Origin of the sequence: Metabacillus idriensis, from assembly GCF_050483325.1 — a bacterium.
GTDB lineage: Bacteria > Bacillota > Bacilli > Bacillales > Bacillaceae > Bacillus_P > Bacillus_P idriensis_A.
In genome coordinates this window covers 230687-287419 of record NZ_JBCMYF010000008.1, presented here as the reverse complement: position 1 = coordinate 287419, position 56733 = coordinate 230687, and the positions used below count along the sequence as shown (strand labels likewise).

The window sequence follows — 56733 nt, the reverse complement described above, 5'->3', positions numbered from 1 at the left end:
TTAAAATTAAGCAGCATCATCTGCGTTATTACTTGGATTGATATTGAAAACTTAAACATTCAAGTTCCAATCTATCATATTGAAGACGAAGAGAAATACATATTTTACATCATGGGAATTGTGAGGGATCAGCATGAGTCAGGAATTTTTTAAGATAACTAAGAATCCAATTTCGACTGATGAACTAACGAATAAAGTGGCAAGAAGAGAAGCTGGAGCCATTACAGTCTTTATCGGGACAGTAAGGGAATTTACAAAAGGCAAAAGAACGCTTTATTTAGAATATCAGGCGTATGAACCGATGGCTGTTAAAATGCTTGAACAAATTGGCGATGAAATAAAACAGCGATGGCCGGATGCCCTAACAGCCATTACCCACCGCATAGGAAAGCTCGAGATTTCAGATACAGCTGTTGTCATTGCTGTATCTTCCCCGCACAGGAAAACAGCTTATGAAGCAAATGAGTATGCGATTGAACGGATCAAGCAGATTGTTCCCATCTGGAAAAAAGAACATTGGGAGGACGGGACAATGTGGATTGGAGATCAGCTTGAACAAACGTCCTATCCTGATGGGAAACCCAAGAAGGAGGGTGGAACAAAATGATTAAAGTCTTATTTTTTGCCCATTTGCAGGATGAGGCCGGTACCTCTGCAATGGAAATTGACAAAAGCGGACTCACTGTGGGCGAATTAAAACTGTGGGTACAGGAAAACCAAGGTCTCCAAGGATTAACCAGTGTGATGACAGCAGTCAATGAAAGCTTTGCCAATCAAGATGATGTAATTAAAGATGGAGATACGGTGGCCTTTATTCCCCCGGTAAGCGGAGGCTAAGGAGAGTTCCAGGTTAACTGGGACTTTTTTTGTTTAATGAATGACTTTCGGTTTCCTGAGGTATATTGATTGTTGAAAAGACAGAATCTTGCTACAATTTAGGAAGCGCTTACATTTATTCAGTTTGTTTTATTCAAGACTATGCAGGGTAAATACAATGCTGTATTGAAAATTGATTGAACATTATAACTATTCTTGAAAGGGGAGGTCTTTTTGGCAGACAGGTTTAACGTGAAAATTAACGGAGCTGAAGTAATAGCAGAAGAAAATCAGACAGCCCTTCAACTTCTTGCCGCCCAAAACCTTGAAGTGCCAAGCGTTTGCTATCATCCAAGCCTCGGTGCAATTGAAACGTGTGATACTTGCATCATTAAAGTAAACGGTGAATTTGTGAGGGCCTGCAAGGCAGAGGTCAGGAACGGCGATGTCATTGATTCTCATTCAGACGAAGTAAAAGAGGCCCAGCTCATTGGCATGGACCGGATTCTGCACAATCATGAGCTATATTGTACGGTTTGTGATTATAATAATGGCGGCTGCGACATACACAATACAGTGAAAGAAATGAAAATCAATCATCAAAGTATTCCTTTTGCTCCAAAGCCCTATGAAATAGACCAATCTAATCCTTTTTACCGCTATGATCCGGATCAATGCATTCTTTGCGGCAGATGCGTAGAAGCATGCCAGAATGTGCAGGTGACAGAGACTCTATCCATTGATTGGGAACGGGACCGTCCCCGTGTGATCTGGGACAGCGATGTAGCGATTAATGAATCTTCATGCGTTTCCTGCGGACATTGTTCAACAGTTTGCCCATGCAATGCGATGATGGAAAAAGGAATGGAGGGGGAAGCAGGTTATTTAACTGGCATTTCAAAACAAACCCTTCGTCCGATGATTGAGATTACCAAAAATGTGGAGACCGGCTACGGTTCAATCCTTGCTATATCTGACATGGAATCAGCTATGCGGGACGAGAGAATCAAGAAGACAAAAACTGTCTGTACATATTGCGGTGTCGGCTGCAGCTTTGATATATGGACAAAGGGGAGAGAAATCTTAAAAGTTGAACCTCAGGCTGAAGCTCCTGCAAACGGAATTTCAACGTGTGTAAAAGGCAAATTCGGATGGGATTATGTCAATAGTGAAGAACGCCTGACGAAGCCGCTGATCAGGGAAGGCGATGCTTTCCGTGAAGCTGAATGGGATGAGGCGTTATCCCTTATTGAAAGAAAGTTTTCTCAAATTAAAAACGAACATGGTCCTGACGCACTCACTTTTATCAGCTCTTCAAAATGCACAAATGAGGAATCCTATTTAATGCAGAAGCTTGCAAGATCCGTAATCGGAACAAATAACATTGATAATTGTTCAAGATACTGTCAGACACCTGCAACAATGGGATTATTCCGGACAGTCGGCTACGGCGGCGATTCAGGCACAATAAAGGATATTGAACTGTCTGAGCTTGTCTTGATAATCGGTTCAAACACATCAGAATCGCATCCTGTTTTATCTACCAGAGTGAAGCGGGCTCATAAACTTCATGAACAAAAGCTGATTGTCGCCGACCTCAGAAAACACGAAATGGCCGAGCGCTCTGACTTATTTATTCAGCCTGAATCAGGAACAGACATTGTCTGGCTGTCTGCCGTAACCAACTATATCATCAGCCAGGGCTGGGCAGACATGGAATTTATAAAGAACAGAGTAAACGGATTTGAGGAGTATAAGGAGAATTTAGAGAAATTCACGCTGGAATATGCCGAAGAAACGACTGGCATCTCCAAAAACGAGCTGATCAAAATAGCTGATATGATCCATGAAGCGAAAAGCACAGTTGTTCTATGGGCAATGGGCGTCACTCAGCATTCAGGCGGAAGCGACACGAGTACTGCTATTTCAAATCTGCTTTTAATCACAGGAAATTATGGCCGGGAAGGTACAGGCTCCTATCCTTTAAGAGGCCACAACAATGTGCAGGGGGCAAGTGATTTCGGCAGCATGCCTGACAGGCTCCCTTCCTATGAAAAAATCACAGATCCTGCAGTACGCGCTAAATATGAAAAAGGGTGGGGGGTTACACTTCCTGAACACCCGGGATTAAACAACCACGAAATGGTAGCAGGGATTCACGCCGGAAACGTAAAAGCGATGTATTTGAAAGGAGAAGAAATGGGCATCGTTGATTCCAATATCAACTACGTCCATGCAGCTTATGAAAAATTAGACTTTTTCGTCGTTCAGGATCTCTTCTTATCAAAGACCGCAGAATATGCAGATGTTGTGCTTCCTGCAAGTCCAAGTCTAGAAAAAGAGGGCACATTTACGAATACAGAACGCAGAATTCAGCGTTTATATCAGGTCCTTGAACCTTTGGGTGACTCAAAGCCGGACTGGAAAATCATTATGGAGATTGCAAATAAGCTTGGAGCTGGATGGGACTATACTCATCCAAGCGAGATCATGGCAGAAGCAGCAATACTTGCCCCTCTTTTTGCGGGAGTAAACTATGAGCGGCTGGATGGATATAAGAGTCTTTTGTGGCCAGTAGCAGCCGATGGAACAGATACATCCGTTCTTTTCCTGGATGAATTTCCTTTTCCAGACGGCAAGGCGCGCCTATTTCCAGTTGATTGGACAAAACCGCTCCAATTTGATGCGGAATATGATATTCACGTGAATAACGGAAGGCTGCTCGAACATTTTCATGAAGGCAATATGACCTATAAATCAAAGGGCATTACTTCAAAAACACCCAATACATTCCTTGAAGTATCACCTGAGCTTGCCGAAGAACGAGGGATAAAAGACGGCTCTCTTGTCAGGCTGATATCCCCTTATGGAAAAGTTAAAGTGCAATGTCTGATTACAAGCCGCGTCAAAGGAAAAGAAGTGTACCTGCCCATGAATGATTCTGGAGAATCAGCCATCAATCTAATCACAAGCAGTTTCGCTGACAAAGATACAGATACCCCTGCATATAAAGAAGTAAAGGCCAGGCTTGAGGTGCTGGAGGTCGAGGGTGTCAATCCATTGCCAAAAACAAATTTCCGGTATGGAAATCCAAATCCTCAAAGAGGTGTTGAAGTAGAAAGAAAATGGCAGCGCAAAGACTATGTATTCCCGGGCGACCTCGTAAAAAAGGAGGGAAATAAGCGTGGCAAAAGCAACTAAAACGATTAACCGGATAGAAAAAACAGAAGAAGATAAGCGAAAAGAAGATTTAAGAGAAGTGGAAGATGCACTGATCAGCCATAAAGAAGCCATAATTGATACACTTGAGATTTTACAGCACATGCAGGACAGAGGGGTTTTGCCCTTATTAAAGGGATTGTTCGGACAAGGCGACAAAGTGATGGACATTCTTGTGAAAACAGTAGATAAAAAAGAAACGACAAACAGTTTGAAAAATTTGCTGTTGATGACAGGGGTGCTTGGCATGATCAATGTCAAACAGCTGGAACCCTTTTTATTAAAAGTGAATGCAGGAGTTGCCAGAGTGGCTGAAAATAAAGATCCGGCTGAAAAAACGAGCTACTTTGACCTTGCGCGCTCGCTGAAAGATCCTGAAGTAAACCGGGCCGTCACGCTGCTGATCAGTTTCCTGAAAGGTATGGGACAGGAAACGGAACATATTGAAAAAACAGCTCAAAGTAAAGAAAATCAAGTGCGTCATAAAAACGAAACTCTGGAATAAGGCCATGAAGGCAGGCAAAACAGGTTGCCTGCCTTTACCCAAATGCTTAGAAAAGAGGAGAAATAAATGACGAAAACAAAAAATCGCTGGCTGATTGCAACTGCAGCGGTTGGAATCCACATTTCAATCGGCTCGGTTTATTCTTGGAGTGTTTTTACCAATCCCCTTAGAGACGAACACGAGTGGGGTTTAAGCGAAATCTCGCTTACTTTCAGTATTGCGATTCTGTTTTTGGGGTTATCTGCAGCATTTATGGGACACTTTGTGGAAAAGTATGGTCCCAGAGCTTCCGGTCTGCTCTCAACAGTATGTTTTGCAGCAGGGTTAATAGGAGCAGGTTATGCTGAGAGCATCGGATCTTTATTTCTTTTGTATTTTTTTTACGGAGCTCTTGGAGGAATTGGGCTTGGCATTGGATATATTACTCCTGTATCCTCGTTAGTTAAATGGTTTCCTGATAGAAGAGGACTTGCGACCGGACTTGCCATCATGGGCTTTGGGTTCGCATCATTAATTGCAAGCCCTGTAATAGCATCGCTCATAGCAAGTGTTGGAATAGATAAGACTTTTTATATCCTTGGGACCGTCTATTTTTTGATCATGATTTCTTCATCCCTTTATCTTGCCCCACCGCCTGCAGGATGGATGCCTGCAAATATGAAAGAGAATCAGCAGCAGGCTGAAACGATAAAGAGTGATTTATCCCAGCTTACAGCAAACGAAGCCGTCAAAACGCTCCGGTTTTGGGCATTGTGGACCATGCTTTTTATTAATGTTACTTGCGGAATTGCGATTATATCCGTAGCATCCCCGATGGCTCAGGACATTGCCGGATTAAGCGCAGCTGCAGCCGCAGCGATGGTAGGAATCATGGGATTATTTAATGGATTTGGGCGAATCGGCTGGGCATCTGTATCTGATTATATTGGCCGTCCAAATGTTTACACAGCATTCTTTGTCATTCAAACAGCTGCTTTTTTTATGCTTCCAAGTATAACAAACGCCATCCTCTTTCAGGCGCTCATCTTTTTAATTCTAACCTGTTACGGGGGAGGATTCGCTTCCATACCAGCATATATCGGCGATCTCTTCGGCACAAAACAGCTGGGTGCTATTCACGGATACATTTTGACTGCATGGGCAGCTGCCGGGCTTGCAGGACCGCTTCTTGTTTCTTGGATCAGAGAAACGACTGACAGCTACTCCTTGACCCTGTCTATCTTCGGTGGTGCTTTTACAGCAGCAATGGTTATTTCAATTCTGATTAGGATAAATATTAAAAATGTAAGGCAAAGAAGTCAGCAAACGCCATCAAATTCAATGACTCCGTAATAAATGGTTAAAAGGAGGGGCATTCTATTTAGTAATAGAATGTTTTTTTTGAGAAAAAATTGGTAAAAAAGAAATATTTATAAGGAAATATTACCTAAAAATTAGTATAATATACTTAATATGGATTGGGAGGTGAACATATAGATGGAGCAAAAGCCTTTGCACTATGACGGAAGTGTTCAAACAGAGGGTGAGCATCAGCAGACATCATCCGAACCCTTGAAAATCACAGATGAAATTAGAAAAAATTTAGGCGGCAATCCATATTTTATTGAAATCAATGAATAATCAATGTGATGGCCTCTAATTAAAGAGGCTTATTTTAATTGTCATTTAGCTTATCTTCTCCCTTTGGAACGAATAATAATGAAAGTTTCTTCTTCCTCATCATCATCTTCATATTTATACGAATCGTGATAGGTTGGTTCTTCAGGAACTTTTCCCTTTATTCTCTCTGCAGGGAGTTCTTTTTCCTTTTCCTGCATCACGGTTTTTTCCTGTTTTTCTTTTTTCTTTTCCTTTTTTTCTGCTTCTTGATTTTCTTTTTTATCTTCATCTACTGCTTTAGCAGTTTTTTTTATGTCCACTTTCAGTTCTTTAGGTGAATCTTGTTTTTTTACTTCCTTTTCTTTTTTTTCTTTCTTGTTTTCCTTAAGAGGTTCTTCCACACTCTTAACCACTTCATCCTTTTCTTCTTTTAAGACTTCATGTTCCATTTTTTCACACTCATCATGTCTAGCCGGTTCTTCATATGAATAAAGACATTTCTCATCTTCATGTAAATCTGTACAGCAATCGATTTGCTCCTCTGTGCAAGTGCATTCAGGGTCAAAAAAAAGGATGTCACAATGATCTTTCACTTCTTCAAGCAGCATTTGTACAAGGACCTCTTTGTTCATAGCCAGTTTTAATGTATTGTTCAAATCCTTTTTTAAGGTAATCAGAAATTCAGACGAAACGGCATTTTTCATTTCTTTAATTGCGATAAGCTCTTCATAGATTGCTTCAGATAAAGCATGATTTAAAGTTAACACAGATTCAAGGAACCTATTAATGTCCCGGCATTTACAGTTGACACAGGCTCCGGTGCAGCATTCTTTTCCAGTGTTATAAGAAGACACAATAATCCCCCTTCGTTTAAGTTTCTCTGAAAATAGATTATGCAGTGAAAATCAGAATGGATTGGAAAATTGAAATTTAAAGAAGAAATTAGGTACATTGCCCACGGTGTGAAATGTGCATGCAGGGGAATGAAAAAAGGGCTGCGATTTTCTAAAAATTCCTGAAAACAGGCGAATGATCTGAATAAAATGCCGTCTCAATAACATCACTTTTGACATTATCTATACAAGGACGAAGATAGAGCGAACAAACATTGACTACAACTATGCTTAACGCTTTATCTTTGTCCAAAACAATATTAGGAGGAATAAATAGATGTCTGTAAATCCGTTCAGAAGAACAACATCTGCAAATCATTGTGACGCCACAAACGTCAGACCAAATCCAATTCCAGCATCGCCGGATCCAATTATTAAAGTTCCAGTATTGCTACAGGAAGTTTCTGTGCAAATCCCAATGCATGCGGAAATTACATTTCCTGCAGGCCAACGCGTGCTGGAAATTAAAACAATCAAAAAGCGCACTTTCGTCACTCAGTGCCGTCTTGTTAACCGCCCGCCTGCTCCTGGCACAAATCCAGCAACCTTCGTAGCAAAACTCTTTATCAGTGGGTTCGTCCGCAAAAACATTCAATATGCTGCAAATCCAACAGTAGATGCAGCCGGTGAAATTTTAGCACCAATTCAATCATTAACGGTAGAAGTGCCTTTTGATTGTGTAGCTGAGATTAATGGTTTTAGAAATTTACCTGTGGGGCCATTCACAGATATGCGTGATGAGTTTGGCTTTTTAATCTCTCAGGAGCTTCCAAATGGCAGAACTTTTGCTGAAAAAGACCGCTTAGACGGCACGGATCTTTCTCAATTCCACCAAATCAGCACAGAGTTTTTCAACGAACTTCCATTCTGCGAGCTTATCAGAGCAGATATCATTGAATTTGATGAGTCATTAAACCGTATGCCTTTCGCTGCAGACAATCCAAACGTAGTCGGAGAAGGCACTTTCACAAGACTTTCTGAAAAAATGGTTTTAGATCTCACTGTAAAATTATTGCAAAAACAACAAGTCAGAGTTGATTCTTTAGGGCCAGCACCTGGTGAACTCGAAGGCTAATTAGCAAACATCAGTAAATAGTGGATTTTGGCTGTCGGGTATTTCCCGGCAGTCTTTTTTACATGGTACATAAATAATTACACGACATATTGTATGGTGTTGAAATCAAAAAGTGTGCACCCAAAAATAGACTTGTACCTAATTTTTGAGTCCAAACAGGCGAATGCCTTTTGCATATGATAAATTGCACTAAAAACTTAAGGAGGAATCACTAAATGTCTGTTGAGCCATTTCCGAGAACCACATCCATGCAGCACTGTAAAGCAACAATCGTAGATCCGTCTGCAGCTCCATCAACTGGTATCATTATTAAAGTTCCAGTCTTGCTGCAGGAAGTCCAAATACAAATTCCAGTCCATGCTAAAATTACTTTTCCTAAAGGAGAAAAAGTTCTTGAAATTAAAGAAATTAAAAAAAGAGTTTTCTTAACCCAGTGCCGCCTTATTAACCGCGAGGGTGCAGCCTCAGGCCAGCTGTTTTTGAGCGGGTTCGTTCGCAAGAATATTCAATATGCCTCAAATCCCAAAGAGGAATGCAAAGGATCTGTTTTATCTTCTATAAAATCACTGACTGTTGAGGTGCCGTTTGATTGTGTTGCTGAAATTGAACGTTTTCTTACTCCTCCTGTAGGACCTGTCAGTGATTCGAAAGAAGAGTTCGGTTTTTTTATTGCACAGCCGCTTGGAATCGGTTTTCCAGAAAAAGACCAATTATTGTCCACTGACATTTCTCAATTCCATCAAATCAGTACGGAACATTTTAATGAACTGCCTTTTTGTGAGCTTGTAAAGGCCGATATTATTGAATTTGACGAAGCACTGAACCGCAGCATGAAAAAAGAAGAGTGCAAGTGTGATGAGCACTGCGAAGAAAGAGAAATCATTTTAGAAATCCCGCTTGAAGAGTACATGGAATTGTGCAGCGATGAAGATGGATGCGAATGTGAAGAATGTAAAAATAAGAATGAATTAAAGCATTCAAGCTCTTCTAAAAGAAATACATTTAAAGAACTTTCTGACAAACTCAGCATGGAAATCATGGCATATGAAGATGATTTTGAAAAGAAGCACATTAAAAAAGATCACCGTAAAAAAGACGCAAAAATTGAAACTTTTACAGAATTATCAGAGAAAATGATCCTGGATATTACACTTAAATTACTCCAAAGACAGCAAATTCGCCTGGGATAAATATCACACTAAAAAGCACCTCTAACAGGGTGCTTTCATTTTTCGCGCGGAAAATAAGCTAATTACATAGGATACTCTGAAAATTGGATGAATGAATCACTTCATCTAACCATACGAAAATGGAATTCCTTAATAAGATAGTATAAGGGATCAGTCACAGATTACATTCTTCATTCTTTGCAAGATTTGAATGAGATATCGGGAAGCTATGGACAGCGCTAGTCATACGTTTGTCTGATAGATCAAGACGTCTTCTTGCAATGATGGATTTATTACCTAGTGATGACTGTACCTCTAGTTTGGATAAATGAAAGAGGTGAAAAATATGTGCCAGAAGCATGTTGAAATACGTTTAATCTGCAAGCGTGTAAAACATTCGGGCGAACATTGTCCATGTGATCATTGCAAAAAACACGATGATAAATGGGTCTGTAAATGCGTTAAAGTTTGTGATGAGTGGAAGAAAGAAGAGAAGCACCATTGCGAGTGTGACCACTGGAAGAAAGAAGAGAAGCATCATTGCGAGTGTGATCACTGGAAAAAAGAAGAGAAGCACCATTGCAAGTGTGATCACTGGAAAAAAGAAGAGAAGCACCATTGCAGGTGTGAATACTGGAAAAAAGAAGAGAAGCACCACTGCGAGTGTGATCACTGGAAGAAAGAAGAAAAGCACCATTGCATGTGTGACGATTGGAAAAAAGAAGAGAAGCACCATTGTAAGTGTGATAAGTGCAAGAAAAAAGAGAAGCACCACTGTAAGTGTGATAAATGCAAGAAAAAAGAGAAACATCACTGCAAATGTGAAAAATGCAAAAAGAAGCATCACTAAAACTAATGGCAAGCTAATTGTTAAGCTGCTTATAACGTAATAAGAAGTGCAGCTTGTTTTGGCCTATTACTGCCATATGTTTTAAGACTTGTGTAAAAGCAAGTCTTTTTGTTTTGTTCTCTCCGCAAATATCGTTGCTTTTAGACTATTTTCTTAAAACCATAAGTGCATCGGAACGGAGCGGACAACAGTCTAGGGGAACTGCCTTATATTAGGTTACAAAACCAAATGGAATATTTAATAGGAAATAGTAAAAATTAAAGGAAACACACCTGCTTTAGTCCCGAGGTGAATATATGGAACAAAAAAGACAATTTGATCACATTTTAATCTGTTTATGTATATTGGCCATCGCTCTATATGTAGCACCGCTTTTTATCCTAAATGAAAATGCGCACATCCGCGTTCATGACAATCTTGATTCTAATCTTGCCTGGTATAAAGTGCTGACGGAAAATGGTTACCTCTTAAGCGGGCTGAATGAAACGTTGCCGCAAATAATAAACGGACTGCCCAGAAATGCTCTTGGTTCTGAATGGAATCTTCAAATCTGGCTGTACAATTGGTTCCCGACTATGACTGCTTATGCATTTTCTCAATCAATCACAAGAATTTTTGCCTTTTTGGGCATGTATCTTCTCTTGAAGGACCATTTCCTTAAAGAAAGGCAATATCAGTTTATTCATGCAGGAACAGCCTTAACTTTTGCCCTGACTCCTTTCTGGCCCCAGGGAATGCTCAGCACTCTGGGTATGCCGCTTGCTTTATGGGCTTTTTTAAATATCAGAAATGGAAATCGGTATTGGCTCAGCGTGGCAGTCTTAACTTTTCTCCCTTTTTACTCAAGTTTTGTTTTAGGTTTTTTCTTTTTTTTAACGGCTGCAGGCATTTTATGGATCATTGATTTGATGAAAAAAAAGAAGTGGAATCTGCCGTTTTTGATCTCCATAGGATACATGAGCTTTGTCTACTGTATAGTTGAATACCGGTTAATTTATTCCTTTTTATTTTCATCTGAATCAAATAGCCGTGATGAGTACTTTCATGCAAGGCTGCCATTATGGAGGGTCATTAGGCTGACATTTAAGAACTTTGTATTAGGCCATACACATGTTATGACCGTTCACGGCTTGGTTATTCTGCCTGTCACTCTGATTGCTTTATACATAATTTTCCGAAAAAGAATTTGGAGAACAGAAAAACCTTTTGTTCTTTTATTCATTTTAAATTTCTGTTTATCAGCTTGGTATGCATTTTGGTTTTATAAAGGCTGGCTACCCTTAACGGAACGTTTTCATTTCATGGATACCTTTAACTTTGCAAGATTCCACTTCTTGCGGCCTATCATAATTTATCTAGGGTTCGCTCTGGGATTAAAAATTTTATTTAATGAATTCCCCAAAAAGGGTGTAATCGGGGCGTTACTCTTAGCTCAAGTAATTGTGCTTGGCCTCTTTAATGATGAAATTATCTATCATAAGAAACCATCAGTAAAAGAGTTTTATGCAGAGGAACAGTTTGCTGAAATTAAAGAACATATCGGCATGCCTGTTGAGGAATATAGAGTTGCAAGCCTCGGACTTCATCCTGCCATCGCTCAATACAATGGATTTTATACTCTCGATACGTATAACAACTTTTACCCGCTCTCGTATAAATACCAATTTCGGAAAATCATCGAAAAAGAGCTCAGTAAAAATAAAAGACTGCGGATTTATTTTGATGAGTGGGGAGGAAGATGTTATCTTTTCACGAGCGAGCATGAGAAAAAATATATGTTTACTAAAGATTCAGCAAAAGTTTTTGAACATCTGGATTTAAATACAAAACCATTTAAAAAAATGGGGGGTGAGTATATTTTTTCAAGCTTGCCGATTGAGCAGCCGGAAAAGAATCATTTAGTTTTAGATAAAGTATTTCATTCTCCTGAATCAGCGTGGAGAATTTATCTTTATAAGGTCAAATAAACTAGCACGGGAGACTCTACATGATGAATGCACCTACTTTAACTATTGTAGTTCCATGTTATAACGAAGAAGAAATTCTTCCTCATACGATATACAATCTCTGTCAGGTTCTTGAAAATTTGATAACAGAAAAGAAAATATCATTTAAAAGCAGGGTCCTGTTCATTGATGACGGCAGCAAAGACGCTACCTGGTCAATTATCAATAAAGCAAGCCTGAATATGGAAAGAGTGGCAGGATTAAAACTATCTAGAAATGCAGGGCATCAAAATGCATTGCTTGCCGGAATGTTCACTGCCCAGGAAGGATCTGACTGTATTATCACTATTGATGCGGATCTGCAGGATGACATCACAGTTATTCATGAATTTATAGACACCTATCAAAAAGGCTTTGAAATCGTGTATGGAGTCAGATTGAAAAGGGGAACGGATACTCTTTTTAAACGCAAATCGGCGGAATGGTTTTATAAAATCATGAAAAAGCTGGGTGTCGAGCTTATTTACAATCATGCGGATTATCGGCTGATGAGTAAACGCGCCGTACAAGAATTGAAAGGATTTGATGAGGCTAATTTGTTCTTGAGGGGCATTGTTCCTCTTATAGGGTTTAAATCAGCCAAGGTCTATTATGACCGGAAAGAAAGGCTCGCAGGGAATACGAAGTATCCTTTAAGCAAAATGCTGTCATTTGCCTTTGATGGCATTACATCTTTTTCAGTAACACCGATTCGCTTCGTCTTATCAATGGGTTTGATTACTTTCCTTGTCAGTCTTCTGTTCGGAATTTATTGTCTGATGATGAAATATCTGGGCCGGACACAAACAGGATGGACATCATTAATAGCCTCTATATGGGTAATAGGAGGACTGCAGATGATTGCTACAGGATTAGTAGGCGAATATATAGGAAAAATATACAAAGAAACAAAAAGACGTCCTAAATATATTATAGATATTGATTTATTCAATCTTCCAATACAAAAAAACAATAGTCAGAATGATGATTTTCGCTATGAGATCAGAAAGTAATTTCATTCGATTTGATCCGCTGTTTCTTAAATTCATTCTTGTTGGAATAATCAATACTGCTGCAGGCTTATCAGCAATTTTCCTTTTACTGAATCTATTACATGTGAATTACTGGCTTTCTACATTTATGGGTAATATCATCGGTGCAGCAGTCAGCTATTCCTTAAATCGTTCCTTCACCTTTTCAAGTCAGGCCAGCATCAAAAAAAGTCTGCCCCGTTTTATATTAGTTATTGTTGTTTGTTATTTTGTATCATTTTCCTTCAGCAAAGCAGCAGCTGACTTCATTTATCAAGTATTTCCACAAATTTTCATGACGGAAGATTTGTTTCCTGTACTGCTGGGGACTGGTATTTATACATTATTAAATTTTTCGGGACAGAAATATGTTGTTTTCAGGCAATAATTATTACTAATAGATAGCCAATAATTTTTCTACTTAAATGATGTTCTATCTAAACATATATATAAATTAAAAAGTGGCCAAAACTCATGGTCACTTTTTTTCCATTTTAATGTGTATAAATTTTTGCGATGAATTTTATATTCCTTTTAGCAGGTGGTACAGCTTCGCTGGAATTTCACCATATGTAGGAGTCTTTTACTTCTCTTATAATCCAACACTTGTGAAGTCATTTACATTCATTTGTTGTTTTTGATAAACCTAGAGTAACCTTCTATTTATTTCCGCGATTTTCTACCCTGGACCTCATTAAGAAAATAAAAACTGATGAATTGGATAATGAAAGAAGGAATTTACGAAATCTTTACATTGGATTAATGCGGGATTTATATTGACTTATTATGATCAAACCGTAATAAACAGTAATAAACATTAAAAATACCACACTAAATGGAGGCACTATTTATGAAATACACATTCAAGAAGAATTGTTACAAGTCTATTCAAGCTGTGATGTTAGGAGTGAGTGTACTAGGATTAGCTGCTTGTGGAGCTGCTAAAGAAGAGGCTGCTTCAGTTGTTAAGGATCCAAGTTCATTAACCCTGAAAGAAATTGAAACAAAGGCAAAAGAAGAGGGAACCATTAGTAGTGTCGGTATGCCTGATTCATGGGCTAACTGGGGAGAAACGTGGAATGAAGTGATAAAAAAATATACATTGGAACACAATGATACAGATTTATCCAGTGCAGAAGAGATTGCCAAAATGGAATCTGAAGGAGAGAATGCAACAGCTGATATCGGCGATGTAGGGATTTCCTTTGGACCAATCGCGGAACAAAAAGAAATAACGATGCCATATAAAACTTCCTATTGGGACGAGGTACCTGACTGGGCAAAAGATGACAATGGAGATTGGGTTGTTGGCTACCAAGGAACGATTGCATTCTTTACTAATAAAGAATTAGTAGATAACCCGCCAAAATCTTGGGATGACATATTAAACGGAGATTACAAGGTAACAGTTGGAGATGTTCAGCGTGGTACACAGAACCAAATGGCCGTTCTTGCTGCCGCTATCGCTTACGGTGGTGATGAAACAAATCTCCAACCGGGAATTGACTATTTTGCTAAGCTTGCCAAGCAAGGCCGCCTTAGCTTAACTGATGCGAAGCCTGCTAACATTGAAAAAGGGGAAGTGGAAGTTGCCCTTGTTTGGGATTTCAATGCCCTTGGTTACGCTGACCAAATCAACAGCGATCAATTTGAAGTCACTATTCCAAGTGAAGGTTCAGTCGTAAGCGGCTACGCAACTATTATTAACAAATATGCAAAGCATCCGCATGCCGCGATGGCAACTAGAGAATATATCTTAAGCGATGAAGGACAAATTAACTTAGCTAAAGGGTTTGCGCGTCCAATTCGCGATGTAGAACTTCCGAAAGAAGTAGCTGAAAAAATGGTTCCAGAAGAACAGTACAAAAAAGCAAAACCAATTGAAGATTACAAAGCCTGGGAAGAAACGGCTAAAAATTTACCGCAGACTTGGCAAGAAGAGGTGTTAGTCCATGTTAAATAAAGTAATAGCAATTGTTGTTGATGGTATGAGATATGACAAAGCATGTGAGGCTCTTGGATTTATTCAACATCTAGTTGAAACAAATCAGGCAGCACTTTACAAAGTAAAGTCGGAACTCCCAAGTCTTTCCCGTCCATTATATGAAGTGTTACTAACGGGTACACCGGCATCTGTGAACGGAATTACGTCCAATCAAGCAGTTCGCTTATCTACTGAGAAAAGTCTCTTCCATCTTACGAAAGAAAACGGCTTAAGAAACGGAACGGTATCGTATTACTGGGTAAGCGAACTTTATAATCGCGCGCCATTCCATTTTATTGAAGATCGCGAGCAAGAGGATGAATCTAAGCCGATTCAATATGGAAAATTTTATTGGGATGATGACTATCCAGACAGTCATGTGTTAATGGATGCAGAAGCCTTGCGCAGAAAGTATGACCCGCACTTTTTATATATCCATCCGCTCGGCGTAGATGTAAAAGGAGAAATTTTCGGTTCAGAATCGAAAGAATATCGTGAACAAATCTTAAAAATGGGAAGCTTGTTGGCACAGCTTTTGCCAATTTGGATCAAAGAAGGTTACCACATTTTAATTACGTCTGATCATGGCATGAGTGAATATGGCAACCATGGCGGCATAACTGATGGTGAGCGTGATGTACCGCTCTTTATCATCAGTCCAAAAGTTGAGCCTGGCGTTTACAGTGAAGTGATTCCGCAATTAGCTTTTGCACCGCTCGTTTGTGAACTTTTAAATATTAAGCCGTCCAATAAAATGATTTCCTATCAATTTCCTGGTCTGAGAGGAAAAATAACTCTTTAAAAAAGATACACTATTCAACTTTAAAATGAAGAATGAAGGTTAACTGGGATTGGTTTAATGAACGTACTGTTAAACCAATTCCCAAATTGTTAGAGAACAAAAGGGAGCGAGAAGTCTTGCCAAAAATAAAAAAACAAAAAATTTACTTATTAGCTCTTTTACTGCCATTTATTTTGTTTGTGATTGGATTTGAAATAGGACCATTAGTGGCAATGATTAAAAATAGTTTTTATGCAGACGATGGAATTCAAGTTACGATTAATCAATACATTACCATATTTAAAAGTAAATTTTACTTACAAGCCATTCAAAATAGCCTTGTCATTTCCTTAGTTTCTGCTGTGACTTCTGTGATTATAGCAGTCGTTGCTGCCTATTCGTTTACGAAGTTCTCACAAAAAACACAAAATCGCCTGCTGATGATTGCCAACATGACTTCGAACTTTGAGGGGATTCCCCTTTCATTTTCATATATTATTTTACTTGGAAACAATGGATTGTTTACGCTGCTTTTTTCTATGATTGGCTGGGATGTGTTTGCAGATTTTAATTTATATTCATGGACGGGCCTCATTCTTGTTTATATTTATTTTCAAATTCCGCTTGCTGTTATGCTCATTTACCCGTCTTATCAAGGAATTAAGAAACAATGGAAAGAAGCCTCATCATTATTAGGAGGGTCAACATTTTCATTTTGGCTTCACATTGGGATTCCAGTTCTTTTGCCTAGTATTGTAGGTACATTCAGTATTTTGTTTGCTAATGCGATGGGAGCATACGCTACAGCCTATGCATTAGTCGGCAGCAACTATAACTTATTGTCATTGCAAATTGCCTCTCTAGTTGCTAGTGATGTTGCATTAAAGCCTCAGCTAGGCAGTGCATTGGGAGTTCTTCTGGCAGCGACCATGATAGTAGCGATGTGGTTCAATGAACGAATGATGCGTCGCATTAGGAGGGATCTACGATGAAATCTTCATTGACTTTTCATAAAGTGATGGTTGGATTACTAGTTATGTATTTATTAATTCCGCTAGTAGGAACATTTTTATTCTCGATTGCCGGTAAGTGGGATCATACCATTTTGCCTGAGAGTTATACAATGAAATGGTATATTGAATTATTTCAAGATGAACGGTTTTATGATGCTTTTCGACGAACGCTGTTTTTAATTTTCATGTCTGTCGGTCTTAGTGTTGTAATTATGATTCCGACTATTTTTATCATCACCGTATATTTCAGTAAATGGGAAGGATTGCTGCAGGCAGCAGCTATGCTTCCATATGGAATTCCTCCCATTGTTGGAGCTGTTGGATTAATCAAGGTATATTCAGATGGACCAATTCAAATTGCCGGAACACCTTGGATTTTAATTGGTGCTTATTTCATAACCATTCTGCCATTTATGTATCAAGGTATTCGGAACAGTCTTCGTACGGTTAATGCTGTGCAGCTTGTTGATGCAGCTGAATTACTGGGTGCTACAAAATTTCAGGCGTTTCGCACAGTGGTGTTTCCCAATATTATATCTGGGATTTTAGTGTCTACCTTATTATCAGTCGCTCTTTTATTTAGTGAGTTTGCTTTTGCCAATTTGCTTGTCGGGGGCCGATTTGAAACCATTCAAATTTATCTTGCTGACAAACTAAACAGCAGCGGTCACTTAACAAGTGCAATTGTTATTACTTATTATACAGTGATTTTACTTTTAACGGGGACTGTATTAAAACTTACATTTAGAAACGAAAAAAATCCTGTCGTGACAAATAAGAAGCGTATCCTTTCATTTTTAAAAAAACAACAGCGTCATAAAAATACTGCTTTAGAAGGTGAAAAATAATGAGCTACGTAACCATCGATCAAGTGACTAAGGGGTATGAAAATCAAGTCGTTTTAAATGACATTTCTATAACATTAAAAAAAGGAGAATTTGCTACACTTCTTGGGCAAAGCGGATGCGGAAAAAGTACATTATTACGGTCCATTGCGGGGCTTGAAGGCGTTGATGCAGGAAGAATCTTTATTGATGGAAAAGATATTACTAATCTATCACCGCGCCAGCGTGAAGTCGGTATGGTGTTTCAGTCTTATGCACTTTTTCCAAATATGAGCGTTTTTGATAATATTGCTTACGGCCTTAAAATGAAGAAGGTAAAAGATATTAAATCAAGAGTAAAAAAGATGATAGAGATGGTTGATTTAATAGGAAAAGAAGAGTCTTATCCTCATCAATTATCTGGCGGGCAACAGCAGAGGGTTGCTCTTGCCCGTGCGCTTGTCATGGAGCCGAAAGTACTGCTTTTGGATGAACCGTTAAGCGCATTGGATGCTAAAATCAGAAAAAATTTACAAAAAGAATTAAAGAGAATACAGAAAGAATTAGATATTACAACGATCTTTGTTACTCATGATCAGGAAGAAGCCATGACGATGTCTGATCGAATTTTTGTCATGAATAAAGGACATGTTGTACAATCCGGTTCTCCATCAGAAATTTATACTTCTCCAGTCAATCCATTTGTTGCAAAATTTATCGGAAATTATAATGTTTTTAATATGGAAGTTTTCCGTAAACTTGTTCGCAGCACAGAATTAAATGGGAATGAAGTCGCCATTCGTCCTGAAGTTTTACAATTAGTTTCTGCTGATGAGGATAGTTTGGATTTACAAGAGAACTGGGGAATTAAAGGGTTCATTAAAGATCTTTCCATGACAGGGAATGTTATAAGATATGAAGTAGAAACAGAGGCGTCCGCATTCCATGTAGACTATCTTCACCACAAGGGGAAAATGTTTGAGCAAGGAGCACGCGTTCATATTCTTGTACCAAAGAAAGAATGCGTAATTTTATAAATTATTAATAATCGTGGAGGATGAAATATGTCTGTTTTGCCAGAAGAAAGAAAGAATGAAATTTTAAAAGAACTGAACAAAATTGGAAAAGTAAAGGTGATGGAATTAGTTGATCAATTTAATGTTTCAGAGGAAACAATTCGACGCGATTTAATGATATTAGAGGAAAAAGGACTTTTAAAAAGGGTTTACGGTGGAGCTATCAAAACGGTCTTTCAATTCGAGGAACCTCCATTCATACAGCGGTCAACCGTGAATCAAGAAGCGAAAGTCAAGGTTGGTAAAAAAGCAGCAGAACTCGTTTCTAACGGAGATGTAATTGTCATTGATGTAGGGACAACCATGCTTGAATTTGCGCAATGTATTGAAAATAAAAAAGACATTACGATATTAACCAATTCTCTTCCTGTGTCATCTATGTTGACTGATTTGCTCAATCAAAAAAAATTTTCAGGTCAAGTTATTTTACTTGGCGGACAAATTGATCCCAGGCACCAATCTATTAGCGGCGGTCTCACCGAACAAATGCTAAATCAATTTAATATTGATAAAGCGTTCATTTCAGCTGGCGGTGTTTCGGTGCAAAGCGGAGTTAGTAATTATCATTTACATGAAACATTGGTTTCACGCAAGATGATTGATGTATCCAAGCAAATAATATTGCTAACGGATTACTCGAAAATTGGTGTCGACACATTTTGTAAAGTTTGTCCTCTAGAAAAAGTCGATGTGATTGTCTGCGAGCAGCCATTTCCTGAGGAATGGAGAAATCATTCAAAATTAGAGGAAATCAATTGGATTCAAGCATAGTCAATTCATAAAATAACAAATCGAGATGGAAGAGGGAGTTCTCTCTCTTTTTTGATAGATTTTTATTGATAGCACGTAAAAAGCTAGAAAGAAAATTTAATAGATTGAATGAGAAAAGGAGCTATATAGCATGAGTTTCATTGCGATAGATTTAGACGGAACATTATTAAACGACCAGAATGAAATTAGTGAAGAAAATATAAAGGCGATTCAATATGCCCAGGATAGAGGCTTTGAAGTAGTTATTTCAACAGGACGGGCTTATTTTGATGTTCAAACAATTTGTGAAAAAGCCGGGATTTCCCCATTTGTAATCGGGACAAATGGCGCGACCATTCATTCAAAAAGCGGAAAGTGCATTTCTTCTATTACAATAACTAAAGATCGTGTCGAATCTATTCTCCAATGGTTAGATGAACGAAATTATTATTACGAAGTGTTTACTGATAAAGCCATTTATACTCTTAAAAAAGGAAGAGAACATTTCCATAATGAGATTAAAAGTTTGAAAAGTGCAGATTTGAGTCCAGATATGAAAGAATTAGTTGAAGTAGCCGAAAGGCAATTTGACCAATTTGGATATGTAATAGTTGAAAACTATCATGAAATCTTAAAACAGGAGGAAGAATTTTATAATATTTTAGCATGTTCTTTTGATAAAACGAAACTAGAGGAAGCATGGAACCAATTCAAAAAAATTGATGAGTTGATGGTTGTTTCATCTGCTGATCATAACATTGAAATGACTAGTAAAAGTGCTTCAAAAGGAACGGCCCTTGAAAAATTGGCTTTCTCGATGAACGGCACCTTAGAGCAGGCTATGGCAATTGGGGACAGCAACAATGATTTATCCATGTTCCAGAAAGTTGGATACAGCGTAGCAATGGGAAATGCGAAAGATGTTATAAAAACTGTTTGTACAACGACAACCCTTAAAAATGATGAGAATGGGGTAGCTTATGCGATTTATCGATATATGGAGAACTTCGTGGTTCAAAAATAAGTGTCATTACTGATGGAGTGAGCGATAAATCATTTTTTTTGTGAGAGGCAGTGGTAGAGCCTGTTACATTCAGACGGGTTCAAATAAATTACGTAGAAAAGAAGAGAGATGAAAACGATTCAAGATTGGATAAAAGAATATCTTTTCCGGAGATACATCAACAGTTAACACACATGTATGAGCATCTATTAGAAGGGACATGTGACTAAAGATATAGAGCAGATAAAAGATAACAACTATGGAAAACATATTTAGTTAAACTATGATCTAAATAAACATAATTAAAAAGTCCTTCTCAGACAAAATAAGAAAGGAACATTCAATTTTTCACCTCTCTAAAATAATAAAATGTCTAAAGAAAAATAAGAACCCCATTTAATTCAATGCTGAGAAAAGCAGTTTTAACTACTGCTTTTCTCATTTTATTTGGAGTAACTAATCCTTTTTTCTCCAGATATTTTAACTCTCAAAATAATTATGATAGACATAGGCATTTTTAAATTCTATCGGACCTGCATCCATTCTAAAGCTGCCATTTAAATCACCTATTCAAATTAAACTATGTTCTAAATAATCAATATATTAATAAAACTCAGACAATATTTTTGTCATTCCCATATTTCACTTTCTACTAAAAAGTAATTAAAGGGGCAAAAGACTCATTTTTTCCCAAAAGCAGGTATTTACTTAAAAACATTGAATTATTAGAACATAATGATATCAAAATATCTTCACGAGGGAGATGTTTCGAATGGGTGAGAAAAGAAGTGCGAGCGGATTTTTATTAAAACAGAGGGCGTTTCTTAAGCTCTATATGATCCGAATGACGGAACAGGATAAACTGTATGGACTAAAGCTGCTTGATGTGCTCCGTGATGAATTCAGAAGATATGGATACAGACCAAATCATTCAGAAGTCTATAAATCGCTGCATGAATTGATAGAAGACGGAGTATTGAAACAGGTTAAACGAAAGAAAGAGGGCATGAAACTTCAGGAGGTCGTTTATTACAAGTTCGAGGATTATGAGAAAGCAAAGTTATATAAAAAACAGCTGAAGGCAGAGCTTGACAGGTGTCAAAAGCTGCTGGATAAAGCTCTGCAGGATAATTATTCATAAAAGGACTATACGAATCGAATCAGAATACCAAGTTCGATTTTTTTATATGTTTGTTTGCAGCAGTTTCATGTTGGGTTATGATAGGAATAGATTTCCGCAAAAACAGGAGGACTTAACATGCTGCAAAAAACGATTAAAGCATATATTGAAAATCAAATAAATCATCATCCGCAAAATCAATCTATTGGCATTTACAAAGAAGAAAAAGAATATGCTGAGGCGCATGGCATTGTTCCTGAACAAATTAAACTAGTGGAAGAAAAAGCACTGTCTCGCTTCAAAGATGCTTATATAGAACGCGTTGATAAAGAAACAGAAGAATTAATTTCAGCTGAAAACCCATCCAAGTTTCTTCAGGAAAAAGTAAATTTCTTAAAAGCGAATCAAAAAGAGTTTGTATATTTAGAATCTGATTGGTTTGATATGATTAAAATTGACGGTTTAACGCTTGAACATGATGATGTTTTTGGCACATATAAAGGACTGCTCGGTTTAAAACAGAAAAAGGCCGCCGGCAGCAGCATCCGAAAATGGTTTAATGAAAAGGCCAATGGGGAGACAACAAAATTCCAGCTGCTTTTCAATGATAAAGACGGTTTATGGGATTTAAATTTTGATTGTGATCTCATAGACGGCTTTCATGGAGATATGACCTTGAACAAAGCATTTGAAATGATCTATAGTTTTCTCTTTGAACTAATAAATGACTTAGAGAGTATTGAACAATAAGTGATTTTAGAAACCTGCATTTCTGCAGGTTTTTATTTTTTTAGCTTGGCGCGGGATTGATTGGGGGGAAAGGACTTTGTTTCCTCTTTATCTGAATTTGATCCGGTTTGCGGAATCATAAGGGGTCTATGATTCCTCTTTTTTCGAATTTGATCTAATTTGTGGAATCATACGAGTCTATGATTCCTCTATTTCTGAATTTGATCTGGTTTGTGGAATCATAAGGGGCTATGATTCCTCTTTTTCTGATTTCACTCGATATTTTGGAATCAAAATGCTTCAATGATCCAATATTCAATGAATTTCATAAATAGGCGTTCACCCTTGCTCATTTTGAACATATGTTAGAAGAAAAGAGTGAGAGGATGATTGGATGAGCGGTAAAGTTCTTCATTATTTTGCCGGCGGGAATACCGCTAAAGGATATTTCAGTCTTTATGAATCTGCCGTTAAAGATTTGTCACGTGTGTTTTTACTTCAAGGCGGATCAAGAGCCTTCAGGTCTGAATACATGAAATCAATAAGTGAATCATTTTTGTCAGCAGGTCATTCTATTGAGTATTTGCACTGTCCATCACATAATGAGTGGATCGACGGGTTCATTATCCCAAAAGCCGGAATAGGAATCTTCGATCACGCTGTGCCTGATATCCGCAGTTATATTTCGGTTGAAAGCCTGCAAGTGATTGTCCTTGAACATGAAATGATTCAGCTTTCTGCAAATTATGATGCAATTGGCCAGCTTACAGCCGACATCTCTACTAAATTTGAGCAGGCATACGAAACGTTCGCAGCTTCGCTGAAAGCACATGATGACATTGAAGATATATATATCGCAAATATGGATTTTACTAAAGCGAATCAGTTAACAAATGATCTGATAGACCTTTTCTATGGAGAAGAGAAAGCCGGCAAACCTTCTGATGTAAAACACCGTTTCCTTGGGGCAGCTACACCTGATGGAGCAGTAGATTTTATTCAAAATTTAACAGAAGATATCGAAAAGCGTTATTTTATTAAGGGGAGAGCAGGATCCGGCAAATCAACAATGCTGAAGAAAATTGCAGCTGCTGGTGAAGAAAGAGGATTTGATGTGGAAGTCTATCATTGCGGATTTGATCCAAACAGCCTCGACATGGTTATACTGCGGGAATTAAGCATTGCTATTTTTGACAGTACGGCACCTCATGAATATGAGCCTGAGCGTCAAGCCGATGAAATAATCGATATGTATGAAAATTGCATAACGCCAGGTACAGATGAAAGATTTGCACTAGAAATTCAAAGAACCACTAAAGCATATAAGGATAAAATGAAAGAAGCGATTTCTTATTTGGCAGAAGCGAAAAAGATGATAGATCAGCTGGAGGATTTGAAAGGGGAAAAGCCTGCTTCCCATTCAGTTGATTTTCATAAAATGATTCTTGAAGAATTAAAATAAGAAGCCAAAGAGCTAATAAAAATAAGAAGCCAGAGAGCTAATAAATGATTAGCTCTCTAATTATGTCAGTTTAAAAAAACGGATAGGTGTTTCTAAACTGGATTGATCCCGGTAAGACCTGTAAGCAACAACCTTATGGTCTGGAGTACGTACATCAAGCTGTAATATGTCAGTCCCCCTGGTTTCCAGCTTGTAATGTACATCACCTTGATCCAATGAATAAAACGAAAAGGTCAGACCTAAAAGATGCCTGGTTCTTTTTACTGTTTCGGGATGAAATTGAATATAAGCTGCTAATTGTTCAATTGTAGCAGTTTGAGTTCCTGTCAGTGAATCGATTCGCTGTTTTACAAAAGCAGCGGCCTGAATTAGATTCATTTTCGTTCTATTTAGCATGCTAGAAAAATGAATTTCCATATAGCTTCTCCTTTCCATATATGATCAGGAGAAGCCATCATCGTTCGTTCTCCCGATCAGCTGATTTATTTTACTGATTTTGCTCAGGCTGCGCAGAAAGTTGGTTATTTGCCCCAAGACTGCTCATTCCCGTTAATTGCGGCATCACATTCTGAAGCTGTCCTCCGCGGCCTGTCATCATACTGTAGGCAGCAGCACCGATGCCGATAGAAGCAATGATAGGAAGGATTTGGATATTATTTTTATTCATTTCGATCACCCATTTCATAAATACTTTTTACTGCATTTATAGGTTCTGTCTTTTGATAAAAACTAAAGCTAACAAATCCTTCCTGATTGAGTATTTCTTTAAAGCGGCAAAATAGTAAATAGCCTCTCATTTTACAAGAGAGGCATTGCAGACTTATTATGAATTGTTTTAAAGAAGTCCGTTCAGAATTATGGGGCAGCATGTTCACACAGTAACTGCTGCCTCATCATTTTACATTTTCGTATTGGATTTTTTAGCTCTATTCTCAAGCTCGCTTTTCGGCTCAGATGAAAACTCAGTATCTTTTCCATGGCCTTGAGGATTCACGCTGGGTGCTGCTTTACCGCGGTTTGATCCTGTAAATTTACTGCTCATTCCAATCACCTCCACACATAATATGCCCTAAATAAAGGATTTAAAAAGAAGATTTTGGTGACCCTCGGAAAAACGTTCTTAAAAACGAATGATCTATTAATTTAAATATAGGAGGCAAAAGATGAAAACGATTATTTCAAATAAAGAATTGGCAATCTTAGTCGACACTGCCATGAAATCGGATATGTCAAAAGAAGATTTCAAGTTGTTTATTCAATCCAAAAAACTAGAAACAGAAATAAAGGCATACGTAAATGATAAATTTATGTCCTTACTTAAATAGTTCAGAAACTGAAAACCCTTACAAATTCTTTTGAACTGGCATCTTTAATACATTCTCACTGAAAAAAGGTGCCAGAAAACTTTATCCCCATACTTAATTAGTTCTAATAAACCGTTTCATGGCCTTCGATGCCAAAGAACTCTCCAACAATTCTCCATTCCCTTCTATTTTTCTGTATTTTAAGCCGAAACACTTGAGGGTCACATAGAAAAAGACACCTACATAGACTATAAAGAATGAATAGCAAAAAGGAGGGAAATTGTGTCCAATTTCGACAGCCATAAAGGTCAATCAAAGGCATTTCTAACGATTCCTTCAACAGCGGGCACTTCAAATCAGGAATACTTCCGTGTCAATTATATGCAAGACTTTCTGAAACACCAGCAGCAGGTAAATACTGAACTTTCGCATGCAGCAAATGCCTTAAACAGCATATTGCTTGAGTCCAGAACAGAGCAAACGCAGCACTTTCATGCTGTATACCGGCAATTAGAAAAACAGGAAGCCGCGACAGCACCGCTGTTGTCAAATATAGAAACACAGCAGTCTGCATCAAGGATAATGAGTGAACGTTTAGATATCCTTGAAAATTCAAACAAAGAAATGATGAGCAAATTATTGAGTGAAGGTCATGTAAGCGGGGCAATTATTGATCAGCTCACATTACAGGATCAGTCTATAAGAGAACTTTCAGGGAGATTTAAAACGTATGAGAATCTTCAGGGGAAATTAATAGACCAGCTGAATTCGCATGCTGAACTGAAAGAACAGATTAGTAATAGGCTGGAACTGCAAGAGGTGTTTCATAAAAGTGTCATCGAGAGGATCAATCATCAAGAAGCTTTGACCGAAAAAATTTCAAGAGATATCGCTCACTTAAAATCAGTTGTTTTTGAAAGGGTTTCTTATCTCGCTGAAAAAGCAGAAGAGAATTTCAAGATAACGAAAGAGTATATATTCAATCTTTTCACAAAGAGTGAATCTATTAAAGAATATACGATGACAAAGCCTCCAAAGAAAAAGGATCTTTCAAATCTTTAACACAAAAAAACCAACTTCTGTTGGTTTTTATCCTGTCATGATTTCTTTTTCCATTTTGCGATCTCTTCCGTAACAACAAAAGCTAGATCGTCATTTCCAAACAGGGAGAGGACACCAAGTAGTGTATCATTTGAAATTTCGCCAGCTTCCTCTTTGGACACAGTTAATTCGATTGCTTGCTTCAATTCATGATTTTCCGTCTGATCAGGATATGCCTGTCCATAAAGTTCTGCAGGGTTAAGATCATGATTGATGCACCACTGGGCAAAGACAAGAATCATCATTTGCTCGTCGCGCTGATAATTGCGGATGATTTGTTCTTGTGTTTCTTTAGAATTCATTTAAAAAGCTCCTTAGTATGAACATATATCCCTATCATAGCACAGGATTTTAAGCTTGTAATGAATTAGAAAAAAGAGGTTTCATTAGGAAACCTCTCCGCTTCGTGAGTTTTAGCTTTTAATAATAGAATGGATAAGGGATAAAAAATGGAAAGATGAACGCGTAATAGGGAAAACGGCGTCTTCGGTAGCGTCGGAATCTTCTTCTATACCCATATTGCCTGTTCGCATCCATTTCACTTTCTTCCACTTCTTCAGGAATCATCATTGTGACACCCTCATTATCCATATCTTCGATAATTCCTTCTACTTGAGAGCCATCTGATATTCGTGCAATGACATAAAAATTCATATGCCTTCTGCAAGAGCTCATTGCATCTTCTCTATTTTCATATGGCTCTTCCTGCGTCCAATTCCCAGGGTAATACCCATATTGGTAATTGTTCATTATAATCCCTCCTCTGCGAATTAGGTTATTCACCAGCATCGAAACATGTGACAATGTCGATAGAAATTTTTTTACATATGGATAAGATATCGAATCATAATGTGTATAGTGATACTTGAACGATCGGAGGTTATTATTTTGAAGCTTTATAATAAAATTCAAACCATCCTTGGAAAAGTTCAAACTGCGTCGAAAATGGAATTATTGGAAGCTTTAAAGAATTTGAATATACAGCTGGAAGAATTAGAACCCTTTCTTAAAAACGAACAAAACAAACCTTACTACCGAAAGCTGCTTTATAAAAATGAATCACTTGAGCTGCTTGTGATGAACTGGTCTAAGCTGGAATGCGTGCCGCATGATCACGGGAAGTCGCATGGATGGATTCAAGTCATAAACGGGGTGTCTGAAAACACTATATATGAGGTCAAAGAGAATCAGCTGCCTTCTGAACTATTTACAGAGAAAAAAGAGAGTGGGAAAATCTTTTTTGCGCCAAAAGGAGGCGTACATAAAATGGGGGAGGAACAAGGCACCAACCTTGTAACGGTCCACCTTTATTCTCCTCCGATTACAGGCATGAAGGTGTATGACCTTGAAAAATGTGCAGCATGTGTGGTTTCTGATGATTGCGGAGCATGGTGGCCTGATGAAGCTCATCAAAAGGTGAAAGAAATAAATCTGAAAAAAGCTGCGGAATGAAGTCGCAGCTTTTTATTATACTGAAATTGGATATAACTATATTGAGGTGATTTTAATGAAGCGGGCCGCACATCTGATCATTTTCTTTATGGCAGGACTTTTCCTTTATTATGCTTGGACAGGCTTTGTAAATAATGAACTTACATTTACAACACATAAAGGATCCATTTTGGAAAAATACGAGACAACAGACATTTTAGAATCAGGAATAAATGTTATGTCTCACCCTGTTTATCACATCAAACTTTCAACAGGTGCCCGGCTGCAAGTGTCTGCATTTGTCTATAACACCCTCAAGACAGGGGATTCAGCCGTTTTCGCAGAAAAACAAAACCATGTGTACCTTATTGGTGAAAACAAATTAATATATTGAATACTCTTTTTATAAGATTTGGTGGCATTTTCTGCTATACGTATGAGATAATACATAAGTTCATTTTTCGTTCGAAATTGATAAGAACAAGTCACATAATATAGGAAGTGAATCTTAATGATTAAAATTGAAATCCCGAGAGCAGATGTTGTCCTGACAAGAAATCCGGTTAAAGGTCAGCCTGTTGAAGCTCCATTAAGCAGCGAATACGGTTTTACTGATTACAACAGAATTCCCCGCGATAAAGGCGGAATTTTCATGTTTTACAATATCAATGAAGAACTTTTGTTTGTAGGCAAAGCACGGAAGCTTAGACAAAGAATCAAAAAACATTTTGAAGATACTGTATCTCCAATCAAAAACAACCGTGATGAAGTACATGAAATTGCCGTTTGCATCGTTGACAATGCAGTAGATCGTGAAATTTACGAAACATACATTATTAATGAGCTTCAGGCTAAATACAATGTAGATAAAGTGTTTTATAAATAATCAAAAAAAACATCCGGCCTTCCGGATGTTTTTTTTGATTTGATTTAATTTAAAAAATCTAAGTTTTAGGACTCTCGGGGAGCTTTTTAAAAATGCCTTAATCAGACTTTTTTTGAATTTAATACAGCATCAATGATGTGAAGGCTGCTGTAAAACGTTTAATAGGTATTTGCCGTTCAAAGTGTTATAATAAATTGGTTTCAATAGAGGATTATATTATTTGAATTAGGGAAAATAACTAAAGCAAAGAATTCATCCGAATTTCAACTAATGAAAGGAGATTTTACGATGGATAAAATTGAAGTAGGCGAGATTTTCACAATCAGCGATGAGAACGATCAAGAGCAGGAAGTAGAAGTTCTTGGGGTATTAACTGTAGAAGGCACTGAATATGTTGCAGTCGGTTTTGTCGAAGAAATTCAGCAGGATACAGACGAAGACATTGACATCTATTTCCTTCGTGTTGACGAAGAAGGAGATTTCACTGCCATCGAAAGCGACGATGAGTTCGATAAAGTATCCGCTGCATTTGACGAAATGATGGACGAAGAAGAAGAAGGCTGAATTACATAATCTAAGACCAAATGCTTTGATGCATTTGGTCTTACTTATTTTATTGATGTATTTTATTAGAATTACAGGAAATTTCTATTTTAAAATACAGATTTGTTTTTCGTTTTTCTTATCTTTATAGTACAATCAATTCTAATGGAAAAAAAGATAAGGAAGTGTAACAAATGAAAGAACGCGTCATCACCGGCATTATTATCTTGATTTTATTCATGATTCCATTCTACATTGGAGCATTTTGGTTTACTTATTTAGCCATGATTTTAGCCATCATTGCTTTTCATGAATTGACAACCATCATTAAAATTAGAAAGTACGGGACGAAATATTTTGTTGGCCTTGCAGGAATTGTGCTATTATTTCTCCCGCTTCTCCCGTTTTTAAATGTAACGTTTGAGATTATCCAAATTAAAGTGCTGCTGGCACTCGTTTTGTTTTTCCTGACATCTACCGTTTTTAATATTGAATATTCGATTGAAAAAGCGGGAACGCTGCTGATCGGAGTTCTCTACATTGGATTTGGCTTTGTGTTTTTGGCTGAAGCAAGAATTGATGAAGGACTTATTTGGACGCTTGCAGTCTTAATTTCAATATGGGCAACTGATTCTGGAGCCTATTTCGTCGGCAGAAAGTTCGGCAAAACGAAGCTTGCTGAAAAGGTTAGCCCGAATAAGACGATTGAAGGGTCAATCGGAGGCATTATCATTGCGCTTATTATTGGTCTTGTTATGCAAATGAGTTTTCAGCCATTTGACAATTATAGTGAAACTGTTCTTCTGATTTTTGTCGTTTCTATTGCCGGCCAAGTTGGAGATCTTGTCGAATCAGCTTTAAAACGCCACTTCCAAGTAAAAGATTCAGGCAAGCTCCTTCCTGGTCACGGAGGTATTCTCGACAGGCTTGACAGCTGGATCTTTGTTTTCATCGGATTGAAGTTAATAGGATTAATTTAAGGGATATACGGTTATCGTATATCTTTTTTTTATTTTCAAAATGGGAAAAAGGGAGGGGGATCTTCAGTCCCCCAAAGCCGCTTCAATTTTATACAGATCAAGGTCAATCTCAAGTTCCATTCCAAGTGCAAGCTTTGCAAGTTCTCGGCCAATAAAAGGACCCATCGTCAGCCCGGAAGCACCGAGTCCATTTGCAGCTGCCAAGCCCTGAAAGCCAGGAACAAAACCAACTGCAGGCAAAAAGCCCGGAGTATATGGCCTAAAACCGGTTCTTGCTTCAAGAAATGTACTGCCTTCTAAGCCTGGCGCCGTTTCTAATGCCTTATTAAAAACCTCCTGCAGTCCGCCAGCTGTAATTCTGGTATCGAAATCTTCAATCTCATTTTCATGCGTTGCTCCGGCTACAATCCGCTGTTCGTCAAATGCGAGCAAATATTGATCACTTGGAGGCATGACAACCGGCCATGATGCGGTATTTGCGTCTTCCATTTTTAAATGGGCAATCTGAGCTTTTTGATAGGTAACCTTAAAAGTAATGCCAAGCGGCTTTACTAATTCATTTGCCCATGCTCCTGCACAAATAATGACTTCATCGGCAGAAAAAACGTTCCCATTAGCAAACACACCTGACACTAGACTGTCTTCATATTGAAGCACAGCATCTCCAAGAATATAAACGGCTCCTTTTTTCTCGGCAGCTCTTAAAAGGGAGTCTCTTAAAGCACGGCCATCAACACGTGCAGCTCCTTCAATATGAACGGAGAAATAATCATCTGATAGCGGAGGAAAACTTTTTTTAGTTTCTATTTTAGATAATGGCGTGATTTTGCCGATTTCCGGTGCATCTTCTTTTCTTTTAATCGCCCGTTCTTCAATCTTCTTAATCTTATCTTCATCACGATGCAGGATAATCGCCCCAACCCGCTTATATCCCGTATCTGATTCACCTTCTTTTTCTAGTTCATCAATTAATTCAGGATAATAACGGGCTCCGCCTTTGGCAAGCTTATACCAGGCTTGATTTCTTCGCTGTGACACCCAGGGGCAGACGATTCCGGCAGCAGCATCTGTTGCTTGTCCCTCATCTTTGCGGTCTATGATCGTGACCTCAGCTCCGTATTTAGCTAAATGATAGGCAGTGGAGGCTCCTAAAATTCCAGCACCGACTACGATGACTTTTTTCATTTACATTCATCCTTTTAAAATTTCATTCCTTATACTATACACGATGCGTTCATTATGATTTCATCCTAACCAAAGATATGAACGCATAGTATAGTGTATCAAATGTTTCTATAAAGAGGTGCAGAATGAATCCGATAACGAACAATTATTTGCCTTTGATAAAGCAATTTTTACCGCATGAAGCTGAAGTGCTGGAAATATTGCATCCGATGAACCGCAAGGCTATACTTGTCGGTGATATTGACGGAGACCAAATCATGGAAATCGCCGCTGCCTATAGATACAAAGAGGAGCACTTTGTCCTAATCTTAAAAAATGATCATTATTCATGGCATCAGGCAGCAAATTTGAAGGGAAACAGTCCTTATTTTGCTGATTTTTACCTAAACTCCCCTGAGATGAGCCGTTATATTGTGACCGAGGAAAAAGGCGACGTTACTGGAGATGGCATACTAGATACCGTCTATCTGACAGCAGATCAAACTCCGGACAGTCCATTTCTGCAGAATATCACGCTAAATGTTAAAAATGGAGCCACTGGCGAAGTGCAGCAAATTCCTTTAAAAGAGAATGCAGGATATGAACCCTCTTTGTTTTTAGGTGATCTCACCGGCAATAAAGCAGAAGATATTTTAATAGTCATTAACTCAGGCGGCAGCGGAGGCATTATATTCACTTATGTTTTTTCCTACATGGACAGGAACTTTAAACAGATATTCGACTCTGAAACATTTAATGAATCAAATAAATACGAAGTTTTTTATCTAGATCAATACAAGGCCCAAGTAAATAGTTTAAACCCGGCTAAAACATATATTCTTGACCTTCAGTATAAAGGGGAGGAGTATCTGAATGAAATTTATACTAAAGACGGCACTTTAAAGCAGCCTGTTGAGGGCTGGGTAGCACCGCTTTCAGGACTGTACCCGGTCGATTTTGAACGGGACGGGATCTATGAACTGGATGCATATCAGAATATCGCAGGCAGGTACAGTGCAGATGGATTAGGATACATGATGAATGTTTTGAAATGGAATGGTCGTGAATTTGTGACGGACCGGCAAAGCATTGCGATTTTTGGAAAAGATAAAAATCTGCAAACATCTTAGTGTCAATCGAATAAAGAAGCTGCAGTTTCTGCAGCTTCTTTTATTTTTTATAATACCTTGCATTATTAGGTATTATTTTTTATATTATACTAAAGAGGTGATAAAAAATGGAAATTAATAAAGAGGTTCTTAAGGGACATATTGATACGTTACTTTTATCGCTGCTGCACAGACGGGATATGTACGGGTATGAACTGGCCAAAATCGTACGCGAAAAAAGCAAGAATCAATTTGAATTAAAAGAAGCCACGCTCTATTTGTCTTTAAAGCGATTAGAAAAAAGCGGGTGGGTTTCCTCTTACTGGGGTGATGAACAGGGACCGGGAGGCAGAAGGAAATATTATATGGTGACACCGTTAGGGATGAAAGGTCTTGAGGAGAAGCGCAAGGAATGGCAGTTTGTAAAAGAAATGATGGATTCATTTTTAGGAGGGGGAGAGGCAGATGAATCAAATAGATAAGTATGTTAACTCTATTTATAAAGATGTTAAAGGAAACAGACATGAAATTGATGATCTCATGCAGGAAATGCGCTCACATTTAATTGAAAGTGTGGAAGAGCTGAAAGCAGAAGGGAAGTCAGAAAAAGAGGCTGTACGGATTGCCATTATCAATTTTGGCGGGAAACAGCAAATCTTGAAAGGTTTAACAGAGTTTTTTGAAATTCAGAAACGGTTTCTGAATTATATAAGGGCAATTGCTGTTCTTGCATTTGTGCTGGGATGCATTTTTCTGGCTTTATCTATAATGGATCAAAAAGAGTTTCATGACGAACTGAATCAGTTAAATTTCGTGAAAGCAGAAAAAGAAACAATAATGAATGATGTATTTGATGTCCTTCAGGATTCAATTGACCTTTCGAAAACAAGTGAAGTAGATCTTATCAAGGTTTACGATAAATATCAGGATAAGCTGAATATCATTGCAGTTTTCCCTGTAAAAGGTTTAGAAGATTGGCTGCAGGAAAATCAGTTTGTATTAGAAGGGCCTGACACTCATTTTCCGATTGACTATAAAAGAGCAGAAGTGGTAATCGGCAGTGAAGGAACAATTCATAATACAGAGCCAATAGAACCAAGTGATTATGATTACGGAACTGTCGTGATGGCGAATGAGAAATGGATCGTACAGTATGAATATAAAAGCTCCTATGAATCAACAATTGAAAAACAGCTACAAATGGAGCATTACGGCCCAACTAAATGGAACTATTATCAGCTGCCCATGTTATTTTTCACCATGTTCATTGTTTTTGCTGCAGTTTGGATGTTTTTAATAAAACAAACCAAACAGTTAAAAGGAGCAATAGGCTAAAACATTATAGGCAGGCAGCGATTGAAAAGGGAACTTCAAGTCATAATTGAAGTTCCCTAATCTTGTCCTCTAAAATATAACCCAAGCCTTAATCCACAACTATATACGCTACCATCGGCACACCTTGTCCGTGATGGGAGTGTGTATCGCAAATGAGTCGGTAAATTCCTTCTTTATCGAATTTTAATGGAATGACTGTTTTGGACCCTCTTTTCACGACGCCAGTGATGTCCGTTCCTTCAATACTGAATGGATGCTCACTGCCGTTCACCCCATGAATCGTTAACGTTACTTGTTTTCCTTCAGGCACATAAATCGTTCCAGGATCCCATCTGTATGCTTCAATCTCTTTTCCGTCATCTGTTTTTGATTTGAATTCCCCAGTAACCATATTGATTTCCAGATTCCCGCTGTTATTTTCCATTTTTAAGGTAGGAGCTGCCGCCGGACTAAAATAATACAAGCTGCCAATTCCTATTAAAGTAAAAAGTGCTGCTCCAAATAATATCCATTTCTTTTTAATTAAGACAAAGCGCATGAATCTACCTCCTATCTATATTTATAAATTTATATGTCAGGAGGAATGAAAACTTGTCTTATCGATTCATGTAAATAGGACGAATAGACATGTTTCTATTAACAAACCCTTTAAGAAAAGGAGGGTACAATCATGAGAAAAGAAAAAGAGGAGCCGTTTTTGAAGCTGAAAGACGGACAAGCGCATCCTAATTTCAGGGACATATCAGGAGACTCTGTAGATGAACTCAGAAATACAGAGTCTGCCAACATCATGTTAGGCGGAGATGAAATTAAGCAGCAGAATGAAAATCTATAAATGGAAAAAAGGTATGTCATATTCGACATACCTTTCATTTTTCCTCATTAAAGAATTCACTGCTGAACAGGTTATATGAATCTTCTTCTTCCTCAACTTTATCAACCGAACGCACAGTGTCAGAGTAGAATTTTCTTCTTCGATTTAAATCTTTGAATTCCGCTTCCAAAAATTCTGCCTGATCGTGTGAAAGCTTAATGGTTACTTCATTATTATTCTCATCCGCAGCTTTTAAAAGCACATAGCTGTCCACCGAATCCCGCAGTGTAACGTTGCTGAGCGTTAAATTCATATTATTTAGTTCATATCTTGCTTTCATTGATGAATGGACCTCCATTGGCCGTATATAATATACATTCTATTTTATAGGTATAGACAGAAAAGTACAATGAACCCGCAAAATAATTCTAATTAACCATTCTATAGGACAAAGTGTAAAAACATATCATGATTCATTTTACGTTAAGAAAAATGTAATAGAAAGAAATTTGCTATACTATTAATACAGAATATTCTATAAATTCACACAGGAGGAGATATGGATGACCGAAAAAACACTGACAATCAACAAAACCCGGCTGGAAGAAAGAATACATGCTCTATCACAGATAGGGAAAATCAGTGATACAGGAGTATGCAGGCTGGCTCTGTCTCCTGAAGACAAAGCTGCAGTTGAAACGGTAAAAGGCTGGATGGAAGAAGCAGGATTAACGGCAAGAATTGATCACTTTGGAAATCTGATTGGACGGCTTGAAGGAAGGAATCCCGAGGCTCCCGTCTTAATGCTTGGTTCTCATATTGATTCACAGCCTTATGCAGGAAGATTTGATGGAGTAATCGGTGTTATAGGTGCATTAGAAGCCGTTCAAACCTTGAAAGAGCTGAATATTACTCCAAATATGCCAATTGAGATCGCCGCGTTTTGTGATGAAGAAGGCTGCCGTTTTAACAAAGGTTTGTTTGGAGTCAGAGGCATCCTCGGCAAACTGGAAGAAAACGAGCTAGACAGGACAGATAAAAACGGCATGACTCGAAAAGAGGCATTAATACAATTTGGATGTGATCCTGAAAAATTCAAGGAATCAGAATATGCTGCTGGCAGTATTTCCGCCTTTATTGAGCTGCACATTGAACAAGGACCGATTCTTGAAGCAAAAAATACACCAGTAGGAATTGTTACAGGCATTTCGGGTCCACTATGGCTGACGGTAGAATTGGAGGGCTTTGCAGGACACGCCGGCTCTGTCCCTATGCACATGAGACAGGATGCGCTGGTTGGAGCAGCCAAAATCGTTGTTGCGCTCAATGAATTAACAAGTGAAGATGTTTCGTCGCCAACAGTCGGCACAGTTGGAAGCATGAAGATTTTCCCTGACTCACGAAATATCATTCCAGAAAAAGTAAGCTTTACAATCGATTTGAGAGATATTGAGATTGAACGGCGCGATCTCATTGAACATCAGCTGAGAACAAAGATCCACACGATCGCAGAGCAGCACGGTCTGACTTATACCATTTCAGAAGATACAAATAGTGAACCGCGGTATTGCTCTGAAAGAATAAAAAAATTGATGAATAATGAGAGCGCAAAGATCGGACTGAATGCGATTGAATTAATGAGCGGACCGTTTCATGACTCGCTTGCAATGTCCTATGAATGTGAGTATGGGATGATTTTTGTCCGCTGTAAAGACGGCATCAGCCACAATCCTAAAGAATTTTCAACGATTGAGGACATCTCGCTGGGAACGGAGCTATTATATAGAACGGCTTTGAAAATGGCTCTAGATTAAAGAAAGAGGAGGAGATGAAGGATGAGCAGCCGTAAATTCACTGCCCTTTTTATAACTGTTGGACTGATTCCTTTTATGATGCTGGTTTTTCCCTTTTTTGAACTTGGAAATCGGGCAACACCCATTATCTTCGGACTGCCTTTTTCATTTTTTTGGGTGATCCTATGGATTATCATTACATTTGCTGCCTTAATCGGTTTATATTTTCTTGATCCGGAAAAAGACGCAGGGGAGGATTTATAATGCCCAATTGGCAGGTTGCATTAATTATGATGGTTGCCTACTTGATCATCGCTTTAATTATCGGAGTTGCTGCAGGAAAAGGCAGAGATGGGGGTTCGCTTGAGGAATTTGCAATAGCCGGCGGTAAACTTGGATTATTCGTCATGTGGTTTTTGATGGGCGGTGCCGTATTCAGTGCCTTCTCGTTTCTGGGAGCTCCAGGATGGGCTTATTCAAAAGGCGCACCTGCACTCTATATTATTACTTATACTGCCTTTGCTATCTTACCCTGGTATATTATCGGGCCAAAAATAGGGAAAATCGGAAGAAAGTACAATCTGTACACTGTTGCTGCCTTTATGAAAGGAAGATATAACAGTCCTATTTTAGGCATACTTGTAGGTCTGATCGCATTATTTGCATCTGTTCAATATTTGGCTACACAGATGACAGGGATGGCCCACATTTTTAACATCATGACAGAGGGCCGGATTCCATTTTGGCTCGGAGCTCTTGTATCATACGGAATAGTGGTGATTTATGTTGCAACCGGCGGTCTTAGGGCTGCGGCATGGTCAGATGTTTTTCAGGGATTATTGATGATTATTATTTCCTGGGTAGTCGGATTGTCCATCGTCAATCAATTGCACGGCGGGACAACAGAGATGTTTGCTAACATCATAAAAGAGCAGCCTGAATTTCTCCAAATCGGAAAATCCGGTTCAACGATGGATCCGACTGCTTATTCAACAACCATTTTAGTATCCGTAATCGGCTTTATCATGTGGCCTCATTTGTTTTCAAAATCATATGCATCTAATTCAAGAACCATTAAAAAGACGGTACTCGCATACCCGATATTCGCCTTGTTCCTTGTGCCGCTACTACTAGTGGGATTTGCAGCAAAGGGTGTCGTAGATGCAGGTCAGCTTGAAAATGCAGATCAAGTTCTGCCATATTTAATAACCACTGTCATGAATTTGCCTGGATGGGTTTACGGCCTTGTCGGAGCCGGCGCACTGGCTGCTGCGATGTCGACTGCTGATGCCATTACTCACAGTGCTTCACTCGAAGTGACAGATGGTGTCGTCAAAAACATCTGGAAAAACCTTTCAGATAAAAAGACGCTGCTTATTATGAGAATCGGTGTTTTTGTCATCGGTGCGATTGCGTATTACATTACGATCTTTGGCGGTCAGGGATTAATTGCTCTATTATTGGGGGCATATGGTTCAATCGTCCAATTCGCACCAGGAGTTTACAGCGCTTTATACTGGAGACGGGCAACGGCAGTTGGAGTCATTTCCGGATTACTGGCCGGCACAGTCGTAAACTACTACTTCCAGCTCGTCGCAGCTTCAACGCCATATGGCATCCATGCCGGCATCTTAGGATTGATGACTAACGTTGTTGTAATGGTGACAGTTTGCTATTTAACAAAACCTCAAGAAGCAGAAGACGCCAAACGATATATTGATGTTGCTTAATTTTTTATAATAAACCCGCCGGTTTCCTTGTCCAAGGTGCCGGCGATTGTTATTTCAGACATGAAAGGAGAACATAATGAAAGCAGATTTTGTCTTTATAAATGGAGAGGTTCTCACAATTGATGAAGCAGATTGCATAGCTGAAGCCGCTGCAGTGCAAGGCAGCAGAATTATGGCAGTCGGATCAAATGACTTAATAAGAGAATATATCAGTGATGATACAACTGTCATCGATCTTAACGGAAAAACGCTCATGCCGGGGTTTATTGATGCCCATATTCATCTCACAATATATGGGACGAACTTATTGGGAGTAAGCTGCACTGACCCTTCTATTCAATCACTGTCAGATCTATTTGAAGCACTGAGAAAAAAAGCAAAAGAAACTCCTCCGGGACAATGGATTCGCGCCACGGAATTCAACGAAGGAAAGCTGACTGAACATCGTTATCCTACAAAACAAGAGCTTGACCAGCTATCAGCTGAGCATCCAATCGTCATTGTCCGCACGTGCAATCATACTTCAATTGCAAACAGCAAAGCTTTGGAAATAGCCAAAATTTCAAGAGATTCTAAAGATCCGGAAGGGGGAATCATCGAACGCTTTCCTGATGGAGAATTGACTGGAAAACTGATTGAAAATGCGCATATGCAGCTTTTTCAATATGCAGGTTTCAGTGAAAATGAAGTCAAGAAAGGAATGAAATTAGCTTCAGATGCATTTATTAAAGCGGGCATAACAAGTGTTCATGATGCGGGCGGATATGGCGGCGGTGCTGATACGCTGCGCATCATGCAGCAGGCCGTCCAGTCAAATGATATTCGGGTAAGAGTCTATGCGATGGTGGGTTCATTAACCAGTTCTCATGATTTCATCCGGAAAATGCTTGATGCAGGTCCGGTAACCGGACTTGGAAATGACCGCTTTAAAATCGGCCCGGCTAAAGTTTTTACAGATGGCAGCAGTGTCGGACCTACAATTGCAACACGGGAACCTTATACACATAACTCCAGTGATTATGGAATTTTATACTACACCCAGGAAGAATTAAACCGAATATTGGGCGAAGCACATCAAAAAGGCTTTCAAATTACCGCTCATGCACAAGGCGACAGAGCGATTGAAATGCTGCTGGATTGTTTTGAAAAGGCACTCTCTGATTTCCCTCGGCACAATCACCGCCACCGGATTGAGCATGCGGGTATTGCTTCTTGCGATCTGCAGGAACGAATAAAAGATCTGGAAGTTGTCGTAACACCAAATCCCGTCTTTATGTATGCAAATGGAGACAAGTATCTGGAGTATTACGGAGAGCGTGTGAATGTTATGTATCCAGCACGCGATTTTCTTGAAAAAGAGATTATTGCTGCATTTGGATCTGATGCCCCGGTGACTTTTCTTGATCCGCTGCTCGGAATCCATGCTGCTGTCAACAGAGAGTCAAGCGGCGGTTCACCCGTGGGAAAAAATCAATGTCTTACTGTGCTGGAAGCTATTCGCGCCTATACATGGAACGGTGCTTACGCAAGCTTTGAAGAAAGCATCAAAGGCAGCATTGAAGCTCAAAAATTGGCAGATTTCGTAGTGCTAAGCGAAGGTATATTAAAAGTGGATAAAACAGAAATAAAAAAGATCAAAGTAGAATTAACGATGATTAACGGTGAGATTTTATATGAGTCACAAAACCTTCTGGAAGAGTCAAAAAACCTCAAAGTAATGAGATGATTTTAAAAAGCCAGACGCCAAAGTGGATGTTTATTCATTTTGGTGTTTTTTGATAGAAAAATAACCGCCTTTAGAAGCAAGTTAATGTATATTAATACACTCCTCAAGACGGCATTTTCTTTTGACTTGCAATTTCTTTTGAATCATAATCAAATGGGGAAAAGAGCAAAACATACATACTTACATGAAAGCGGTGAATACAATGAAAAAAAAGATTGCCCTATCTTGGAGCGGCGGCAAAGATGGCTGCATGGCACTCCATAAGCTAATTGAACAGGGCTTTGAAATTGCCTGTCTTGTAACCACTGTACCCGTGGAGCTGGAAAGAACGTTCGGACATGGCGAGAAAATGGAAGCGATTCTAAAACAAAGTGAAGCCTTAGGAATTCCTGTGCATTTTATTCGATGTACATTTAAAGGATATACTCAAAGTTTTATAGATTCTCTTAAGGAGTTGAAGAACAGCTATCATCTAACAAGCGCAGCTTTCGGAGATTTATATCTTGATGAACACCGCAGCTGGGGAGAAAATGCTGCAAACTCTGCCGGGTTAGAGGCACTGTACCCGCTCTGGATGGAGAAGAAAGAAGCAGCGCAGGCCCTGCAGGCATTTGCAAACAGCGGATACAAAGCAGTCATCATCCGAACTCAGGATGATGTGCTTGACCCAGCATGGCTTGGCAGGGAAATTGATCAGCAGCTAATAGAAAAAATGAAGGCAGAGTCGATCTGTCCTATGGGTGAGGCAGGAGAATACCATACCTTTGTGTATGATGGCCCGTTATTTAAAAAGCGGATCAATCTTCGGTTCGGAGAGAAAACTCAAATGGAAACAACGACACGTCTGGAGCTGGAAGATTTAGCCCTCGCCGAGAAATAATCAGATTGATAAGCATCATAATTAAAAAGAATTTGATGACATTTCCATTTTTATAGCTTACAATGAACAAAAAATATGATTCTTTAAAAGTGCCTGAAAAAAATCAGGATAATAGGGAAACCGGTTAAAATCCGGTGCAGCCCCCGCTACTGTAAGCGCAGATTCAGTTGAGACGCCACTGACTTTTTAAGTTGGGAAGGTTCAATAGAAAATGAAGCGTGAAGCCAGGAGACCTGCTTTTAACGATTGATTGCTTGTTTTTCGGTGGGAAAAATAAGTCAGGTACCCTTAGTGTGTAAGATTTTGCTTATCAAAGGCCTTGACTGACTTCCTATTCAGTTCAAGGTCTTTTTTATGTTTATAGACAAAAAGAGGAGATGCGGGAATGACAGGAAATGATCAAAAAGGTAGAGTGCTTGTCTATACGGGTAATGGCAAAGGAAAAACAACAGCGGCCGTCGGTCTTGCTGTCCGGGCAATCGGAAGAGGAATGAAAGTCTCCATCCTTCAATTTATTAAATCACCCGAAAGAACCTATGGCGAAAAAAATGTGCTTGAAAAACTCAGCGGCGCAGAAATTCATCAGCTTGGGGCCGGATTCACTTGGACAAAAACACCTGATATTCACAGAAAAGCGTTAAAATCAGCCTGGGTTATAGCTAAAGAAAAGATAGAAAGCGGCAAGTATGATGTGGTCATTCTTGATGAAATCAATAACGCGCTGGCTATTCAGAAATTCCCGGTTGATGACGTTCTGCCAATAGAAGATGTAATACATACGATTCAAAACCGCCCAAAACACGTTCATATTGTTCTGACAGGGAGAGATGCAAAAGAAGATATAAAAGAAATCGCAGATCTCGTATCTGTCATCAATGTAGAAAAGCACTATTACGACGAAGGTGTAGATGCCATTTATGGAATTGAATATTGACGAACAAAACACATTAAAACTCATGATTCAGGGCACACATTCTGACGCAGGAAAAAGTATGCTCGTCACGGCGCTATGCAGGATTTTCAGGCAGGATGGCTATCAAACTGCTCCGTTTAAATCTCAAAATATGGCTCTGAATTCTTATATTACGTGGGATGGGAAGGAAATCGGAAGAGCTCAGGGAATTCAGGCGGAGGCTGCCGGAATAGAAGCCACGACTGATATGAATCCCATTTTGATCAAGCCTTCAAAAGATATGGAATCTCAGGTGGTTTTTCATGGGAAGCCTTATGCAACTATGAGGGCAGCCGAGTACAGAGAGGATTTTTATCATTTAGGGCTGAAGGCGATCAAGGATTCGCTGATGAAACTGTCTAACAAATACGAAGTCATTGTGATCGAAGGTGCAGGGTCTCCGGCAGAAGTGAATTTAAATGACCGTGAGCTTGTGAACATGCGTGTAGCGGCAATCGCAGAGGCTCCAGTCATTTTAATTGGAGATATTGACAAAGGAGGCGTTTTTGCAAGCCTCGTCGGAACCCTGCAGCTCCTGAGTGAGGCGGACAAGAACCGGATAATCGGGGTCATCATCAACAAATTCAGAGGCGATCTTTCTCTGCTGCAGCCGGGGTTGGACTGGTTTGAGGAATATACAGGGCTTCCGGTGCTTGGAGTTGTTCCCTTTTTGCCGGACCTGGAAATAGATGGGGAGGATTCTCTTGTTTTAAACCGGTATGCAAACGGCACCAACCACGATGCTGAGCTTGATGTGGCGGTTCTCAGTTACCCAAGATTATCAAACTTTACAGATATTGATCCGTTAAGGCTTGAGCCTGATGTGAATATCCGTTTTGTTAAAAAAGCAGCGCATTTTGGAAACCCTGATCTCATTATTTTACCTGGAACGAAAAATACAGCTGAAGACCTGCTGTTTTTAAAGCAGACAGGGCTCTATAACAAAATCATCTCAGCTTATGAAAAGGGCACTCACCTTGCAGGGATATGCGGAGGTTTTCAAATGCTCGGGGAACATGTATTTGATCCAAACGGGGTTGAATCAGATCATCAGGAACTGACCGGAATTGGAATTTTCCCTGTATGTACGACGATTTTTTCTGAAAAGAAAACCATCCGTTCTGACGGTTATTGTAATTTAAAAGGGTTTGAAAACATTTCTTTATCCGGATATGAAATACATATGGGACAAACAGCAGCAACACATGATATAAGTCCTTTTTCAGTCCTCTCTGGAATCGAAGAAGGCTGTACCGCACGTAATGGACAAGTGTTCGGCACGTATTTGCATGATGTTTTTCATAATGATGAATTCAGGGGGATTTATTTGAACATGCTGCGGCAGAAAAAAGGACTGGAACCGATTGAGCGCTCGCTCCGCTTTCGTTCTTTAAAAGAAAATGAGTATGACAGACTTGCTGCCTGCGTCAGAGACTCTGTTGATGTGAAAAAGATTTATGAATCAATGAAAACGTTTTATTTAAAGGAGGTGAAACAAAATGATTGATAGTTATCAGCAAATAGATGCGATAGAGCCTGTCAGCAAGCAAAAAGGGCTCGAAGCTTTAGCCTATATACACTCTTTAACAAAGCCAATGAACAGCCTTGGAGAAATAGAAAAGATTGCTGTGCAGCTTTCAGAAATCACATCTGACGTAAAACCTGAAGTCTTCCCCCCAGGTGTCATCGTTTTTGCTGCAGACCACGGAGTAACAGCGGAAGGCGTCTCTGCCTATCCTCAAGAGGTGACGGCTCAGATGGTCAACAATTTTCTGTCTGGAGGAGCAGCTATAAACGTTTTTACAAAACGGGTAAATGGGCTGCTGGAAATTGTGGACACAGGGGTGAAAACGGATATTCCAGGTGTCCGTTCTGAAAAGATCGCTTATGGAACAAAAAACTTTGCGGTTGAGCCTGCCATGACGCGAATGGAGGCAGTCCGTTCACTCGAAGTGGGAATGCAGCGGGCAGATGCCATGATTAATAACGGCGCTAAGCTTCTGATCCTCGGAGAAATGGGCATTGGCAATACAACTTCAAGCAGTGCCATTGCAGCCGCTCTAAGCGGATTAAAGCCTGAGGAGCTGACTGGCAGAGGAACGGGAATCGAGTCAAAGCAGGTTGCTTATAAAGCAGAAGTGATTCAAAAAGCTCTAAATAAGCTGCAGCCTGACGCAAATGACGCGATTGATGTTCTTGCTAAGGTAGGCGGTTTTGAGATCGGGGCGATGGCAGGCGCCATGCTTTACGCGGCTTCCAAAAAAATTCCGGTTATACTGGATGGATTTATATGTACAACAGCAGCGCTCATTGCGTCTAAATTAAATCGGCATGTGTGTGATTACATGATTGCCGGTCATTTGTCGGTTGAACCGGGACATCTTCATGTATTGAACTTACTTGGGAAAAAACCGCTTGTGTCCTTGGGAATGAGGCTTGGCGAAGGAACTGGAGCTGTCCTTGTCTACCCGCTCGTTGAAGCAGCCGCGGAAATGGTGAAGGGAATGGCAACATTCGATACAGCAGGTATATCAAAAGAACGCACACTAAAATAAAAAAACAGACAATGACATAAAAGGCGGAGAAAAAAATGAAACCATCTTTCGGCACTTATTTTCATCGTATTGCCCTTATGCTGCTTTTACTGGCAGGAATCCTATCAGGATGTACACAGGGAGAACAGACTCAGCAAGCGAGCAAAAGCCAGGAACAAACACAGCAGGCTGAAAAAAAGGAAGAAGCTTTTCCGGTAACCGTTACAGATGATGCCGGAAACGAAATAACACTTGAAGAAAAACCGGAGAAAATTATTTCGCTGCTTCCGAGCACGACTGAAATGCTTTTTGCCCTCGGACTTGACAAGGAAATTGTCGGTGTCTCTGATTATGATAACTATCCTGAAGCAGCTTTAAAAAAGGAAAAAGTAGGGGCACAGGATTTAAATGCAGAGAAAATCATTGCCCTGCAGCCGGATGTAGCTTTTCTTCAGGATTACCATGCTCAAAATCACGGGGAAATCATCAAACAGTTTGAAGCAGCAGGCATCAAGGTGTTTATTGTCGGCTCTCAAAATTCGTTTGACCAGGTATACACTGCCATCCGCACTGTAGGGAAGGCTACAGGAACGTTAGATAAAGCAGACAGCATCATCGCGGATATGGATGCAAAAGTTAAAGCGATCAAGGAAAAAGCAAAAGCTGTTAAAGAGGAAAAAAGCGTATGGATTGAAGTCTCTCCGCAGCCGGATATTTACACAACAGGTAAAGGAACATTCATGAATGAAATGCTTGAAATGATTGGAGCGGTCAATGTTGCAGCAGCTGAAGAAGGCTGGGTGAAAATGGACGAAGAGAAAATCGTCAGCAGCAACCCGGATGTCATCATCACTACATATGGCTACTACGTAGATAATCCAGCAGATCAAGTATTAAACAGAAGCGGCTGGAAGGAAGTAAAAGCTGTTCAGTCAAAACACGTGTTTGATGTAAACAGCGACATGGTGACCCGTCCTGGACCGCGTTTAGCAGATGGAGTTGAAGAGCTTGGAAAACTCATTTATCCGGATATTTTCAAAAAATAAACATCGGTTTCTTATTTTATTTGCAGCAATCTTTGCCATCATCAGCATGATATCAGGAGTCTTTGTGGGGGCGGTAAATGTTACCGTCCCTGATATTTTAAACATCCTTGCAGGCAAAATGTTTCATCTTCATCTGTTTCAGGGGGAAAAGAGTACAGAAATGATCATCTGGGAAATCAGGTTCTCAAGAGTTTTGCTCGCCTTTTTTGTTGGAGCATCCTTGTCGCTTGCCGGTGCTGCATTTCAGGGACTGCTGCAGAACCCGCTTGCTGATCCGTATACGATTGGTGTTTCATCTGGAGCTTCTCTTGGAGCGGTCATTATTATTTTTTTTCAAATTCAAATCACCATTCTGGGCAGTTTTACCCTGCCGATCATCGCAGTTCTCTTTGGTATGCTGACGCTGCTCATCGTCTTTGCTTTAACTCACTTGGCAAGCGGAAAGCTTACAAATGAAACCATTATCCTCGCAGGCATTATCATTTCCTCCTTTATCAGTGCGTTTATTTCCCTGCTGATTGCCCTGATTCCCCGTGAGGATATCAGTCAGATTCTCTATTGGATCATGGGAAGCGTAGCTATGAGAGGATGGGGGCACGTTCAATTAATCGTTCCGTTCTTTATACTTGGGGCTGCGGTCATTCTTTTCCATTACCGTGAACTGAATAATATGGCACTTGGAGAGCAGGCAGCACAATTTACAGGAATGAATGTAAAAAAGAAGAAAACAGTTGTCTTGATAGCGGCATCCATTTTAACTGGAAGCGCCGTGGCTGTGTCAGGAGCGATCGGATTTGTAGGACTCGTAATTCCCCATCTCGTCCGTCTTCTGGCAGGAGCAAATCACCGGCATGTTCTGCCGCTTTCTATGCTGATAGGAGGAGGGTATCTTGTTCTCGCTGATCTGCTCGCAAGGTCCATTATCTCACCTAAAGAACTTCCAATAGGAGTCGTAACAGCGCTGATCGGATCACCCATATTTACTTTATTGCTGATCAAAAATCGAAAACAGAAAAAGACACATCTTTAAACAAAGGGAGGATGCATATGCTTCAGGTCAATAATCTGACTGGTGGTTATAATGGAAAAAAAGCGGTCATCAAGAATCTCTCTTTTTCCATTGAACAAGGACGTTTTTTTGCTTTAATCGGCCCGAACGGCAGCGGAAAAACGACAATCATCCGAATGATCATGGGAGCATTGCCCGTACACGATGGGGAAATCCTTCTAGGTGAAAAGCCGCTGGGTTCGTATTCTCAAAGAGAACTCGCTAAAAAAGCGGCCGTTATGACCCAGGAAAACGAAGCAGGGCTTGATTTTTCAGTTGAAGAGATTGTCATGCTCGGCAGGTATCCTTATCAAAAAGCGCTGTTTTTCAAAGAAAACACGGTGGAGGACCTGCAAGCAGCAGAAACTGCCATGAAGCAGACTTCCGTCTGGGAATACCGCAAACGCCCTTATCATTCCTTAAGCGGCGGAGAAAAACAAAGGGTGCTGCTTGCTAAAGCGCTGGCTCAGGAGCCGGAACTCCTTCTGCTTGATGAGCCAACAAATCATTTAGACGTGAAGCATACGAAAGAGCTTTTGGAATTACTGAAAAAACTGCAAAAAGACATGAACCTTACCATACTTGCCATTCTGCATGACCTGAACTTGGCATCACTCTATGCAGATTCAATCGGATTGCTTAAAAATGGCGAACTGGAAGGGAAGTATGAGGACCTTCATCCACAAAACGAGAATACTTTTTCAAATGTGTATGAAGTTATGCTCAATTTCACTTCTCATCCATCTGTTTCAAAAACACAAATTTCCCTCTCTCCTGAATATATGGCAGAAAAACCTGTCAGTTTCCTGTCAGCCGTCCAAATTCAGCAAACAGAAAGGGGCGCATATATAAAAATGCAGCAGCCTTTCAGAACACTTTCGGCAGGAGACGACGGAAAAGGTCTTCATTGGAGCAGACAGTGGATTTTTTCACAAACAGAACAGACAGAAAACGGAGAAATCATTTTTATCTCAAGCAAACAGCCTTATGTTCTGTGGTCTTTAAATGACAACTTGCCGCAACATGAGCTGCAACAGAATTCGTATATTGTAAATCAAAGCGGCTATTCGTTTTGTGCCATCGTATCTCATTCTCCAAACAACGGAAAAGTGAACGCCGCAATCTTGATGGATGCACCTTTAGATGACGCGAATTTAATTAATTTGGCTTTAAAAATAAATGCGATCAAATGGGATTCTGAGCAGAACTTTGAAAAAATCGTAGTTGGCATTCAGAAAAAACAGCAAAATCCGGCTGATCTAGAACGGATCTTTGAAGCAGCCGAAGATCTCTTGCAGACTGCTCTTAAAAGACTGGAGACTCCTCATGCAGTCTTTCGATGAGAGAACTGCCCTGCTCATTTTGCTGAGTGTATTGCTTGATCTTGTAATCGGAGATCCGAAATGGCTGCCGCACCCTGTCATCTTCTTCGGAAAGGTTATCAGCACAATTGAAAAAGCATGGAATAAAGGGGACAGGAAAAAGCTTAAAGGCATCATGCTTGCTGTGTATCTGCCTTTTACTGTTTTTATTATTTCTCTGTTTCTGCTAAAACAGCTTTATGCGATTTCTTATCTGCTTGGAATGGCTATTGAAATCTATCTTATTTCTACGACTTTCGCTATTAAGGGGCTGAGGGATGCAGCAATGGAAGTCTATCATCCTCTTATGTCAGGAGATCTTGTTGAAGCACGCAAAAAACTTGGGTTTATTGTTGGAAGAGATACTGACAAACTTTCTTCACCTGAAGTTGTCAGGGGAACCGTTGAAACGGTTGCAGAAAATACGGTTGATGCCATCATTTCCCCGCTGTTTTATGCCATTATAGGCGGTGCGCCGCTCGCGCTTGCATACAGGGCAGTCAATACACTCGATTCGATGGTCGGATACAAGAATGAAAGATTTATAGACTTCGGCTATGGATCAGCAAGGCTTGATGATTTGCTTAATTTGATTCCAGCCCGTATTTGCGCAGGGTGTATGTGGACCGGCAGTCTTTTCATAAAAAAAATGAGAAGATTACATGCAATCTCCATAACGAAAAGAGATGCACCGAAGCATCCAAGTCCTAACGCCGGCTGGCCGGAAGCCATGACCGCGGGACTGCTCGGCATTCAGCTTGGCGGGGTGAATGTATATGGCGGAATGGTATCAGAACGGGCAAGGCTTGGAGATCCGCTCGAACCTTTGACTTTTATCCATATCAAAAAGTCCATTCTCATTCTGAACAGTGCCTGGATTCTGTTTTTAACAGGTTACTTGATCCTATTTGGTCTAGGGAGGCAATAATATGTGGCCACAGCACGGCGGTAAAACGGCAAGAATGAAAGCTGTTCTAAGAAATAAGGGAATTAAAAAGAAAGAGTTCCTCGATTTTAGCGCCAACTTAAACCCGCTTGGAACACCAGCGGCAATACTCAAAGCCATGCAAGAAAGCATCACTCACACAAGTAATGTTTACCCTGATCCTGAGTATCCGGAAGAAAGAGCTATACTGGCAGCTTTTGAAGGGGTAAAACCTGAAAACATTCTCCTGACAAATGGAGGAGCAGAAGCTATTTTCCTTGCCGCAAGACTTTTCAAGAATGGGAAAGCAGGCATCTTTCAGCCGACATTCAGCGAATATGAACGTGCTTGCCTCAGTAATGATATTGAGGTGACCTATCTGAGCTATAAGGAGTTAGAGACGGGTTCCGGAAAGTTTAATAGCGATGTGGTGTTTTTGTGCAGACCCAACAATCCATCTGGACAAATAATTTCTAAGAAAGCGGTAGTAAAGCTCATGGATTATGCTAGCCTGAATAATCAAGCAGTCATCATTGACGAGGCCTTCATTCATTTTACAGAAATGGACGAAAGTCTGGAAGGACTGCTGCAGCACTATTCCAATCTCATCATCATTCGCTCCCTTACCAAAATATATGCCGTGCCAGGAATAAGATCAGGCTATATATTAGCCAGTCATTCCATCATCAAGAAAATTGAAGCCATGTCCGTTCCATGGAGCGTCAATTGTGCTGCTCTTGGCATGATTCATGCTTTGCCGCATACATATGATCATTTGGCAGAAACAAAGAAATGGCTGCAGGCAGAATGGAAGCATCTAAAAACGGAGCTTCAAGCATTAAACTTCAGCATTTCAGATTCTATGGTCAACTTTTATTTATTAAACGATCCGCTGCTTAAAAACCACGAACCCCTGCTTTTATACCTTGCAAATGAAGGGATTCTTGCAAGGCATACGCTGAATTTTCACGGGATAGAAGGATCCTCTATCCGCCTTGCAATCCGGACAAGAGAGGAAAATGAAAAGCTGCTTGCTGCCTTAAGGAAATGGAGAAAAACATCATGATTACCTTTATCTCAGGCGGAGCACGGTCCGGGAAAAGCAGTTTAGCAGAAAGAATGGCATTGGACACAGCTAAAGGGGAGAAACCCTACTATATTGCAACCGCAGCTGAAGATACGGGAGAGGATATGGCTGAGAGGATAGCGTTGCATAAAAGAGACAGGGGAGATGTATGGCTGACCATTGAAGAAGCCTTTTTTATTGATCAAACTCTCAAAAATCTCCCAGACAAAACTGTAGTTTTGATAGATTGTTTAACCGTCTGGACGAGCAGTTTAATGTTCAGCGAAAACCTTTCATCAAACGATATAGTGAAAAGGTTAGAAAGGACATTATCAATTGCCCGTAAAAAGGAATGTACCCTTTACATTGTGTCAAATGATGTGAATGAAGGATTTCCTATTCAGGACAAATATGTTGCAAATTATATAAGCTGTCTTGAAGATTTACATAAACTGACTGTCAGAGAAGCAGACACAGTACTTGAAGTCATCTGCGGAATACCGGTCGCCTGGAAGATCAATGGCGTCCTGACAAAAAATGTTTCAAAGATTTCTTCTGGAGGACCACTATGAAACTAATGATGTATGGAGCGATTCTTGCTCTTCAATTTCTGACAAGGATTCCTCTTCCGGTGAATTGCCCAATGGATCACAAAACCCTTAAATGGGCACTGCGGTTTTATCCTTTAGCAGGCTTCGCAATAGGAGGAACACTGTATCTTGTCTATTATTTATTGAATGGACTGCTTCCGCTCTATATGCTGACACTTATCCTCCTTACTCTGTGGGTTTTCCTGTCAGGAGGTCTCCATTTAGACGGTGTCATGGATGTGGCAGACGCCGTTGGTTCTAACGGAAGTACAGAAAAAAAGATTGAGATATTAAAAGACTCGCGGGCAGGAAGTTTTGCGGTGCTGAGCGCTGTCTTTTTGCTGCTTTGGAAGAGTGTGCTGTTATATGCATTTTTAGAGGGTAACGGGAACAGTCTGTTTTTGCTCGCAATTCCCATGTTAGCCCGGTTTCAGGCTTTATTGCAGCTTTTCTTTTTCCGTCCTTTTCAAAACAAGGGAATGGCGCATTACTGGAAACAGCATTTATCAAAGCGGGACGTGTTCATCGCAGCCTGCTTGCTTCTTCCATTTGCAGCCTTCCCGGTGACTTTTTCTATAATGTTTTTCCTGCAGGTCTGCTTTTCTTATCTCTTCGGAAAATGGGCTGTAGGACAGTTTCAAGGAATAAACGGAGATACAGTCGGTGCATCAATTGAGGGGGCTGAGCTTTGGAATCTCGCCGTACTTTACAGCTTATTCTTATTCGGCATGGGATGACGGAATGGAATAAAGATAAACGATATTTAGGCCATACGGACCTGCCTGTAATGGAAGATTCATTAATAGAATATGAATCTCTAAAAAAATACCTTGATAACCATCTTCCTGATATTGTCTTCTCGAGCGATTTACTCCGATGTCAGCAGACGGCAGCTTTTTTGTTTCCTGAAGAAGCCACTGTTCAAGACTCGCGCTTGCGGGAAATCAGTTTCGGAACCTGGGAAGGCAAAACATATGAGGACTTAAAACATGATTCTCATTATTCCAGCTGGCTTGATAACTGGGAGATTACAAGCACGCCGGACGGAGAAAGCGGCATTGCATTTCATGATCGGGTTTCATCTTTCTTATCGGAGATTCAGAAATCCAAATTCAGCCGTGCAGCCATTATAACTCATGGCGGGGTGATTAGAAAAATCGTATCTGAACTTGTTCCGGAAGCTTCATTCTGGGACACTTCTGTATCTTTTGGAAAGGGCATTGTACTTGAGCTGAAATCAGAAAGGGGGACATGGAAATGCATCTCATTATCGGAGGAGCCTTCAGCGGGAAAAGAGCCTTTGTGAAGAGGAAATGGCACAATGCCACATGGGTTTCAGCATATGAAGGCCATAAAATGCTTCAGTGGAAAGAAAATAATTCTTCAAAAGCACCGCTTGTTTTGGAAGGATTCGAACAATGGATCATGGAAGACAACAATGATGCTTCTAACCTTAGAGAAAACTGCCGAATTTATTTGAATGAGTTGGCCGAGCTTGAGAGGGAAGTTATTATGATCATGCTTGAGACGGGAAAAGGCATTGTCCCCATTTCAGAAAAGGAACGGACGACAAGAGATCTTTTAGGCTGGATTCAGCAGGATGCTGCAGCACTATGCAAGGACGTTTACTACATCTGGCATGGGTTGGCTAAAAAAATGAAATAAAAGATAAAGAAGGGCAGCAGCCCTTTTTTTGTTTAAGAAAAAAGAGTAGCTCTAATTTCCAATAATCGTATATAATTTTCTTTGTACCTTCTTAAGATCTCTTTTTTATGCAAAGCAGAAGGGGTTTATAGGGAAGGAACAGAATATAAATGACGAATGATTTTGAGAAATGGCATTATATTTAGAAAGTGCGTGTTGTTTCTTGGTCTGAAATGATAGATGAAAGGGGAACATGGGGGTAAAAAGATTTATTTGCATCATTAATGCAAGAATTTTTCAAGCAGGAAAGGCATGATGAAAATGGAAAAAAACATAGCTGAAGCTTTGCCCGCACACGGGAAGCCTTCAGGAAACTTATTTAAAAACAGGATCGTACTTGCGATCATGGGCTCAAACTTTTTACTTCAGCTTGGCATCTGGATCAGAAATTTTGCTATCTTATTATACGTTACTGACCTTACCGGCAATGATCCTGTATATGTATCTCTTATCTCCATTGCTGAGTTCGCCCCGATATTTATTTTTTCTATTATTGGAGGGACATTTGCCGACAGGTGGAAGCCTAAACTTACCATGGTATGGTGTGACATACTCTCGGCCGTTTCAATCTTTGTTGTTCTGCTGACTTTGATTTACGGTTCATGGCATGCCATTTTCTTTGCAACATTGGTTTCAGCGATTCTTTCGCAATTCTCGATGCCATCAGCTATGAGACTGTTAAAACAGCACGTTCCAGAAGAGCAGCTGCAATCTGCCATGGCTATTTTTCAATCCTTAATGGCTGTCTTTATGGTAATCGGTCCAGTAATCGGAACTCTTGTTTACCAATCCTACGGCATCTATACCTCAATCATTGTGATGGGAGTTATGTTCCTTTTATCTGCTGCCGTTTTGACCTTCTTGCCGCGTGATCTTGAAAAAGTTCAAACAGAAGAAGAATCAAGTTTCAAGAAGGAACTAGCAGACGGCTTCCGATATGTCATCGGGAAAAAAGTTCTGACTACAATGGGCGGCGTTTTTGCAGCCTGCGGTCTGGCAGTCGGATTAATCTCTCCGCTGATGATTTTTATTACAATTGAAAATCTTGGTTTGTCCAAAGATTTTCTGCAGTGGCTGATCATGGCGAACGGTATCGGAATGCTTGCCGGAGGCGGTATTGTCATTGCCTTTTCTAAAAAAATCTCGCCTCAAAAGCTTCTTGCAATCGGAATCTTCTCAAGCATGATTTTTACCATCAGCATCGGATGGTCAACGAGCTTTCCGCTTACTATTGGTTTACAGCTGTTAAACGGCATGTTTTTCCCATGCATCCACATTGGAATCAATACACTGATTCTTAAAAATACAGATGAATCATTTGTTGGCCGTGTCAACGGTGTTCTTAATCCTCTGTTTATGGGGATGATGGTTGCCGGCATGTCCCTATCAGGGATTCTGAAGACACCGCTGACACTATCAGGGGTTTACACAGTTTCAGGCGTACTTTTCTTACTTGGAACACTGCTGATTCTTCCGCTATTTAAAATAAATGACGATACAATGGTTTCTAATCAAGCTGTGCAAGTTGGCGAAGAAAGATAGTCATTCAGTAAAGAAGTGCTTCCATCAGATGGGAGCACTTTTTTATGTAATAATATTTCATGCAGGAATTAACGCCCTGCAGGAAGAATGACATAGGGTAAATCAATTTTTGGGAGGAACCTGATATGTCATTAAACAAAGGGATCGTCAACATGACTTCACGTATTGAAGGCAAAGAATTGATTATGGAGAGAACCTTTCATGCTGCGAGAGAACTTGTATTTAAAGCATTCTCTGACTCGAAGCACCTGGAAAGCTGGTGGGGGCCGCAAGGATGGAAAACAGAAAATAAAACGTTTGAATTTAAACAAGACGGTGTTTGGCACTATTGCATGCGCTGCGAGGATAAAAACCAGGGTGACTTTTATGGGATGGAATCGTGGGGCAAAGCGATTTATAAAGAAATTGCCGTACCAGAAAAAATAGTCTATGCCGATGCATTCTCAGATTCAGACGGCAGCATATCAGATCAAATGCCTGAAATGATCACTACCATGCTGTTTGAAGATTCGGGTGAAAATACAAAACTCACAGTCCGTTCCCGATTCCCGTCAGAAGATGAATTGAAGAAAGTTGTTGAAATGGGAGTCGAAGAGGGTATGGCTTCCCAGTTTGACTGTTTGGATGAAGTGCTCGCAGAATGGAAATAAGAAAGTTTTGAAGAGGCTGCTGCGGCAGTTTCTTTTTTTTCTAAAAATCCTTCAGAGGATGAAAATGGTCATGTATACTTATAAGAAAAATCATTTGGGAGATTACAACATGAAAGAGCAAATACTTGAAGTGCTGAAAGAAATTGAAGAAACTCATGGGGTGAAAATTCTCTATGCCTGCGAATCCGGCAGCAGAGCATGGGGATTCCCTTCAAAAGACAGTGACTATGACGTTCGATTTATCTATATACATAAAGCGGAACATTACTTAAGCATTGACCCTGTTGGAGTCGGCTCCAATCGTGATGTAATTGAACGTCCGATAAATGATCTTCTGGATGTGTCTGGCTGGGACCTGACAAAGGCGCTTAAGCTATTCAGAAAATCAAACCCGCCTTTAATGGAATGGATGAAGTCTCCAATTGTTTATTATCAGGCTTTTTCAACAATTGATAAAATGGCAGCTCTGCAAACAGAGGTATTTACTCCTCATTCTGCCATTTATCACTATTTGAATATGGCAGGCAATAACTACCGCGAGTATTTGCAAGGAGATACAGTACGAATTAAAAAATACTTTTATGTACTTCGGCCGATACTTGCAGCCAGATGGATTGAGAAGCTCGGTGAATTTCCTCCGATGGAATTTCAAGTACTCCTTGATGAAATGCTGCAGGGTGGTTTGCTTAAAGATGAAATTTTGACTTTGCTTGAACGGAAGATCAGCGGTGATGAATTAGACAGAGAACCTAAAATTGATGGTATTAATGAGTTTTTAGATTCTGAACTCATCAGACTGAAAGAGTACGCAAAACAATTGAATATAAAGAATGAAGATCCTACTTCAAAATTAAACAGGATCTTCAGGGACACGCTTAAAGAGGTTTTGCAAGCAAAATAGGCAGAATCATTCACAGCACATCAATGCAAGTAATTTAAAAGAAGGCAGGAAATAATGAAGATTACATGGAAAGAAATCACAGACAAGCATTCGAATCATTTAGATGAGGTTTTCAACCTTTATAACAAGACATTTCCATTCGAAGTAAGGGAGCCAGCATCCACATTTTTAAAAGGGATGGCCTATGCAGAAAATGAAAAGCTTAACACGTTTCGGTTAATAGCGGGATTTGAGGGAGAGAATATGGTTTCCTTCGCAACAGGACATTATTTGGCTGACGTAAACTCAGGCTTTATCGTTTATATAGTTACTAATCCTTCAGTGAGAAGCAAAGGATTAGGCGCAATAACACTAACAAAAATAGAAGAATTATTAAAAGAAGACGCTATAGCAGCGGGGAATTCATCTCTAAGATCTTTGATCCTGGAAACAGAAACTGAGGAAATGGCCCATACAGCAGAAGAAAAGGAGGACTGTATGAAGAGAAAGAGATTTTTTGAAAGAAATGGCTATATCCAGTTTGAAGAAATGAATTATCTGCAGCCTCCGCTGCATACAGGTGACAGCCCTGTCCCATTAAATCTTTATTTAAAAACCTTGAAAAAAGCGGAAATATCGGCGTATGAGGTTAAAGAAATTGTTAGAGCTGTGTATAAAGAAAAATATGAAAAAGTGAATGAGATTGATAAAAGTGTACTCACTGGTTGTTTAGATTTGATGAAGTGTTAAATGTGGCATACATAAAAAAACTCTTAGACGATTTCAGTCTGGGAGTTTTTTTATGTATTGGTTTTACGTAAATTAGATTTAAACAGCAACATGAATAGATTGAAACTGGACATCTTAGATATAGGAGGGATGTTCCATGGGGATTAAAGTTTTGTTTGTTTTTATCATAAGTTTTCTCACTTATTTACCGATAACTTCGGCCGAAGTCACGCTTAAAGCTGCATTTATACGAGATCATCAGCTTTGGATGATAGATAACGGCCAAGAATATCAACTAACAACTGGCCGTTATGTTTATGACCCAAAGTGGTCGTTTGATGGCAGGTTTATTGCATATTTAGACGGGGACAAAAATGGTGAAAAGATGTATTTGTTTGTTTATGATACGAAACAAAAAAAGAACTATCAGCCCTATCCAACAGCTGAAACAAGAAATTTCCAATGGTCACCATCCTCAAACCAATTGGCTTACAATTCTTTCGGAGTGCTGAATGTAACCAAAACTGAAAACGGAATCCCGAAAGGCTTCGAAAATGTATCTCTTGGAGTAAGCGATTTTGGCTGGTTTCCAGATGGAAAGTCATTCATCGTATCATCACAAGCAAATTTATTGCCAACAGGATGGGGACCTGTTCATCTTTTCAAAGTACCTGTGGATGCTCAGCTTGATACAACCAAAATCAAGCCATTTTATACGATTAAAACAAATACTTCTGACCTGTTTGCAGTTGATGCCAACCTTTTTAAATGGAGTTCAGATCAATCCTGGCTGAGCTTTCTTGCAACACCTACAGCCTCATGGTCAGCTGATAGCAACACGCTGTGTGTATTGTCAGCATCAGGGACCAATTTTCAACCTGTAGGGCAAATGCTTATTTATGAAGATTGGATACAATGGGCTCCTTCAGAAAATAAACTAGCCTACATCTCCGGTGAAGGCAGATTTTTCGTTCAAAATAAAAAATCGGTCATAGCAGATATTCCAGCTGCAGCTAATCAAAAAGA

The 56733-nt window shown here is 39.6% G+C and carries 65 protein-coding genes and 1 riboswitch (2 of these 66 only partly in view); of the genes, 56 read left to right on the top strand and 9 right to left on the bottom strand.

Translation table 11 applies throughout. The annotated features are described in order from the left end of the window. The 7 genes from ABEQ24_RS06300 to ABEQ24_RS06270 form a co-directional block, all read left to right on the top strand. A protein-coding gene (locus tag ABEQ24_RS06300; RefSeq protein ID WP_430005965.1) for a molybdopterin-guanine dinucleotide biosynthesis protein MobB crosses the window boundary here: on the top strand, positions 1–153 show its final stretch. The gene continues 315 nt to the left of window position 1, outside the view; only the last 153 of its 468 coding nucleotides appear in the window; its start codon lies beyond the left edge, outside the window; it ends in the stop codon at positions 151–153. Continuing rightward, positions 134–607, top strand: a complete 474-nt coding sequence (locus ABEQ24_RS06295) for a molybdenum cofactor biosynthesis protein MoaE (protein WP_430005964.1) — start codon at positions 134–136, stop codon at positions 605–607. Before ABEQ24_RS06300 ends, ABEQ24_RS06295 begins: the two co-directional genes overlap by 20 nt. Beyond that, complete coding sequence (gene moaD / locus ABEQ24_RS06290) at positions 604–837, top strand: molybdopterin converting factor subunit 1 (RefSeq protein ID WP_430005963.1); 234 nt, start codon at positions 604–606, stop codon at positions 835–837. The genes ABEQ24_RS06295 and moaD overlap by 4 nt, the downstream gene beginning before the upstream one ends. Before the next feature lie 213 nt (positions 838–1050). After that, positions 1051–4017, top strand: coding sequence for a formate dehydrogenase subunit alpha (gene fdhF / locus ABEQ24_RS06285; protein WP_430005962.1), 2967 nt, complete (start codon positions 1051–1053; stop codon positions 4015–4017). Next, positions 4001–4540, top strand: coding sequence for a DUF1641 domain-containing protein (locus ABEQ24_RS06280; protein ID WP_430005961.1), 540 nt, complete (start codon positions 4001–4003; stop codon positions 4538–4540). Before fdhF ends, ABEQ24_RS06280 begins: the two co-directional genes overlap by 17 nt. 66 nt (positions 4541–4606) lie before the next feature. Next, positions 4607–5872, top strand: a complete 1266-nt coding sequence (locus ABEQ24_RS06275) for an L-lactate MFS transporter (protein ID WP_430005960.1) — start codon at positions 4607–4609, stop codon at positions 5870–5872. A 144-nt stretch (positions 5873–6016) separates the two neighbouring features. Further along, positions 6017–6160, top strand: a complete 144-nt coding sequence (locus ABEQ24_RS06270) for a hypothetical protein (RefSeq protein WP_430005959.1) — start codon at positions 6017–6019, stop codon at positions 6158–6160. 50 nt (positions 6161–6210) lie between these two features. On the opposite strand, the gene ABEQ24_RS06265 is transcribed toward ABEQ24_RS06270, so the two are convergent. Next, positions 6211–6993, bottom strand: coding sequence for a hypothetical protein (locus ABEQ24_RS06265; protein ID WP_430005958.1), 783 nt, complete (start codon positions 6991–6993; stop codon positions 6211–6213). A gap of 316 nt (positions 6994–7309) precedes the next feature. Here ABEQ24_RS06265 and ABEQ24_RS06260 point away from each other — a divergent pair, with 316 nt between their 5' ends. From ABEQ24_RS06260 to ABEQ24_RS06185, 16 genes are all read left to right on the top strand, one after another. Then, on the top strand, positions 7310–8107 hold the full coding sequence (locus ABEQ24_RS06260) for a CsxC family protein (RefSeq protein WP_430005957.1): 798 nt from the start codon (positions 7310–7312) through the stop codon (positions 8105–8107). Positions 8108–8322: 215 nt separating this feature from the next. Next, positions 8323–9297, top strand: a complete 975-nt coding sequence (locus ABEQ24_RS06255; RefSeq protein ID WP_430005956.1) for a CsxC family protein — start codon at positions 8323–8325, stop codon at positions 9295–9297. 395 nt (positions 9298–9692) lie between these two features. Further along, positions 9693–10166 (top strand): hypothetical protein, encoded by a 474-nt coding sequence (locus ABEQ24_RS06250; RefSeq protein ID WP_430005955.1) that lies wholly within the window; start codon positions 9693–9695, stop codon positions 10164–10166. A 256-nt stretch (positions 10167–10422) separates the two neighbouring features. Beyond that, complete coding sequence (locus ABEQ24_RS06245) at positions 10423–12093, top strand: DUF6044 family protein (RefSeq protein WP_430005954.1); 1671 nt, start codon at positions 10423–10425, stop codon at positions 12091–12093. Between the two features lie 23 nt (positions 12094–12116). Continuing rightward, the gene (locus tag ABEQ24_RS06240; RefSeq protein WP_430005992.1) at positions 12117–13124 is read left to right on the top strand and encodes a glycosyltransferase family 2 protein; all 1008 of its coding nucleotides are present in this window, start codon (positions 12117–12119) and stop codon (positions 13122–13124) included. Continuing rightward, on the top strand, positions 13108–13530 hold the full coding sequence (locus tag ABEQ24_RS06235; protein WP_430005953.1) for a GtrA family protein: 423 nt from the start codon (positions 13108–13110) through the stop codon (positions 13528–13530). The genes ABEQ24_RS06240 and ABEQ24_RS06235 overlap by 17 nt, the downstream gene beginning before the upstream one ends. Before the next feature lie 462 nt (positions 13531–13992). Continuing rightward, positions 13993–15105 (top strand): ABC transporter substrate-binding protein, encoded by a 1113-nt coding sequence (locus tag ABEQ24_RS06230; RefSeq protein ID WP_430005952.1) that lies wholly within the window; start codon positions 13993–13995, stop codon positions 15103–15105. Beyond that, positions 15095–15928 (top strand): alkaline phosphatase family protein, encoded by an 834-nt coding sequence (locus tag ABEQ24_RS06225; RefSeq protein WP_430005951.1) that lies wholly within the window; start codon positions 15095–15097, stop codon positions 15926–15928. Before ABEQ24_RS06230 ends, ABEQ24_RS06225 begins: the two co-directional genes overlap by 11 nt. 116 nt (positions 15929–16044) lie before the next feature. Continuing rightward, positions 16045–16899 (top strand): ABC transporter permease, encoded by an 855-nt coding sequence (locus ABEQ24_RS06220; RefSeq protein WP_430005950.1) that lies wholly within the window; start codon positions 16045–16047, stop codon positions 16897–16899. Beyond that, positions 16896–17768, top strand: coding sequence for an ABC transporter permease (locus tag ABEQ24_RS06215; RefSeq protein WP_430005949.1), 873 nt, complete (start codon positions 16896–16898; stop codon positions 17766–17768). The genes ABEQ24_RS06220 and ABEQ24_RS06215 overlap by 4 nt, the downstream gene beginning before the upstream one ends. Further along, positions 17768–18781: an ABC transporter ATP-binding protein gene (locus tag ABEQ24_RS06210; protein ID WP_430005948.1), complete on the top strand. Its 1014-nt coding sequence runs from the start codon at positions 17768–17770 to the stop codon at positions 18779–18781. Before ABEQ24_RS06215 ends, ABEQ24_RS06210 begins: the two co-directional genes overlap by 1 nt. Positions 18782–18808: 27 nt before the next feature. Beyond that, a complete protein-coding gene (locus ABEQ24_RS06205; RefSeq protein WP_430005947.1) occupies positions 18809–19591 on the top strand; it encodes a DeoR/GlpR family DNA-binding transcription regulator in 783 nt (260 codons plus the stop codon). Between the two features lie 130 nt (positions 19592–19721). Further along, on the top strand, positions 19722–20594 hold the full coding sequence (locus ABEQ24_RS06200) for an HAD family hydrolase (RefSeq protein ID WP_430005946.1): 873 nt from the start codon (positions 19722–19724) through the stop codon (positions 20592–20594). A 751-nt stretch (positions 20595–21345) separates the two neighbouring features. Next, positions 21346–21714 carry a helix-turn-helix transcriptional regulator gene (locus tag ABEQ24_RS06195; RefSeq protein ID WP_070877428.1) on the top strand — a complete coding sequence of 123 codons (369 nt, stop codon included), beginning with the start codon at positions 21346–21348 and terminating at the stop codon, positions 21712–21714. Positions 21715–21831: 117 nt separating this feature from the next. Continuing rightward, the gene (locus tag ABEQ24_RS06190; protein ID WP_430005945.1) at positions 21832–22443 is read left to right on the top strand and encodes a hypothetical protein; all 612 of its coding nucleotides are present in this window, start codon (positions 21832–21834) and stop codon (positions 22441–22443) included. A 373-nt stretch (positions 22444–22816) separates the two neighbouring features. Then, positions 22817–23884 carry a PRK06851 family protein gene (locus tag ABEQ24_RS06185; RefSeq protein WP_430005944.1) on the top strand — a complete coding sequence of 356 codons (1068 nt, stop codon included), beginning with the start codon at positions 22817–22819 and terminating at the stop codon, positions 23882–23884. Positions 23885–23944: 60 nt separating this feature from the next. Here ABEQ24_RS06185 and ABEQ24_RS06180 read toward each other — a convergent pair whose 3' ends face one another. The 3 genes from ABEQ24_RS06180 to sspL all read right to left on the bottom strand — a co-directional run bounded on the left by ABEQ24_RS06180 (position 23945) and on the right by sspL (position 24926). Next, positions 23945–24301: a hypothetical protein gene (locus ABEQ24_RS06180; protein ID WP_430005943.1), complete on the bottom strand. Its 357-nt coding sequence runs from the start codon at positions 24299–24301 to the stop codon at positions 23945–23947. 70 nt (positions 24302–24371) lie between these two features. Then, positions 24372–24551, bottom strand: coding sequence for a hypothetical protein (locus ABEQ24_RS06175; RefSeq protein ID WP_430005942.1), 180 nt, complete (start codon positions 24549–24551; stop codon positions 24372–24374). A 231-nt stretch (positions 24552–24782) separates the two neighbouring features. Then, on the bottom strand, positions 24783–24926 hold the full coding sequence (sspL, locus tag ABEQ24_RS06170) for a small, acid-soluble spore protein L (RefSeq protein ID WP_430005941.1): 144 nt from the start codon (positions 24924–24926) through the stop codon (positions 24783–24785). A gap of 121 nt (positions 24927–25047) precedes the next feature. Between sspL and ABEQ24_RS06165 the strand changes: the two genes are divergently transcribed. Continuing rightward, entirely contained in the window at positions 25048–25209 is a 162-nt protein-coding gene (locus ABEQ24_RS06165) for a hypothetical protein (RefSeq protein WP_430005940.1), read from the top strand. A 261-nt stretch (positions 25210–25470) separates the two neighbouring features. Beyond that, positions 25471–26250, top strand: a complete 780-nt coding sequence (locus ABEQ24_RS06160) for a hypothetical protein (protein ID WP_430005939.1) — start codon at positions 25471–25473, stop codon at positions 26248–26250. A gap of 35 nt (positions 26251–26285) precedes the next feature. Here the strand turns inward: ABEQ24_RS06160 and ABEQ24_RS06155 are convergent, their stop codons facing one another. Together ABEQ24_RS06155 and ABEQ24_RS06150 are read right to left on the bottom strand one after the other, a co-directional pair. Beyond that, the gene (locus ABEQ24_RS06155) at positions 26286–26591 is read right to left on the bottom strand and encodes a hypothetical protein (RefSeq protein WP_430005938.1); all 306 of its coding nucleotides are present in this window, start codon (positions 26589–26591) and stop codon (positions 26286–26288) included. 118 nt (positions 26592–26709) lie between these two features. After that, complete coding sequence (locus ABEQ24_RS06150; protein WP_430005937.1) at positions 26710–27039, bottom strand: hypothetical protein; 330 nt, start codon at positions 27037–27039, stop codon at positions 26710–26712. Positions 27040–27177: 138 nt separating this feature from the next. On the opposite strand from ABEQ24_RS06150, the gene ABEQ24_RS06145 reads away from it, so the two are divergent. The 5 genes from ABEQ24_RS06145 (at position 27178) to ABEQ24_RS06125 (ending at position 30129) form a co-directional block, all read left to right on the top strand. Next, positions 27178–27741: a cysteine dioxygenase gene (locus ABEQ24_RS06145; RefSeq protein WP_430005936.1), complete on the top strand. Its 564-nt coding sequence runs from the start codon at positions 27178–27180 to the stop codon at positions 27739–27741. A 55-nt stretch (positions 27742–27796) separates the two neighbouring features. Further along, the gene (locus tag ABEQ24_RS06140) at positions 27797–28114 is read left to right on the top strand and encodes a hypothetical protein (RefSeq protein ID WP_430005935.1); all 318 of its coding nucleotides are present in this window, start codon (positions 27797–27799) and stop codon (positions 28112–28114) included. A gap of 117 nt (positions 28115–28231) precedes the next feature. Next, the gene (locus tag ABEQ24_RS06135) at positions 28232–28606 is read left to right on the top strand and encodes a nucleotide excision repair endonuclease (protein WP_430005934.1); all 375 of its coding nucleotides are present in this window, start codon (positions 28232–28234) and stop codon (positions 28604–28606) included. 288 nt (positions 28607–28894) lie between these two features. Then, positions 28895–29170 (top strand): DUF1292 domain-containing protein, encoded by a 276-nt coding sequence (locus ABEQ24_RS06130; protein ID WP_430005933.1) that lies wholly within the window; start codon positions 28895–28897, stop codon positions 29168–29170. Between the two features lie 173 nt (positions 29171–29343). Next, complete coding sequence (locus ABEQ24_RS06125; protein WP_430005932.1) at positions 29344–30129, top strand: phosphatidate cytidylyltransferase; 786 nt, start codon at positions 29344–29346, stop codon at positions 30127–30129. 63 nt (positions 30130–30192) lie between these two features. Here the strand turns inward: ABEQ24_RS06125 and ABEQ24_RS06120 are convergent, their stop codons facing one another. Next, positions 30193–31314, bottom strand: coding sequence for an NAD(P)/FAD-dependent oxidoreductase (locus ABEQ24_RS06120; protein WP_430005931.1), 1122 nt, complete (start codon positions 31312–31314; stop codon positions 30193–30195). A 125-nt stretch (positions 31315–31439) separates the two neighbouring features. On the opposite strand from ABEQ24_RS06120, the gene ABEQ24_RS06115 reads away from it, so the two are divergent. The 3 genes from ABEQ24_RS06115 (at position 31440) to ABEQ24_RS06105 (ending at position 33737) form a co-directional block, all read left to right on the top strand. Then, positions 31440–32423, top strand: coding sequence for a hypothetical protein (locus tag ABEQ24_RS06115; protein ID WP_430005930.1), 984 nt, complete (start codon positions 31440–31442; stop codon positions 32421–32423). A gap of 107 nt (positions 32424–32530) precedes the next feature. Next, on the top strand, positions 32531–32884 hold the full coding sequence (locus ABEQ24_RS06110) for a PadR family transcriptional regulator (protein ID WP_430005929.1): 354 nt from the start codon (positions 32531–32533) through the stop codon (positions 32882–32884). After that, positions 32868–33737, top strand: coding sequence for a permease prefix domain 1-containing protein (locus ABEQ24_RS06105; protein ID WP_430005928.1), 870 nt, complete (start codon positions 32868–32870; stop codon positions 33735–33737). Before ABEQ24_RS06110 ends, ABEQ24_RS06105 begins: the two co-directional genes overlap by 17 nt. Positions 33738–33825: 88 nt before the next feature. Here the strand turns inward: ABEQ24_RS06105 and ABEQ24_RS06100 are convergent, their stop codons facing one another. Beyond that, positions 33826–34275: a cupredoxin domain-containing protein gene (locus tag ABEQ24_RS06100; RefSeq protein WP_430005927.1), complete on the bottom strand. Its 450-nt coding sequence runs from the start codon at positions 34273–34275 to the stop codon at positions 33826–33828. A gap of 132 nt (positions 34276–34407) precedes the next feature. Here ABEQ24_RS06100 and ABEQ24_RS06095 point away from each other — a divergent pair, with 132 nt between their 5' ends. After that, positions 34408–34572, top strand: coding sequence for a hypothetical protein (locus ABEQ24_RS06095; protein ID WP_430005926.1), 165 nt, complete (start codon positions 34408–34410; stop codon positions 34570–34572). A 34-nt stretch (positions 34573–34606) separates the two neighbouring features. Here the strand turns inward: ABEQ24_RS06095 and ABEQ24_RS06090 are convergent, their stop codons facing one another. Continuing rightward, on the bottom strand, positions 34607–34891 hold the full coding sequence (locus ABEQ24_RS06090) for a hypothetical protein (RefSeq protein ID WP_430005925.1): 285 nt from the start codon (positions 34889–34891) through the stop codon (positions 34607–34609). A gap of 223 nt (positions 34892–35114) precedes the next feature. Here ABEQ24_RS06090 and ABEQ24_RS06085 point away from each other — a divergent pair, with 223 nt between their 5' ends. The 22 genes from ABEQ24_RS06085 to ABEQ24_RS05980 form a co-directional block, all read left to right on the top strand. Continuing rightward, complete coding sequence (locus ABEQ24_RS06085; protein ID WP_430005924.1) at positions 35115–36365, top strand: M20 family metallo-hydrolase; 1251 nt, start codon at positions 35115–35117, stop codon at positions 36363–36365. A 21-nt stretch (positions 36366–36386) separates the two neighbouring features. Next, positions 36387–36608: a DUF3311 domain-containing protein gene (locus ABEQ24_RS06080; RefSeq protein ID WP_430005923.1), complete on the top strand. Its 222-nt coding sequence runs from the start codon at positions 36387–36389 to the stop codon at positions 36606–36608. Continuing rightward, positions 36608–38074, top strand: a complete 1467-nt coding sequence (locus tag ABEQ24_RS06075) for a sodium:solute symporter family protein (protein WP_430005922.1) — start codon at positions 36608–36610, stop codon at positions 38072–38074. Before ABEQ24_RS06080 ends, ABEQ24_RS06075 begins: the two co-directional genes overlap by 1 nt. Before the next feature lie 76 nt (positions 38075–38150). Continuing rightward, positions 38151–39800, top strand: a complete 1650-nt coding sequence (locus tag ABEQ24_RS06070) for an amidohydrolase (RefSeq protein ID WP_430005921.1) — start codon at positions 38151–38153, stop codon at positions 39798–39800. A gap of 202 nt (positions 39801–40002) precedes the next feature. Beyond that, positions 40003–40680, top strand: coding sequence for a diphthine--ammonia ligase (locus ABEQ24_RS06065; RefSeq protein ID WP_430005920.1), 678 nt, complete (start codon positions 40003–40005; stop codon positions 40678–40680). A 70-nt stretch (positions 40681–40750) separates the two neighbouring features. Next, positions 40751–40935: riboswitch (cobalamin riboswitch) on the top strand. A 130-nt stretch (positions 40936–41065) separates the two neighbouring features. Beyond that, the gene (gene cobO, locus ABEQ24_RS06060; protein ID WP_430005919.1) at positions 41066–41614 is read left to right on the top strand and encodes a cob(I)yrinic acid a,c-diamide adenosyltransferase; all 549 of its coding nucleotides are present in this window, start codon (positions 41066–41068) and stop codon (positions 41612–41614) included. Further along, positions 41598–43139, top strand: a complete 1542-nt coding sequence (locus ABEQ24_RS06055) for a cobyric acid synthase (RefSeq protein WP_430005918.1) — start codon at positions 41598–41600, stop codon at positions 43137–43139. Before cobO ends, ABEQ24_RS06055 begins: the two co-directional genes overlap by 17 nt. Beyond that, positions 43132–44187 (top strand): nicotinate-nucleotide--dimethylbenzimidazole phosphoribosyltransferase, encoded by a 1056-nt coding sequence (gene cobT, locus ABEQ24_RS06050; RefSeq protein ID WP_430005917.1) that lies wholly within the window; start codon positions 43132–43134, stop codon positions 44185–44187. Before ABEQ24_RS06055 ends, cobT begins: the two co-directional genes overlap by 8 nt. A 35-nt stretch (positions 44188–44222) precedes the next feature. Further along, a complete protein-coding gene (locus ABEQ24_RS06045; RefSeq protein ID WP_430005916.1) occupies positions 44223–45212 on the top strand; it encodes an ABC transporter substrate-binding protein in 990 nt (329 codons plus the stop codon). Beyond that, the gene (locus tag ABEQ24_RS06040) at positions 45175–46242 is read left to right on the top strand and encodes a FecCD family ABC transporter permease (protein ID WP_430005915.1); all 1068 of its coding nucleotides are present in this window, start codon (positions 45175–45177) and stop codon (positions 46240–46242) included. The genes ABEQ24_RS06045 and ABEQ24_RS06040 overlap by 38 nt, the downstream gene beginning before the upstream one ends. 17 nt (positions 46243–46259) lie before the next feature. Continuing rightward, positions 46260–47603 (top strand): ABC transporter ATP-binding protein, encoded by a 1344-nt coding sequence (locus tag ABEQ24_RS06035; RefSeq protein ID WP_430005914.1) that lies wholly within the window; start codon positions 46260–46262, stop codon positions 47601–47603. Next, positions 47587–48549: an adenosylcobinamide-phosphate synthase CbiB gene (cbiB, locus tag ABEQ24_RS06030; protein WP_430005913.1), complete on the top strand. Its 963-nt coding sequence runs from the start codon at positions 47587–47589 to the stop codon at positions 48547–48549. The genes ABEQ24_RS06035 and cbiB overlap by 17 nt, the downstream gene beginning before the upstream one ends. A 1-nt stretch (position 48550) precedes the next feature. Continuing rightward, positions 48551–49612, top strand: coding sequence for a pyridoxal phosphate-dependent aminotransferase (locus tag ABEQ24_RS06025; RefSeq protein WP_430005912.1), 1062 nt, complete (start codon positions 48551–48553; stop codon positions 49610–49612). Further along, entirely contained in the window at positions 49609–50184 is a 576-nt protein-coding gene (locus tag ABEQ24_RS06020) for a bifunctional adenosylcobinamide kinase/adenosylcobinamide-phosphate guanylyltransferase (RefSeq protein WP_430005911.1), read from the top strand. The genes ABEQ24_RS06025 and ABEQ24_RS06020 overlap by 4 nt, the downstream gene beginning before the upstream one ends. Continuing rightward, positions 50181–50939, top strand: a complete 759-nt coding sequence (gene cobS / locus ABEQ24_RS06015) for an adenosylcobinamide-GDP ribazoletransferase (protein WP_430005910.1) — start codon at positions 50181–50183, stop codon at positions 50937–50939. The genes ABEQ24_RS06020 and cobS overlap by 4 nt, the downstream gene beginning before the upstream one ends. After that, positions 50891–51508, top strand: a complete 618-nt coding sequence (locus tag ABEQ24_RS06010) for a histidine phosphatase family protein (protein ID WP_430005909.1) — start codon at positions 50891–50893, stop codon at positions 51506–51508. Before cobS ends, ABEQ24_RS06010 begins: the two co-directional genes overlap by 49 nt. After that, positions 51460–51867: a bifunctional adenosylcobinamide kinase/adenosylcobinamide-phosphate guanylyltransferase gene (locus ABEQ24_RS06005; RefSeq protein WP_430005908.1), complete on the top strand. Its 408-nt coding sequence runs from the start codon at positions 51460–51462 to the stop codon at positions 51865–51867. The genes ABEQ24_RS06010 and ABEQ24_RS06005 overlap by 49 nt, the downstream gene beginning before the upstream one ends. Before the next feature lie 300 nt (positions 51868–52167). Next, positions 52168–53448: an MFS transporter gene (locus ABEQ24_RS06000; protein ID WP_430005991.1), complete on the top strand. Its 1281-nt coding sequence runs from the start codon at positions 52168–52170 to the stop codon at positions 53446–53448. Positions 53449–53573: 125 nt separating this feature from the next. Beyond that, positions 53574–54098 carry an SRPBCC family protein gene (locus ABEQ24_RS05995; RefSeq protein ID WP_430005907.1) on the top strand — a complete coding sequence of 175 codons (525 nt, stop codon included), beginning with the start codon at positions 53574–53576 and terminating at the stop codon, positions 54096–54098. Positions 54099–54207: 109 nt separating this feature from the next. Beyond that, entirely contained in the window at positions 54208–54999 is a 792-nt protein-coding gene (locus tag ABEQ24_RS05990) for a nucleotidyltransferase domain-containing protein (protein ID WP_430005906.1), read from the top strand. 54 nt (positions 55000–55053) lie between these two features. Beyond that, positions 55054–55728: a GNAT family N-acetyltransferase gene (locus tag ABEQ24_RS05985; RefSeq protein ID WP_430005905.1), complete on the top strand. Its 675-nt coding sequence runs from the start codon at positions 55054–55056 to the stop codon at positions 55726–55728. Positions 55729–55864: 136 nt separating this feature from the next. Beyond that, a protein-coding gene (locus tag ABEQ24_RS05980) for a translocation protein TolB (protein ID WP_430005904.1) crosses the window boundary here: on the top strand, positions 55865–56733 show its 5' portion. The gene runs 349 nt beyond the window's last position; only the first 869 of its 1218 coding nucleotides appear in the window; the start codon lies at positions 55865–55867; its stop codon lies off the right edge, out of view.

Excerpts from the sequence above, each read along its gene's own strand:
- ABEQ24_RS06120 (WP_430005931.1), bottom strand. The coding sequence starts at position 31,314 with ATGAAAAAAGTCATCGTAGTCGGTGCTGGAATTTTAGGAGCCTCCACT.
- ABEQ24_RS06085 (WP_430005924.1), top strand. The coding sequence starts at position 35,115 with ATGACCGAAAAAACACTGACAATCAACAAAACCCGGCTGGAAGAAAGA.
- moaD (WP_430005963.1), top strand. The coding sequence starts at position 604 with ATGATTAAAGTCTTATTTTTTGCCCATTTGCAGGATGAGGCCGGTACC.
- ABEQ24_RS06100 (WP_430005927.1), bottom strand. The coding sequence starts at position 34,275 with ATGCGCTTTGTCTTAATTAAAAAGAAATGGATATTATTTGGAGCAGCA.
- ABEQ24_RS06090 (WP_430005925.1), bottom strand. The coding sequence starts at position 34,891 with ATGAAAGCAAGATATGAACTAAATAATATGAATTTAACGCTCAGCAAC.
- ABEQ24_RS06210 (WP_430005948.1), top strand. The coding sequence starts at position 17,768 with ATGAGCTACGTAACCATCGATCAAGTGACTAAGGGGTATGAAAATCAA.
- ABEQ24_RS05995 (WP_430005907.1), top strand. The coding sequence starts at position 53,574 with ATGTCATTAAACAAAGGGATCGTCAACATGACTTCACGTATTGAAGGC.
- ABEQ24_RS06115 (WP_430005930.1), top strand. The coding sequence starts at position 31,440 with ATGAATCCGATAACGAACAATTATTTGCCTTTGATAAAGCAATTTTTA.
- ABEQ24_RS06235 (WP_430005953.1), top strand. The coding sequence starts at position 13,108 with ATGAGATCAGAAAGTAATTTCATTCGATTTGATCCGCTGTTTCTTAAA.
- ABEQ24_RS06275 (WP_430005960.1), top strand. The coding sequence starts at position 4,607 with ATGACGAAAACAAAAAATCGCTGGCTGATTGCAACTGCAGCGGTTGGA.
- ABEQ24_RS06035 (WP_430005914.1), top strand. The coding sequence starts at position 46,260 with ATGCTTCAGGTCAATAATCTGACTGGTGGTTATAATGGAAAAAAAGCG.
- ABEQ24_RS06230 (WP_430005952.1), top strand. The coding sequence starts at position 13,993 with ATGAAATACACATTCAAGAAGAATTGTTACAAGTCTATTCAAGCTGTG.
- ABEQ24_RS06080 (WP_430005923.1), top strand. The coding sequence starts at position 36,387 with ATGAGCAGCCGTAAATTCACTGCCCTTTTTATAACTGTTGGACTGATT.
- ABEQ24_RS05985 (WP_430005905.1), top strand. The coding sequence starts at position 55,054 with ATGAAGATTACATGGAAAGAAATCACAGACAAGCATTCGAATCATTTA.
- ABEQ24_RS06065 (WP_430005920.1), top strand. The coding sequence starts at position 40,003 with ATGAAAAAAAAGATTGCCCTATCTTGGAGCGGCGGCAAAGATGGCTGC.
- ABEQ24_RS06070 (WP_430005921.1), top strand. The coding sequence starts at position 38,151 with ATGAAAGCAGATTTTGTCTTTATAAATGGAGAGGTTCTCACAATTGAT.
- ABEQ24_RS06140 (WP_430005935.1), top strand. The coding sequence starts at position 27,797 with ATGAAGCGGGCCGCACATCTGATCATTTTCTTTATGGCAGGACTTTTC.
- ABEQ24_RS06155 (WP_430005938.1), bottom strand. The coding sequence starts at position 26,591 with ATGAATTCTAAAGAAACACAAGAACAAATCATCCGCAATTATCAGCGC.
- ABEQ24_RS06045 (WP_430005916.1), top strand. The coding sequence starts at position 44,223 with ATGAAACCATCTTTCGGCACTTATTTTCATCGTATTGCCCTTATGCTG.
- ABEQ24_RS06105 (WP_430005928.1), top strand. The coding sequence starts at position 32,868 with ATGAATCAAATAGATAAGTATGTTAACTCTATTTATAAAGATGTTAAA.
- ABEQ24_RS06125 (WP_430005932.1), top strand. The coding sequence starts at position 29,344 with ATGAAAGAACGCGTCATCACCGGCATTATTATCTTGATTTTATTCATG.
- ABEQ24_RS06255 (WP_430005956.1), top strand. The coding sequence starts at position 8,323 with ATGTCTGTTGAGCCATTTCCGAGAACCACATCCATGCAGCACTGTAAA.
- cobO (WP_430005919.1), top strand. The coding sequence starts at position 41,066 with ATGACAGGAAATGATCAAAAAGGTAGAGTGCTTGTCTATACGGGTAAT.
- ABEQ24_RS06165 (WP_430005940.1), top strand. The coding sequence starts at position 25,048 with ATGAAAACGATTATTTCAAATAAAGAATTGGCAATCTTAGTCGACACT.
- cbiB (WP_430005913.1), top strand. The coding sequence starts at position 47,587 with ATGCAGTCTTTCGATGAGAGAACTGCCCTGCTCATTTTGCTGAGTGTA.
- ABEQ24_RS06225 (WP_430005951.1), top strand. The coding sequence starts at position 15,095 with ATGTTAAATAAAGTAATAGCAATTGTTGTTGATGGTATGAGATATGAC.
- ABEQ24_RS06180 (WP_430005943.1), bottom strand. The coding sequence starts at position 24,301 with ATGGAAATTCATTTTTCTAGCATGCTAAATAGAACGAAAATGAATCTA.
- ABEQ24_RS06095 (WP_430005926.1), top strand. The coding sequence starts at position 34,408 with ATGAGAAAAGAAAAAGAGGAGCCGTTTTTGAAGCTGAAAGACGGACAA.
- ABEQ24_RS05990 (WP_430005906.1), top strand. The coding sequence starts at position 54,208 with ATGAAAGAGCAAATACTTGAAGTGCTGAAAGAAATTGAAGAAACTCAT.
- ABEQ24_RS06245 (WP_430005954.1), top strand. The coding sequence starts at position 10,423 with ATGGAACAAAAAAGACAATTTGATCACATTTTAATCTGTTTATGTATA.
- ABEQ24_RS06240 (WP_430005992.1), top strand. The coding sequence starts at position 12,117 with ATGAATGCACCTACTTTAACTATTGTAGTTCCATGTTATAACGAAGAA.
- ABEQ24_RS06150 (WP_430005937.1), bottom strand. The coding sequence starts at position 27,039 with ATGAACAATTACCAATATGGGTATTACCCTGGGAATTGGACGCAGGAA.
- ABEQ24_RS06135 (WP_430005934.1), top strand. The coding sequence starts at position 28,232 with ATGATTAAAATTGAAATCCCGAGAGCAGATGTTGTCCTGACAAGAAAT.
- ABEQ24_RS06020 (WP_430005911.1), top strand. The coding sequence starts at position 49,609 with ATGATTACCTTTATCTCAGGCGGAGCACGGTCCGGGAAAAGCAGTTTA.
- ABEQ24_RS06055 (WP_430005918.1), top strand. The coding sequence starts at position 41,598 with ATGGAATTGAATATTGACGAACAAAACACATTAAAACTCATGATTCAG.
- ABEQ24_RS06205 (WP_430005947.1), top strand. The coding sequence starts at position 18,809 with ATGTCTGTTTTGCCAGAAGAAAGAAAGAATGAAATTTTAAAAGAACTG.
- ABEQ24_RS06215 (WP_430005949.1), top strand. The coding sequence starts at position 16,896 with ATGAAATCTTCATTGACTTTTCATAAAGTGATGGTTGGATTACTAGTT.
- ABEQ24_RS06260 (WP_430005957.1), top strand. The coding sequence starts at position 7,310 with ATGTCTGTAAATCCGTTCAGAAGAACAACATCTGCAAATCATTGTGAC.
- cobT (WP_430005917.1), top strand. The coding sequence starts at position 43,132 with ATGATTGATAGTTATCAGCAAATAGATGCGATAGAGCCTGTCAGCAAG.
- ABEQ24_RS06075 (WP_430005922.1), top strand. The coding sequence starts at position 36,608 with ATGCCCAATTGGCAGGTTGCATTAATTATGATGGTTGCCTACTTGATC.
- cobS (WP_430005910.1), top strand. The coding sequence starts at position 50,181 with ATGAAACTAATGATGTATGGAGCGATTCTTGCTCTTCAATTTCTGACA.
- ABEQ24_RS06000 (WP_430005991.1), top strand. The coding sequence starts at position 52,168 with ATGGAAAAAAACATAGCTGAAGCTTTGCCCGCACACGGGAAGCCTTCA.
- ABEQ24_RS06110 (WP_430005929.1), top strand. The coding sequence starts at position 32,531 with ATGGAAATTAATAAAGAGGTTCTTAAGGGACATATTGATACGTTACTT.
- ABEQ24_RS06005 (WP_430005908.1), top strand. The coding sequence starts at position 51,460 with ATGCATCTCATTATCGGAGGAGCCTTCAGCGGGAAAAGAGCCTTTGTG.
- ABEQ24_RS06190 (WP_430005945.1), top strand. The coding sequence starts at position 21,832 with ATGCTGCAAAAAACGATTAAAGCATATATTGAAAATCAAATAAATCAT.
- ABEQ24_RS06025 (WP_430005912.1), top strand. The coding sequence starts at position 48,551 with ATGTGGCCACAGCACGGCGGTAAAACGGCAAGAATGAAAGCTGTTCTA.
- ABEQ24_RS06200 (WP_430005946.1), top strand. The coding sequence starts at position 19,722 with ATGAGTTTCATTGCGATAGATTTAGACGGAACATTATTAAACGACCAG.
- ABEQ24_RS06270 (WP_430005959.1), top strand. The coding sequence starts at position 6,017 with ATGGAGCAAAAGCCTTTGCACTATGACGGAAGTGTTCAAACAGAGGGT.
- ABEQ24_RS06295 (WP_430005964.1), top strand. The coding sequence starts at position 134 with ATGAGTCAGGAATTTTTTAAGATAACTAAGAATCCAATTTCGACTGAT.
- ABEQ24_RS06175 (WP_430005942.1), bottom strand. The coding sequence starts at position 24,551 with ATGAATAAAAATAATATCCAAATCCTTCCTATCATTGCTTCTATCGGC.
- ABEQ24_RS06185 (WP_430005944.1), top strand. The coding sequence starts at position 22,817 with ATGAGCGGTAAAGTTCTTCATTATTTTGCCGGCGGGAATACCGCTAAA.
- sspL (WP_430005941.1), bottom strand. The coding sequence starts at position 24,926 with ATGAGCAGTAAATTTACAGGATCAAACCGCGGTAAAGCAGCACCCAGC.
- ABEQ24_RS06195 (WP_070877428.1), top strand. The coding sequence starts at position 21,346 with ATGGGTGAGAAAAGAAGTGCGAGCGGATTTTTATTAAAACAGAGGGCG.
- ABEQ24_RS06130 (WP_430005933.1), top strand. The coding sequence starts at position 28,895 with ATGGATAAAATTGAAGTAGGCGAGATTTTCACAATCAGCGATGAGAAC.